Annotated in this window: 50 protein-coding genes (2 of these 50 running past the window's edge); 36 read left to right on the top strand and 14 right to left on the bottom strand. The window is 71.8% G+C overall.

All coding sequences use genetic code 11. The features are described 5' to 3' along the window. Positions 1–113, top strand: the 3' portion of a protein-coding gene (locus ACFVS8_RS03505; protein ID WP_387057596.1) for a sirohydrochlorin chelatase. 649 nt of this gene lie to the left of the window's left edge; 113 of the gene's 762 nt are visible here — the last part of the coding sequence; the start codon falls outside the window, past its left edge; the stop codon is at positions 111–113. Between the two features lie 139 nt (positions 114–252). Here ACFVS8_RS03505 and ACFVS8_RS03500 read toward each other — a convergent pair whose 3' ends face one another. From ACFVS8_RS03500 to nirB, 6 genes are all read right to left on the bottom strand, one after another. Next, positions 253–1,869 (bottom strand): FAD-dependent oxidoreductase, encoded by a 1,617-nt coding sequence (locus ACFVS8_RS03500; protein WP_387057594.1) that lies wholly within the window; start codon positions 1,867–1,869, stop codon positions 253–255. After that, positions 1,866–4,016 (bottom strand): molybdopterin oxidoreductase family protein, encoded by a 2,151-nt coding sequence (locus tag ACFVS8_RS03495; protein ID WP_387057593.1) that lies wholly within the window; start codon positions 4,014–4,016, stop codon positions 1,866–1,868. The genes ACFVS8_RS03500 and ACFVS8_RS03495 overlap by 4 nt, the downstream gene beginning before the upstream one ends. Positions 4,017–4,027: 11 nt before the next feature. Then, the gene (locus tag ACFVS8_RS03490; protein ID WP_387058170.1) at positions 4,028–5,440 is read right to left on the bottom strand and encodes an MFS transporter; all 1,413 of its coding nucleotides are present in this window, start codon (positions 5,438–5,440) and stop codon (positions 4,028–4,030) included. 138 nt (positions 5,441–5,578) lie between these two features. After that, a complete protein-coding gene (locus ACFVS8_RS03485) occupies positions 5,579–6,709 on the bottom strand; it encodes a uroporphyrinogen-III synthase (protein ID WP_387057591.1) in 1,131 nt (376 codons plus the stop codon). Continuing rightward, positions 6,706–7,533 carry a uroporphyrinogen-III C-methyltransferase gene (cobA, locus tag ACFVS8_RS03480; protein WP_387057589.1) on the bottom strand — a complete coding sequence of 276 codons (828 nt, stop codon included), beginning with the start codon at positions 7,531–7,533 and terminating at the stop codon, positions 6,706–6,708. The genes ACFVS8_RS03485 and cobA overlap by 4 nt, the downstream gene beginning before the upstream one ends. After that, positions 7,530–10,139: a nitrite reductase large subunit NirB gene (nirB, locus tag ACFVS8_RS03475; RefSeq protein ID WP_387057587.1), complete on the bottom strand. Its 2,610-nt coding sequence runs from the start codon at positions 10,137–10,139 to the stop codon at positions 7,530–7,532. Before nirB ends, cobA begins: the two co-directional genes overlap by 4 nt. A gap of 215 nt (positions 10,140–10,354) precedes the next feature. Here nirB and nirD point away from each other — a divergent pair, with 215 nt between their 5' ends. Continuing rightward, positions 10,355–10,708, top strand: a complete 354-nt coding sequence (nirD, locus tag ACFVS8_RS03470; protein WP_387057585.1) for a nitrite reductase small subunit NirD — start codon at positions 10,355–10,357, stop codon at positions 10,706–10,708. Positions 10,709–10,805: 97 nt separating this feature from the next. Here the strand turns inward: nirD and map are convergent, their stop codons facing one another. Continuing rightward, positions 10,806–11,573, bottom strand: a complete 768-nt coding sequence (map, locus tag ACFVS8_RS03465) for a type I methionyl aminopeptidase (protein WP_387057583.1) — start codon at positions 11,571–11,573, stop codon at positions 10,806–10,808. Between the two features lie 86 nt (positions 11,574–11,659). On the opposite strand from map, the gene ACFVS8_RS03460 reads away from it, so the two are divergent. The 10 genes from ACFVS8_RS03460 (at position 11,660) to ACFVS8_RS03415 (ending at position 20,089) form a co-directional block, all read left to right on the top strand. Further along, a complete protein-coding gene (locus ACFVS8_RS03460; protein WP_387057581.1) occupies positions 11,660–12,169 on the top strand; it encodes a hypothetical protein in 510 nt (169 codons plus the stop codon). A 257-nt stretch (positions 12,170–12,426) separates the two neighbouring features. Then, entirely contained in the window at positions 12,427–12,774 is a 348-nt protein-coding gene (rplS, locus tag ACFVS8_RS03455; RefSeq protein ID WP_387057579.1) for a 50S ribosomal protein L19, read from the top strand. Positions 12,775–12,864: 90 nt separating this feature from the next. Then, a complete protein-coding gene (lepB, locus tag ACFVS8_RS03450; protein ID WP_387057578.1) occupies positions 12,865–13,656 on the top strand; it encodes a signal peptidase I in 792 nt (263 codons plus the stop codon). A 1-nt stretch (position 13,657) separates the two neighbouring features. Then, positions 13,658–14,359 (top strand): ribonuclease HII, encoded by a 702-nt coding sequence (locus tag ACFVS8_RS03445; RefSeq protein WP_387057576.1) that lies wholly within the window; start codon positions 13,658–13,660, stop codon positions 14,357–14,359. A 6-nt stretch (positions 14,360–14,365) separates the two neighbouring features. Beyond that, complete coding sequence (locus ACFVS8_RS03440) at positions 14,366–14,689, top strand: DUF2469 family protein (RefSeq protein WP_022887853.1); 324 nt, start codon at positions 14,366–14,368, stop codon at positions 14,687–14,689. Positions 14,690–14,823: 134 nt separating this feature from the next. Beyond that, positions 14,824–15,189, top strand: coding sequence for a YraN family protein (locus ACFVS8_RS03435; protein ID WP_387058167.1), 366 nt, complete (start codon positions 14,824–14,826; stop codon positions 15,187–15,189). Continuing rightward, complete coding sequence (locus tag ACFVS8_RS03430) at positions 15,189–16,727, top strand: YifB family Mg chelatase-like AAA ATPase (RefSeq protein ID WP_387057574.1); 1,539 nt, start codon at positions 15,189–15,191, stop codon at positions 16,725–16,727. Before ACFVS8_RS03435 ends, ACFVS8_RS03430 begins: the two co-directional genes overlap by 1 nt. Continuing rightward, positions 16,724–18,040, top strand: a complete 1,317-nt coding sequence (dprA, locus tag ACFVS8_RS03425; RefSeq protein ID WP_387057572.1) for a DNA-processing protein DprA — start codon at positions 16,724–16,726, stop codon at positions 18,038–18,040. Before ACFVS8_RS03430 ends, dprA begins: the two co-directional genes overlap by 4 nt. 90 nt (positions 18,041–18,130) lie before the next feature. Then, positions 18,131–19,036: a phosphodiesterase gene (locus tag ACFVS8_RS03420; RefSeq protein WP_387057570.1), complete on the top strand. Its 906-nt coding sequence runs from the start codon at positions 18,131–18,133 to the stop codon at positions 19,034–19,036. A 72-nt stretch (positions 19,037–19,108) separates the two neighbouring features. Then, complete coding sequence (locus ACFVS8_RS03415) at positions 19,109–20,089, top strand: tyrosine recombinase XerC (protein WP_387057568.1); 981 nt, start codon at positions 19,109–19,111, stop codon at positions 20,087–20,089. A 52-nt stretch (positions 20,090–20,141) separates the two neighbouring features. Here the strand turns inward: ACFVS8_RS03415 and ACFVS8_RS03410 are convergent, their stop codons facing one another. Then, positions 20,142–20,696, bottom strand: coding sequence for a M23 family metallopeptidase (locus ACFVS8_RS03410; protein ID WP_387057566.1), 555 nt, complete (start codon positions 20,694–20,696; stop codon positions 20,142–20,144). 271 nt (positions 20,697–20,967) lie between these two features. Between ACFVS8_RS03410 and rpsB the strand changes: the two genes are divergently transcribed. The 9 genes from rpsB to ACFVS8_RS03365 all read left to right on the top strand — a co-directional run bounded on the left by rpsB (position 20,968) and on the right by ACFVS8_RS03365 (position 27,639). After that, a complete protein-coding gene (gene rpsB, locus ACFVS8_RS03405) occupies positions 20,968–21,861 on the top strand; it encodes a 30S ribosomal protein S2 (RefSeq protein WP_387057564.1) in 894 nt (297 codons plus the stop codon). Between the two features lie 39 nt (positions 21,862–21,900). After that, a complete protein-coding gene (gene tsf / locus ACFVS8_RS03400; protein WP_387057562.1) occupies positions 21,901–22,728 on the top strand; it encodes a translation elongation factor Ts in 828 nt (275 codons plus the stop codon). A gap of 167 nt (positions 22,729–22,895) precedes the next feature. Beyond that, on the top strand, positions 22,896–23,627 hold the full coding sequence (gene pyrH / locus ACFVS8_RS03395; RefSeq protein WP_387057560.1) for a UMP kinase: 732 nt from the start codon (positions 22,896–22,898) through the stop codon (positions 23,625–23,627). Between the two features lie 31 nt (positions 23,628–23,658). Next, the gene (gene frr, locus ACFVS8_RS03390) at positions 23,659–24,213 is read left to right on the top strand and encodes a ribosome recycling factor (RefSeq protein WP_387057558.1); all 555 of its coding nucleotides are present in this window, start codon (positions 23,659–23,661) and stop codon (positions 24,211–24,213) included. 10 nt (positions 24,214–24,223) lie between these two features. Continuing rightward, on the top strand, positions 24,224–25,207 hold the full coding sequence (locus tag ACFVS8_RS03385) for a phosphatidate cytidylyltransferase (protein ID WP_387057556.1): 984 nt from the start codon (positions 24,224–24,226) through the stop codon (positions 25,205–25,207). A gap of 20 nt (positions 25,208–25,227) precedes the next feature. Then, complete coding sequence (locus ACFVS8_RS03380) at positions 25,228–25,782, top strand: DivIVA domain-containing protein (protein WP_387057554.1); 555 nt, start codon at positions 25,228–25,230, stop codon at positions 25,780–25,782. A 62-nt stretch (positions 25,783–25,844) separates the two neighbouring features. Further along, entirely contained in the window at positions 25,845–26,501 is a 657-nt protein-coding gene (locus ACFVS8_RS03375) for a lytic transglycosylase domain-containing protein (RefSeq protein WP_387057552.1), read from the top strand. An 80-nt stretch (positions 26,502–26,581) separates the two neighbouring features. Beyond that, on the top strand, positions 26,582–26,890 hold the full coding sequence (locus ACFVS8_RS03370; protein ID WP_387057551.1) for a hypothetical protein: 309 nt from the start codon (positions 26,582–26,584) through the stop codon (positions 26,888–26,890). Beyond that, a complete protein-coding gene (locus ACFVS8_RS03365) occupies positions 26,887–27,639 on the top strand; it encodes an alpha/beta hydrolase (RefSeq protein WP_387057549.1) in 753 nt (250 codons plus the stop codon). Before ACFVS8_RS03370 ends, ACFVS8_RS03365 begins: the two co-directional genes overlap by 4 nt. Before the next feature lie 72 nt (positions 27,640–27,711). Here the strand turns inward: ACFVS8_RS03365 and ACFVS8_RS03360 are convergent, their stop codons facing one another. Further along, positions 27,712–28,776 (bottom strand): AI-2E family transporter, encoded by a 1,065-nt coding sequence (locus tag ACFVS8_RS03360; RefSeq protein ID WP_387057547.1) that lies wholly within the window; start codon positions 28,774–28,776, stop codon positions 27,712–27,714. 34 nt (positions 28,777–28,810) lie between these two features. After that, on the bottom strand, positions 28,811–30,427 hold the full coding sequence (locus ACFVS8_RS03355; RefSeq protein ID WP_387057545.1) for a DivIVA domain-containing protein: 1,617 nt from the start codon (positions 30,425–30,427) through the stop codon (positions 28,811–28,813). 203 nt (positions 30,428–30,630) lie between these two features. Here ACFVS8_RS03355 and ACFVS8_RS03350 point away from each other — a divergent pair, with 203 nt between their 5' ends. Both ACFVS8_RS03350 and ACFVS8_RS03345 read left to right on the top strand, forming a co-directional pair. Then, positions 30,631–32,613: a hypothetical protein gene (locus ACFVS8_RS03350; RefSeq protein ID WP_387057543.1), complete on the top strand. Its 1,983-nt coding sequence runs from the start codon at positions 30,631–30,633 to the stop codon at positions 32,611–32,613. Next, entirely contained in the window at positions 32,610–33,551 is a 942-nt protein-coding gene (locus tag ACFVS8_RS03345; RefSeq protein WP_387057541.1) for a co-chaperone YbbN, read from the top strand. Before ACFVS8_RS03350 ends, ACFVS8_RS03345 begins: the two co-directional genes overlap by 4 nt. Positions 33,552–33,674: 123 nt before the next feature. Here ACFVS8_RS03345 and glgB read toward each other — a convergent pair whose 3' ends face one another. Beyond that, positions 33,675–35,891, bottom strand: coding sequence for a 1,4-alpha-glucan branching protein GlgB (gene glgB / locus ACFVS8_RS03340; RefSeq protein ID WP_387057539.1), 2,217 nt, complete (start codon positions 35,889–35,891; stop codon positions 33,675–33,677). Next, on the bottom strand, positions 35,888–37,906 hold the full coding sequence (locus tag ACFVS8_RS03335) for a maltotransferase domain-containing protein (RefSeq protein ID WP_387057537.1): 2,019 nt from the start codon (positions 37,904–37,906) through the stop codon (positions 35,888–35,890). Before ACFVS8_RS03335 ends, glgB begins: the two co-directional genes overlap by 4 nt. An 82-nt stretch (positions 37,907–37,988) precedes the next feature. On the opposite strand from ACFVS8_RS03335, the gene glgP reads away from it, so the two are divergent. Then, positions 37,989–40,562 carry an alpha-glucan family phosphorylase gene (gene glgP / locus ACFVS8_RS03330; protein ID WP_387057535.1) on the top strand — a complete coding sequence of 858 codons (2,574 nt, stop codon included), beginning with the start codon at positions 37,989–37,991 and terminating at the stop codon, positions 40,560–40,562. A gap of 91 nt (positions 40,563–40,653) precedes the next feature. Here the strand turns inward: glgP and ybaK are convergent, their stop codons facing one another. Beyond that, positions 40,654–41,151, bottom strand: a complete 498-nt coding sequence (ybaK, locus tag ACFVS8_RS03325) for a Cys-tRNA(Pro) deacylase (protein ID WP_387057533.1) — start codon at positions 41,149–41,151, stop codon at positions 40,654–40,656. After that, positions 41,151–43,307 (bottom strand): glycogen debranching protein GlgX, encoded by a 2,157-nt coding sequence (gene glgX, locus ACFVS8_RS03320; protein ID WP_387057531.1) that lies wholly within the window; start codon positions 43,305–43,307, stop codon positions 41,151–41,153. The genes ybaK and glgX overlap by 1 nt, the downstream gene beginning before the upstream one ends. 38 nt (positions 43,308–43,345) lie before the next feature. Between glgX and ACFVS8_RS03315 the strand changes: the two genes are divergently transcribed. The 12 genes from ACFVS8_RS03315 to ACFVS8_RS03260 all read left to right on the top strand — a co-directional run. After that, the gene (locus ACFVS8_RS03315) at positions 43,346–44,569 is read left to right on the top strand and encodes a cysteine desulfurase family protein (RefSeq protein WP_387057529.1); all 1,224 of its coding nucleotides are present in this window, start codon (positions 43,346–43,348) and stop codon (positions 44,567–44,569) included. 82 nt (positions 44,570–44,651) lie between these two features. After that, a complete protein-coding gene (gene mnmA / locus ACFVS8_RS03310; RefSeq protein WP_387057527.1) occupies positions 44,652–45,803 on the top strand; it encodes a tRNA 2-thiouridine(34) synthase MnmA in 1,152 nt (383 codons plus the stop codon). A 163-nt stretch (positions 45,804–45,966) separates the two neighbouring features. Continuing rightward, complete coding sequence (locus ACFVS8_RS03305) at positions 45,967–46,785, top strand: hypothetical protein (protein WP_387057525.1); 819 nt, start codon at positions 45,967–45,969, stop codon at positions 46,783–46,785. Positions 46,786–46,819: 34 nt separating this feature from the next. Continuing rightward, the gene (locus tag ACFVS8_RS03300) at positions 46,820–47,578 is read left to right on the top strand and encodes a phosphotransferase (protein WP_387057523.1); all 759 of its coding nucleotides are present in this window, start codon (positions 46,820–46,822) and stop codon (positions 47,576–47,578) included. 124 nt (positions 47,579–47,702) lie between these two features. Beyond that, entirely contained in the window at positions 47,703–50,066 is a 2,364-nt protein-coding gene (ligA, locus tag ACFVS8_RS03295) for an NAD-dependent DNA ligase LigA (RefSeq protein WP_387057521.1), read from the top strand. Between the two features lie 64 nt (positions 50,067–50,130). After that, the gene (locus ACFVS8_RS03290; RefSeq protein WP_387057519.1) at positions 50,131–51,948 is read left to right on the top strand and encodes an alkaline phosphatase family protein; all 1,818 of its coding nucleotides are present in this window, start codon (positions 50,131–50,133) and stop codon (positions 51,946–51,948) included. A gap of 114 nt (positions 51,949–52,062) precedes the next feature. Beyond that, positions 52,063–52,365, top strand: coding sequence for an Asp-tRNA(Asn)/Glu-tRNA(Gln) amidotransferase subunit GatC (gene gatC, locus ACFVS8_RS03285; RefSeq protein WP_387057517.1), 303 nt, complete (start codon positions 52,063–52,065; stop codon positions 52,363–52,365). Beyond that, positions 52,362–53,903 (top strand): Asp-tRNA(Asn)/Glu-tRNA(Gln) amidotransferase subunit GatA, encoded by a 1,542-nt coding sequence (gatA, locus tag ACFVS8_RS03280; RefSeq protein WP_387057515.1) that lies wholly within the window; start codon positions 52,362–52,364, stop codon positions 53,901–53,903. Before gatC ends, gatA begins: the two co-directional genes overlap by 4 nt. Further along, the gene (gene gatB, locus ACFVS8_RS03275) at positions 53,903–55,435 is read left to right on the top strand and encodes an Asp-tRNA(Asn)/Glu-tRNA(Gln) amidotransferase subunit GatB (RefSeq protein WP_387057513.1); all 1,533 of its coding nucleotides are present in this window, start codon (positions 53,903–53,905) and stop codon (positions 55,433–55,435) included. The genes gatA and gatB overlap by 1 nt, the downstream gene beginning before the upstream one ends. Before the next feature lie 270 nt (positions 55,436–55,705). Beyond that, positions 55,706–56,215 carry a hypothetical protein gene (locus tag ACFVS8_RS03270; protein WP_387057512.1) on the top strand — a complete coding sequence of 170 codons (510 nt, stop codon included), beginning with the start codon at positions 55,706–55,708 and terminating at the stop codon, positions 56,213–56,215. 68 nt (positions 56,216–56,283) lie between these two features. Further along, the gene (locus ACFVS8_RS03265; RefSeq protein ID WP_387057510.1) at positions 56,284–57,624 is read left to right on the top strand and encodes a DNA polymerase IV; all 1,341 of its coding nucleotides are present in this window, start codon (positions 56,284–56,286) and stop codon (positions 57,622–57,624) included. 30 nt (positions 57,625–57,654) lie between these two features. Beyond that, positions 57,655–57,671: the 5' portion of a hypothetical protein gene (locus ACFVS8_RS03260; protein ID WP_387057508.1), read on the top strand. The gene runs 328 nt beyond the window's last position; 17 of the gene's 345 nt are visible here — the first part of the coding sequence; it begins with the start codon at positions 57,655–57,657; its stop codon lies off the right edge, out of view.

Raw genomic sequence — 57,671 nt, 5'->3', positions numbered from 1 at the left:
AGATCGTCGCGGAACCGCTCATCGCGCCGGGCCGTCCGGTGCCGCACGCGCTCGTCGAGGTCGTGCTCGACCGGTACGCCGCGGTCGAGGCCGAGCGGCGCCACTACGCCTGAGGCGGCCCTCGCCGCGACGCCCGAGGTGGCGACTGCCGCCGCCCTGGGTCGCGACAGCCGCGCGCCCTCAGGCCGTGACCGCAGCGCGCCCTCAGGCCGTGACCGCAGCGCGCCCGCAGGTCGCGACCGCCGCGGGCCCTCAGGCCGCGAGCGTGGGGGTGCCGTCGGCGTCGGCGACCCGGGCGAGCACGTCGGCGATGCGCGAGCGGCATCCGCCGCAGCCCGTTCCCGCACGGGTGTCCTTGCCGACGCATTCGACCGTCGTGTTGCCGCACGCCGCCGACTCCTCGATACGGCCGACGGTCACGGCATTGCACCAGCACACCGTCGTCGTCGGGGCGAACGCGTCGGCGTCCGCCGCGGGGTCGTAGTCGGGGCCGTCGAAGCGCAGCAGCAGCGAGCGGTCGGCGGGCAGCTCGCCGCCACGCTCGAACAGGAGCGTGAGCTCGGCGGCGGTGCGCGGCATCCCGACGCTCACGAAGCCCGTGAGCACGCCGTCCTCGGTCACCATCTTCACGTAGCGCAGGTGCTCGGGGTCGGCCCACTGCGCGATCCGGCGGCGGGGGTGCAGCGCGTCGTCGTCCCACGGGTCGCCCGAGATGTCGCCGACGGCGACCACGTCGATGTGCTCGGCCTTCAGCATGACGAGCGGGTCGCGCTCGACCGGCGTGGCGACGTCGTGCTCGCGCTTCGCGGCCTCGGCGAGGAACGCGCCGGCGAGCCACGCCGCCTGCCGCCATCCGGGCCCGATGAGGCCCGACGGCGCCCCGGGCAGGGTGCGCTGGCCCGCGAGCTCCTCGGTACGCTCGACGACCTGCGCGCAGTCGCCGATGGCGAAGATCGCCGGGTCGGTCCACGACGAGAGGTCGGGGTGCACGACGATGCCGGCGGCCGTGCGGAGCCCAGCGAGCACCGCCAGCTCGGTGCGCGCGCTGACGCCGCACGAGAGCACGAGCAGATCGCCGCGCAGCTGCTTGCCGTCGGCCGTGACGAGCATGTCGAAGCGGCGCCCGCCGTCGTCGTCGGTGCGGAAGGCGACGGCCTCCGCACGGCTGTGCGCGATGACCTGGATGCCGGTGCGGCGCAGGGCCGCCCGCAGCACCTGCCCGCCGCCGCGATCGAGGTTGCGGGGCATCGGGTGCGGGCCATGGTGCACCACGCAGACCTGGGCGCCGGCGTGCGCGGCGGCGAGCGCGAGCTCCAGGCCGAGCACGCCGGCGCCGAGCACGATGATGCGGCGGCGATCGCGCACGGCCTCGAGCACCCGCTCGGCGTCGGCGAGGTCGCGGAGCGCCGTGATGCCGGCCGGGAGCTCGTCGTCGCGGGCGACCAGCTGCCTGCCGTACTTCTCGAGCGAGGCGAGGTCGCGGCGGTGGCGCTCGACACCGTCGAGGGTCGGCACGTTCGCCCGCGCGCCGGTCGCGAGCACGAGCCGGTCGTAGCCGAGCGTCTCCCCGGTGTCGAGGAGCACCGTGCGCTCGGCGCGGTCGATCGCGGTCACCGCGACGCCGAGCAGCACGCGCGCGCCGGCCTCCTCCGCGGTGATCCGGTCGCCGACGAGCATGCCGTCGAGGTCGGCGTTGCCGACCGCGTACTCAGCGACCAGCACGCGGTTGTACGCCTCGATGTCTTCACCGGCGATGACGGTGAGCTCCACGGCGCCGGCCTGCACCCCGGGCAGCAGCTCCTCGACGAAGCGCGCGCCGACCGGACCGTAGCCGACGAGGACGATCTTCAACGGGCTCATCTGGGTCATGCGAGCACTCCGGTCTCTTCGGGGCGGGCGATGGCGTCGACCTCGGCGATCCGCCGCACGCGGACCACGTTCGTCTTGAACTCGGGCATCGACGAGATCGGGTCGACCTCGTCGGAGGTGAGCAGGTTCGCAGCCTGCCCGTCGCCGTAGTGGAAGGGCAGGAAGACCGCTTCGGGGCGGATGTCGGGAGTGTGCCGCGCCCGGCAGCGCACGACGCCGCGTCCGTTCGCGACCTCGATCTCGTCGCCGTCGTCGATGCCGAGTCGCAGCGCGGTGGCCGGGTGCATCGAGGCGAGCGCCTCGGGTTGGGCCTCGAGCAGCTCGGGCACGCGCCTCGTCTGCGCACCGCTCTGGTAGTGCTCGAGCAGGCGCCCGGTCACGAGGGTGAGTTCGCCGGATGCCGGCGCGGGGCGGGCCGTCTCGCGCACCGTCACGGGCACGAGCCGGGCGAGCCCGTCGGGGTGCGCGAACCGGTCGACGAAGAGGCGCGGAGTGCCGGTGCTCTCGCGGGGGAAGGGCCAGTACGCGGCCTCGCCGCGGTCGAGCATGGCGTAGTCGATGCCCGAGTAGTCGGCGATGCCGCCCTCGGATGCCAAGCGCAGCTCCTCGAAGACGGCCTCGGGGTCGGTGTCGAACGCGGCGGTGCAGTCGAGCCGCCGGGCGAGCTCGTGCAGGATCCAGAGTTCGTCGCGAACGCCGGAGGGCGGCGTGATCGCGCGGCGGCGACGGATGACGCGCCCCTCGAGCGAGGTCATGGTGCCCTCCTCCTCGGCCCACTGCGTGATCGGCAGCACCACGTCGGCGAGAGCGGCCGTCTCGGAGAGGAAGAAGTCGCAGACCACGAGCAGGTCGAGACGGCCGAGTCCCTCGCGCACCTCGCGCACGTTGGGGGAGGAGACCACGAGGTTCGAGCCGTGCACCATGAGCGCGCGCACGCCGCCGGGCACGCCGAGCAGCTTCAGCAGCTCGATCGCCGGCACGCCGGGGCCGGGCAGGTCGGCGGGGTCGACGCCCCACACCCGCGCGACGTGGGCGCGCGCCTCGGGGTCGACGATCTTGCGGTATCCGGGCAGCTGGTCGCACTTCTGGCCGTGCTCGCGCCCGCCCTGTCCGTTGCCCTGCCCGGTGAGCGTGCCGTACCCGCTGCCGGGGCGACCGGGCAGGCCGAGGAGCAGCGCGAGGTTGATCGCCGCGGTCGCGGTGTCGGTGCCGTCGACGTGCTGCTCGACGCCGCGACCCGTGAGGATGTAGGTGCTCGCACCCGAGGCCAGCCGGCGCGCGAGCCGCTTGAGCGTGAGCGCGGCGACGCCGGTGACCGACTGCACGCGCTCGGGCCACCAGGCCGCGACGCTGCGCCGGAGCCGGTCGAAGCCGACGGTGCGCGCGGCGACGTAGTCGACGTCGACCAGGCGTTCGGCGATCACCACGTGGATGAGTCCGAGCAGGAGCGGAAGGTCGGTTCCGGGTGCCGGCTGCACGTGCAGGCCCTTGCCGTCGTCGGTGAGGCGGGCGGTCGCGGTGCGGCGGGGATCGACGACGACGAGTCCTCCGGCGGCCTGGGCGCCCGCGAGGTGGCCGATGAACGGGGGCATGGTCTCGGCGGGGTTCGTGCCGAGCAGCAGGATCGTCGTGGCCCCGTCGAGGTCCTCGAGCGGAAACGGCAGGCCCCGGTCGACCCCGAACGCCCGATTGCCGGCGGCCGCGGCCGACGACATGCAGTAGCGGCCGTTGTAGTCGATGCGGCTCGTGCCGAGCGCGAGTCGCGCGAACTTGCCGAGCAGGTAGGACTTCTCGTTGGTGAGGCCGCCGCCCCCGAACACGCCGACCGCGTCGGCACCGTGCTCCGATCGGATGCCGCGGAGCGACGTCGAGATGAGGTCGAGCGCCTCCTCCCACGACGTCTCGTGGAGCGCGCCGTCGGCGCCCCGCACGAGCGGGGCGCCGAGGCGGGACGGTGCGCGGAGCAGCTCCGCCGAGGTCCACCCCTTCTTGCACAGCCCGCCCCGGTTCGTCGGGAAGTCGCGGCCGGCGACCACGACGGGCGCCGTGGCGTCGTGCGTGGCGTGTGCCGCGGCATCCGTCGGGGTGAGGGTCATCGCGCACTGCAGCGCGCAGTACGGGCAGTGCGTGTCGGCGGGGTGGGTCAATGCGTCTCGTTTCAGATCTTGTGGGCGCTGAGCCGGCCGGAGCGCACGTACACGGCCCAGGTGAGCACGAGCAGCACGACGTAGGCCGCGATGAATCCGACGAACGCGGCGCCGTAGGCGCCCGTCGACTGGAACGAGAGGTTCAGGGCCTGCGGGATCAGGAAGCCGCCGTAGGCGCCGATGGCCGAGATGAGTCCGAGCGCAGCGGCGGCCTTGCGCTGCGTCGAGACATCGCCGGTACCGCCGCCGCGAACCGCGAACACGACCGGCACCATGCGGTAGGTCGAGCCGTTGCCGATGCCCGCCGAGGCGAAGAGCACCAGGAAGAGCGCGAGGAACAGCCAGAACTGCCCGAGCGGGAGCGTGAGCAGCACGGCCACCGTGACGAGCGCCATCGAGGCGAACGCGAGCATCGTGATGCGCGCGCCGCCGAACCGGTCGGCGAGGCGGCCGCCGTAGGGGCGGGCGAGCGAACCGACGAGCGCGCCCATGAACGCGAGCGAGACGGACGCGCCGCCGACCGCGATGGTCGAGAAGTCGGGGAACTGATCGGCGATGAGCTTCGGGAACACGCTCGCGAAGCCGATGAACGAGCCGAACGTGCCGATGTAGAGCAGTGCGAGCAGCCACAGGTGCGGTTCGCGGAGTGCCGCAGCCGAGCCGGAGAAGTCGGCCTTCGCGTTGGAGAGGTTGTTCATGTACCTCGCCGCGCCGAACATCGCGACGAGGATGAACGGGATCCAGATCCAGCCGGCGATGGGCAGGTTGACGCTCGCTCCCGCACCGATGGTGATCACGATGGGAACGACGAACTGGGCGACCGAGGCGCCGAGGTTTCCGCCGGCCGCGTTCAGGCCGAGGGCCCAGCCCTTCTCGCGCTGCGGGTAGAAGAACGTGATGTTCGACATCGAGCTGGCGAAGTTGCCGCCGCCGAAGCCGGCCAGGGCCGCCGCGCCCAGCAGCATCGGGAAGGGCGTCTCGGGGTTCGACAGGCAGAACACCATCGCGAGGGTGGGCAGCAGCAGGAGTGCCGCCGAGACGATGGTCCAGTTGCGACCGCCGAACTTCGCCACCACGAACGAGTACGGGATGCGCAGGGTCGCGCCCACCAGGCTCGGGATCGAGATCAGCCAGAAGATCTCGCCGGTCGTGAGGTCGAATCCGGCCTGGGGCAGCGCGACGACCACGATCGACCAGAGCTGCCAGACGACGAAGCCGAGGAACTCGGCGAAGATCGACCAGTTCAGGTTGCGCCGTGCGATCGAACGCCCCTGGGACTCCCACTGCGCGGTGTCCTCGGGGTTCCAGCCGTCGATCCAGCGGCCCTGGCGGAAGGCCAGGGGCGGTGCCCCGGTCGTGGCCGGCGCACCGATGGCGGGGCTGGTCGTCGCGGCCGGGGGAGCCGAGCTCGTGGTCTGGGTCATGGGTGCCTCCGAGGTGTCGATCACGTGGTGGAGCCTTCGACTCGAAGCTATTGAGGTCGTGTTTCGGCGATTCGGTCCGGTCGTAAACCCTGCGTCTCCACCTGCTCACCCGGCATCGGACCGGGTGTGAGGCGGTGGTCACACGTCGATGCGGTACCCGCGCTTGACGACGGTGGCGATGAGCCCGGGCACCCCGATGGTCTGCCGCAGGCGGCTCAGCGCGACCTCGAGCGCGTGCTCGTCGTTCGTGCCGGGCAGCCCGGCGGCCAGGCGGTCGCGAGCGACCACGGATCCCCGTGCGAGCACGAGGGTCCGCAGGATCATGAGCGCGACGGGCGCGAGCGAGACGCGTCGGTCGGCGACGTCGACGACGCTGCCGCGGAGCGCGAGCGGCCCGTGGCGCGTCTCGAGCCGGATGACGCGGTTCGTCTCGAGGTGCTCGCAGACCAGCCGGATCAGCGCGCCCATGCGGAACCGGTCGGGCTGCACCGGCGTGATGCCGGCCGAGACGAGCGGGAGCGCGGTCACCGGTCCGACGGCGGCCGCGACGACCGGTCCGCGCATGGCCTCGACGAGGTCGTCGTAGCGGCCGAGCTCCTCGGCTGCGCCGAACAGCGCGTGCACGGCGGGTGCGCTCGTGAACGTGATCGCGTCGAGCCCGCCCGTGCAGGCCGCCTCGATGAGCCGCTCGACGCGGTCGTCGGTCTTGTCGACCTCGATCCACCGGTACGGGGCCACGGTGAGCACGCGGTCGTGCGCGTCGCTCAGGCGCTGCAGCTGCGACGGCTCGAGGAACCCGTGCAGCTGCACGGCGACCGTGAGCCCGGCCGGGTAGTGCTCGAGCACGTGGTCGATGAGCGACTCGGTCGTCTCCTCGGCGCTCATGCCGACGTCGTTCAGGCCGGCCGCACGGATGCCGCCGCGGGCCTTCGGCCCGCGAACGAGGATCGCGGTGTCGGCGAGCGCATCGAGCAGGTCCTCGCCGAGCCCTGCGGCGTCGGCGACCTCGAACCACCGCCTGACCCCGTACGCGGTCGTCGCGAGCAGCACCTGCGGGCGCGCGGCGATGATCGCGCGCGTGTCGGCGATCACCGGATCGTCGGAGAGGGCGTTCGTCATGCGCAGGGTGGGTGCGTGCACCACGGTCGCCCCGCGACGCGCGAGGGCGTCGATGAGGTCGGCCGAACGCCGATCGCTCGTGACGCCGATGCGGAAGCCGGCCAACTGGTCGACCCGGAAGCCCGGCGCGCACTCGAGGAGGTCGCTCACCCGGCCACCGCCGCGAATCCGGCCGCCCGATCCATGAGCTCCGCGGCACTCGCATCGCCGTCGTGCGCGAGCCTGACGACCTCGCCGATGACCACGACGGCCGGAGAGGCCACGTGCGCGCGCCCGGCGGTGGTGACGATGTCGGCGAGTTCGCCGATGGTCGTGCGCTGCTCCGACGAGAATCCGCGCTCGACGATCGCCACCGGCATCCGCTCGCTCATGCCCGCGCGGGCGAGTCCGGCGGTGAGCGAGGGCAGCGTGTTCACGCCCATGAGCACGACGATCGTACCGCCGAGCCCGGCGAGGTGCTCGAGCTCGGATGCCGAGAGCGGCTGGTGCCCCGAGACGACGGTGAACAGGTGGCTGACGCCGCGATGCGTGAGCGGGATGCCCGCGGCCCCCGGCACCGAGATCGCGCTCGTCACGCCCGGGATCACCTCGACGGGCACGCCCGCCCGGTGGCAGGCGAGCACCTCCTCGCCGCCCCGGCCGAGCACGTACGGGTCGCCGCCCTTGAGCCGCACGACCCTGGCACCGGCGAGGGCGTGCTCCACGAGGAGCGCCTCGATGTCGGCCTGCGGGATCGCGTGGTGCCCCGGACGCTTGCCGACGTCGACGAGCACGGCGCCGGGCGCGAGCTCGTCGAGCCGGTCGTGCGGGGCCAGCCGGTCGTACAGCACGACGTCGGCGTACCGGAGCGCTCGCACCGCGGCGAGCGTCAGCAGGTCCTCGCGCCCTGGGCCGCCGCCGACGAGGGTGACGCTGCCGACCGCGCCCGGTGCCCGGTCGGTGCCGATCGGGTCGCGCCCGCTGCGGCCGCTCATGCGTCCACCCCGCGGACGGGGATCGTCGTGCCAGCCACGAGCACGGCCTCGCCGCGCTCGCGCTCCGCGGCGGTCGCCGGACGCATCTGTCCGCGACCGTCGGGCACCTGCGCGATCGACGGGTCCGGCACGTGGGGGGCGTTCACGAACGAGCGGAACCGGCGCAGGCGCTCCGGGTCGGCGAGCGTCGCCGCCCACTCGTCCTCGTAGGTGTCGACGTGGCGGTCCATGGCCTGCTCGAGTTCGTCGGCGAGTCCCAGGGAGTCGTGCACGACGACGTCGCGCACGTGGTCGAGGCCTCCGTCGATGTCCTCGATCCACCGGGCCGTGCGCTGGAGCCGGTCGGCCGTCCGCACGTAGTACATGATGTAGCGGTCGATGTACTTGAGCAGGGTCTCGTCGTCGAGGTCGCTCGCGAGCAGCTGCGCGTGCGCCGGCTGGAATCCGCCGTTGCCGCCGACGTACATGTTCCAGCCCTGGTCGGTGGCGATGACGCCGACGTCCTTGCCGCGGGCCTCGGCGCACTCGCGCGCGCATCCCGAGACGCCGAATTTGAGCTTGTGCGGCGAGCGGAGGCCGCGGTAGCGCAGCTCGAGCTGCACGGCCATGGCGACCGAGTCCTGCACGCCGTACCGGCACCACGTCGAGCCGACGCAGCTCTTCACGTTGCGGAGGGCCTTGCCGTAGGCCTGACCCGACTCGAACCCGGCGTCGACCAGGCGCTTCCAGATGTCGGGCAGCTGGTCGAGCCGCGCGCCGAAGAGGTCGATGCGCTGTCCGCCGGTGATCTTCGTGTAGAGGCCGTAGTCGGTCGCGACCTGCGCGATGACGGCGAGCTTCTCGGGCGTGATCTCGCCGGCGGGGATGCGGGGCACCACGGAGTAGGTGCCGTCCTTCTGCATGTTCGCCATGGCCCGGTCGTTCGTGTCCTGCAGGCCGCCACGGCCGCCGTCGAGGATGTACGAGCCGTGCTGGGTCGCGAGGATCGAGCCGACGACCGGCTTGCAGACGTCGCATCCGCGGCCGGTGCCGAGCCGGGCGATGATCTCCTCGAACGAGGTGAGCTCGAGCACCCGGATCGACTCGAACAGCTCCTGCCGCGAGAGCTCGAAGTGCTCGCAGAGCGCACGCGAGGGCGTGATGCCCGACTTCGTGAGCTCGGCCTCGAACAGCTTCTTCACGAGCGGCACGCACGACCCGCACTGCGTGCCGGCCCTGGTGCACGCCTTCAGCTCGCCGAGGTCGGTGCAGCCCTCGGCGTGCTCGGTGCCGTTCACGGCGTCGCGGATGGTGCCCGCCGCCACGTTGTTGCACGCGCAGACGAGGGCGGAGGCGGGCAGCTCGTCGTCGGCGGGCGCCTCCATGCCCGAGGCCGAGAGGTAGGCGGCGGGCTCCGACGAGAGCTGCGAGCCGAGCATCGGCCGGAGCGACGCGTACGGCGTCGCGTCGCCGACGAAGATGCCGCCGAGCAGGGTCTTGGCGTCGTCGGTCATGACGAGCTTCTGGTAGAGCCCGCGCGCCGGGTCGGCGTAGACGATCTCGAGCGCCTGCTCGGTGCGGGCGAGGGCGTCGCCGAAGCTCGCGACGTCGACGCCCGAGAGCTTCAGCTTGGTCGCGTCGTCGACGGTCGTGAACTCGGCCGCGCCGCCCAGCAGGCGGTCGGCCACGACCTCGGCCATGGCGTTCGCCGGGGCGACGAGGCCCGTGCAGCGCCCCTCGAAGCTCGCGACCTCGCCGATCGCCCAGATGTGCGGGGCGGATGACGCGCACGCGCCGTCGATCGCGACGCCGCCGCGAGGGCCGAGCTCCAGCCCGAGTGCCCGGGCGAGTTCGTCGCGGGGGCTGATGCCGATCGCGAACACCACGAGGTCGGCCTCGATGACGCGCTCGTTGGTGAGTTCCACGGCCGTGACCTCGTCGCCCTCGGCGCGCACGGCCGCGGGCCGCGTGCCGAGGTGGAGGCCGATGCCCTGGCCCGAGATGATGCGCCCGAGCGCCCGGCCTGCGCCCTCGTCGAGCTGGGCCGACATGAGCCATCCGCCCGAGTGCACGACCGCGACGTGCGCGCCGAGCTTGGCGAGGCCGCCGGCGGCCTCGAGGCCGAGCAGGCCGCCGCCGGCGACGACGACGCGCGTCGGGCGCCCGTGCCGTGCGGCCAGCGCCTCCGACTCGGCGACGAGGCCGTCGACGTCTTCGATGGTGCGGTACACGCGGATCCGCTCTGCGCCGGGGATCGGGGGCACCGGGGCGCTCGAGCCGGTCGCGAGCACGAGCTCGTCCCAGTGCAGCACGGTGCCGGCCGAGGTGGTCGCCGTGCGGTCGACCGGATCGATCGACTCCACGCGCTCGCCGGTGATGAGCCGCACACGGGACTCGTCCCACATCGCGGTCGGCTGGAGCGTGAGGTCCGCGCCGCCGTCGGCGAGGCGGGTGCTGAGCGCCACGCGGTCGTACGGCAGGTGGGGCTCGTCGCCGACCACCGTGACGCGGAGCGTCCGCTCCTCGTCGCGCATGTGCAGGCTGTCGGCGAGCCGGTGCGCGGCCGGGCCGCCGCCGACGATGACGACGTCGCGCAGTGCGGCGCCGACAGGGCTGGTCTCGGTCATGCTGCTGCCTCCGGGGTCGCGGCTCGTTGACGAATGCGGCAAACGTACGACCGGGCGGTTTCGGCTCTGTTACAACGGCGTAACCGCTCCTGCCCTTGTGCCTCACGACGCATCGCACGTCGTGTGAGGCGGGTTTCACCTCGGGGAAACACCCGCGGGCGGGCGCGGTAACACCCGCGCCGTACGTTCGGAGGCATCGAACGGGAGGAGCCGACATGACGTCGACGATCGAGGCGACCGCGACCTGGGTTCGCGTCTGCGAGGTCCGCGACCTCGAACCTGGCTGGGGAGAGGTGGCGCTGCTCGGCAGCGACCAGGTCGCCCTCGTGCACCTCGGCGGCGACGAGGTCTACGCCGTCGACCACCTCGACCCGCACACGGGCGCCCCGGTCATGGCCCGCGGCATCACGGGATCGCGGGGCGACCGCCCCACGATCGCCTCCCCGCTGCACAAGGAGGTCTACGACCTCGTCACGGGGGAGTGCTACACGAACGGCGCGCTCTCGCTCCGCACGTTCGCGGCGCGCGTGGTCGACGGTGCGATCGAGGTCGAGGTCCGCGCGGCCTGAGGCCCGAACGGCGCTCCGCGAGCACGGGCCCGCAGACGACGAACGCCGCGCCGCGGCATCCGGGGGATCGGATGCCGCGGCGCGGCGTTCGACGTGATCAGCCCCGCTTCGTGAGCACGATCGGGTCGCCGTCGGTGATGGCGACCGTGTGCTCGGAGTGTGCGCCGCGCGAGCCGTCGGCGCTGCGCAGGGTCCACCCGTCGGGATCGGTGAAGATGCGGTCGGTGGTCTCGAGGAACCACGGCTCGATCGCGATCACGAGGCCGGGCTTCAGCGGCAGGCCGCGGCCCGGGCGGCCGTTGTTCGGGATGTGCGGGTCGCCGTGCATGGTGCGGCCGACGCCGTGGCCGCCGAAGTCCGTGTTGATCGCGTAGCCGCCGGCCTTCGCGACGTCGGCGATCGCGCGCGAGATGTCGCCGATGCGATTGCCGGGACGGGCCGCGGAGATGCCCGCGTCGAGCGCGCGCTGCGTCGTGTCGATGAGGCGCAGGTCGGCCTCTCGCGGCGTGCCGACGACGATCGAGATCGCCGAGTCCGACACCCAGCCGTCGACCGACGCCGCGAAGTCGAGGCTCAGCAGGTCGCCGTCGCGCAGCGTGTAGTCGTGGGGGAGTCCGTGCAGCACGGCGTCGTTCACCGACGTGCAGATGACCTTGCCGAACGGGCTCGCGCCGAACGACGGGTGGTAGTCGATGTAGCAGCTCTCGGCGCCCGCCTTGCGGATCATCTCGTGCGCGAGGGCGTCGAGCTCGAGCAGGTTGACGCCGACGGCGGCGGCCTTCGACGTCGCCTCGATCACGCTCGCGACGAAGCGCCCTGCGGCGCGCATCTCGTCGATCTCGGCGGGGGTCCTCAGTTCGATCACGGTGTTCCTCTCCTCGTCCATTCTGGCGGCTCCGCCCTGAGTGAACACCCGGGGTGCGCTCGGGAGCCCCGCGTTATCCTGTGGTCATGCTCTTCCGGCGCATCTTCCTCCGATGGATCCAGGCCGCCACGATCGTGCTGCCGGTCTGGCTCGTGGTCGGCTGGGCCGTGTTCGGCGGCGGCGGATGGGGCACGCTGGGCCTGATCATCACCGTACCGGTGACGTTCCTCTCGCTCGCCGTCATCGCCCTGCTCACGTCGATGCGCCCGACCGTCCGCGAGACGCGCGCCGTGTCGTGGGTCGACGTCGGCATCCTCGGCGGGTGGCACGCCGCGATCATCGGCTTCGGGTTCTCCGGCCCGCCGATGGCCTCCTTCGCCGTGCTCTCGATCGCGCTCGCCCTCGTCGCGTTCTGGTACGCGATCGTGCAGCTCGTGCGAGACGGCGCCAAGCGCATGCAGGAGCAGATGGCGGAGTACGAGCGCGTCGCGCGGGCCGGAGCGGCGCCGGGCGCCGCCGGTGGTCCGTCGGTGCAGCAGCAGCCCTTCGACATCGGCGAGGTCATCGTCGTCGAGGAGCGCCGGCAGGCCGACTGACGCGCCCCGCGGGTGCCGGTGCCGTGCGCACCGGCGTGTGACATGGCCGGGCAGGCTGGTCCGCGGCATCCCGTCGGAGCGGCCCGATGGACGCTTTGGCGCCGAGGGGCCTGACGTGGCACAATAGAGGATTGTGCCGCCGCGGGACTCTGCCTCCGGGGAGCATGCACAGCGCGAGCGATCGCGCGGGCGGCACCGCAATCTTCCATTCATTGATCCGCGTTCGACCGGTGGCGGGCGCAGAGAGCGAACTCAACATGCATATCCTCGACCACGTCGACGCAGCGAGCCTGCGTTCCGACATCCCCGCGTTCCGCGCGGGTGACACCGTCAAGGTGCACGTGAACATCATCGAAGGCACGCGCTCGCGCATCCAGGTCTTCCAGGGCGTCGTCATCGGCCGCTCGGGCGAGGGCGTCCGCGAGACCTTCACGGTCCGCAAGGTCAGCTTCCAGGTCGGCGTCGAGCGCAAGTTCCCGGTGCACTCCCCGGTCATCGACCACATCGAGGTCGTCACCCGCGGTGACGTCCGTCGCGCGAAGCTCTACTACCTGCGCAAGCTGCGCGGCAAGAAGGCGAAGATCAAGGAGAAGCGCGACGCCTGATCCGGCATCGTCGTCCGCGCGTCGCACGACCGCGGCCTTCGACCTGAGCTCCTCACCCCTACACTTGGGGTGAGGAGCTCAGGCGGTTAAATGACAGAAGACATCGGCACCACTCGCATCGAACACGAGGGGGCTTCGGCGAACCGTCGCAAGCGAGGGGCGCTCCTCTTCCTCCGAGATCTCCTGGTCATCTTCGTGGTGGCCGTGCTCGTCTCGTTCCTCATCAAGACCTTCCTGATCCGATCGTTCTTCATCCCCTCCGAGTCGATGGAGATGACGCTGGTCAAGGACGACCGCATCATCGTGAACCAGCTCGTGCCGGGCGTCACGCCGATCGAGCGGGGCGACGTGGTCGTCTTCAAGGACCCGGGCGGATGGCTGCCGGCCCGCGTCGAGCCCGACGTGCCGCCGCTCGCGGCCGCCGTCGACTGGTTCCTCGCGTTCGTCGGCCTCTCGGCCCCCGACTCGAACGACCACCTCGTCAAGCGCGTCATCGGGCTGCCCGGCGACCACGTGACCTGCTGCAACGCCCTCGGGCAGATGAGCGTCAACGGCGTGCCGCTCGACGAACCGTACGTCGTGCTCCCCGCGGGCGACACCAAGGTCTCGCGCGACGACTTCGACGAGGTCGTGCCCGAGGGTTCGCTCTGGGTCATGGGCGACAACCGCTACAACTCGAAGGACTCGCGCTACAACGCCGACACCCCGCTCAAGGGCTTCGTGCCCATCGAGAACGTTGTCGGCCGCGCGTTCGTCGTGAGCTGGCCGGTGTCGCACTGGGCCTGGCTCGGCAACTACCCCGAGACCTTCGCCGGAGTCGAGGACGCCGCCGAGAACGGCGATTCGGCCGAGACCGGCGATGTCGTGCCGGGCGGCGAGTGACGTGGCTCCGGCCGCCATCCCCAACCTGAAGGTCGAGCGGGAGCATTTCGACGCAGGTTCACCGGTCGTGCTCGCGTGCGACGAGGTGGGTCGCGGCGCGCTCGCCGGACCAGTCGCCGTCGGGCTGGTCGTGATCGATCAGTCCGTGCGCCGCATGCCCACCGGCCTGCGCGACTCGAAGCTGCTGACCGAGCCGAAGCGCGAGCTCATGGCCCCGCGCGCCGCCGCCTGGGTGCGGGGCTGGGCCGTCGGCGAGGCCTCCGCCGCCGAGATCGACGAGTTCGGCATCATGGCGTGCCTCGGGCTCGCGGGCTCGCGTGCCTTCGCGGCCCTGCACGCGGCGGAGACCGCCGCCGGCACGGCCGTCGAGCTCGACGGCGCGCCGCTGATCCTCGACGGCAACCACGACTGGCTGAGCCGCGCGATCGACCACCGGGCTCGCGTGGGCACCCGCATCAAGGCCGACCGGGACTGCGCGTCGGTTGCTGCGGCATCCGTGCTCGCGAAGGTGCACCGCGACCGCCTCATGCACGCCGCGCACGACGACCTGCCGCTGTACGCGTGGAACGAGAACAAGGGCTATTCGAGCCGGGCCCACTTCGACGCGATCGCCGAGCACGGGCCGAGCGCCCTGCACCGGCGGACCTGGCTGCACGAGCGCCCCGTCGAGGCGCCCGCGCTGTTCGACCTCGGCGTAGGATGAATGCCGATGGATGAAGACGAGTTCGAAGACTACGACCGCGAGGTCGAGCTGGCCCTGTACCGCGAGTACCGCGACATCGTTTCGCAGTTCAAGTTCGTCGTCGAGACCGAGCGCCGCTTCTACCTGGCGAACGAGGTCGAGCTGGTGCGCCGCGACACCGAGCACGACTTCTACTTCGAGCTCACGATGAAGGACGTCTGGGTGTGGGACGTCTACCGTGCCGACCGCTTCGTCAAGTCGGTGCGGGTGCTCACGTTCAAGGACGTCAATGTCGAGGAGCTCGCCACGCGCGAGTTCGAGCTGCCGAAGGAGCTCGCGCTCGACGAGTAGTCGTCCGCGGCTCCCGTGAGCCGTGGGCCAGCCCGTTCAGTCGTCCTCCACACGGAGCGCGATTTCGTGGGCTTCGCTCGCGCCCCGTGATCCCGACGGATGCCGCCGGCATCGCCGCCACGCTGTACGCGGAGGTGGTGCTGATGGCCCACAATGCAGAACTCGGTCGGCGCGGCGAACGACTCGCCGCCGAGCACCTGGAGGCGCGCGGACTGCGCGTGATCGACCGCAACTGGCGGTGCGCGCACGGCGAGATCGACCTCGTCGCGCGCGACGGCGACGCGACCGTGTTCGTCGAGGTGAAGACGCGCACGTCGCACGACTACGGGCACCCGTTCGCCGCGATCACCCCGGTGAAGCTCGCCCGCCTGCGACGGCTGGCGACGGCGTGGTGCGAGTCGACGGATGCCGCGGGCCCCCGCATCCGCATCGACGCGATCGCGGTGCTCGCCCCGTCCGACGCGCCCGCCCTCATCGAGCACCTCGAGGGCATCGGCTGATGGTCGTCGCCAGAACCCATGCCGTCGCCCTGCTCGGACTCACCGGATCGATCGTGGAGGTCGAAGCAGACCTGTCGGCCCAGCTCCCGGGCTTCTCGATCATCGGCCTGCCCGATGCCGCCCTCGGCGAGGCCCGCGAACGCGTGCGCGCGGCGGCCGTGAACGCCGGGTGCCCGCTGCCCCAGCGCAAGCTCACCGTGAACCTCTCTCCGGCGGCGCTCCCGAAGCACGGGTCGGGCTTCGACCTCGCCATCGCGGTGGCGTGCCTCGCCGCGGCCGGCGAGGTCTCGGTCGGGTCCGTCGCGCGGGTGGTGCACCTCGGCGAGCTCGGCCTCGACGGCCGGCTCCGACCGATCGACGGCATCCTCCCGGCCGTGCTCGCCGCGGCGCGGGCCGGTCACCGCACGGTCATGGTCCCGCAGGCGAACGCCGCCGAGGCACGTCTCGTGCCCGACCTCGACATCGTCGGGGTCGCGTCGCTGCTCGACGCCGCCATCCATCACGGCGGCCGGTTCGAGGCCCGCGAAGCGGCTCCGGTGCCGCTCGTGCGGCCCGAGCAGACGGCTACGGCAGAGGCCGCCGGAGACCTCGCCGACGTCGCCGGCAACTCCGACGCCGTCGACGCCCTGCTCACCGCCGCCGCCGGCGGTCACCACCTCTCGCTCATCGGCCCGCCCGGCGCGGGCAAGACGATGCTGGCGTCGCGCCTGCCCGGCATCCTGCCCGACCTCGACGCCGACGCCGCCCTCGAGGTCTCGTGCCTCCGTTCGCTCTCGGGACACCCCGTCGAGGCGGGCCTGTCGTTCCGGCCGCCGTTCGAGGCACCGCACCACACGGCGACCGCGGCCGCGATGATCGGCGGCGGCAGCCGGCTGATCCGACCCGGTGCTGCAGCACGGGCGAGCCACGGCGTACTCTTCCTCGACGAGGCGCCAGAGTTCCCGGCCGCCGTGCTCGACGTGCTCCGCCAGCCGCTGGAGTCGGGCACCGTCAGCATTCACCGGGCGAACGCGGTCGCGACGTTCCCGGCGCGATTCCAGCTGGTCATCGCCGCGAACCCGTGCCCCTGCGGGCTCGACGGCACGGCCGAATGCACGTGCCCGCCGAACCTGCGCCGGCGATACCTCGCGCGCATCTCCGGACCGCTCCTCGACCGCATCGACTTGCAGCTGAGGGTGCCGAGGCCGACGACGGCCGACCTCCGCGCGGTGCGCGATCGGCCGAGCCTCAGCAGCGCCGACGCGAAGGCGAAGGTCGCCCGCGCGAGAGCTGCGGCCGCTGAGCGTCTTCGCGGAACGCCCTGGCGGACGAACGCCCAGATGTCCGGACCGTGGCTCCGCGGCGCCGGCGGCCTCCACCCGGGCGGGCGGGCGACCGCAGCCCTCGATCGGTCGCTCGAACGCGGCGGCATCACGATGCGCGGATACGACCGCGTGCTGAAGGCCGCGTGGACCCTCGCCGACCTCGAGGGGGCGACGAGGCCCGACGCCTCGCACATCGGCCAGGCGCTGTTCTACCGCCAGGGCATCGCGCGATGAGCGTCGTCCGACGGGCGGCGCTGCAGTTGCAGCGCGAATTCGCCCGGCTCAGGCCGTCGGCGTCCCACACCCCGTCCGCACCGCTCTCGGCTGACGGCCGGCACGCGTCGCACGAGGTGGAGGCGTTCGCACGATCCGCGCTCGGAACCCTCGCCGAACCCGGTGACGGGGTGCTCGGCCGGCTGGTCGGCTCGGTCGGCGCGACGCGCACGCTCGACCTGCTGCTTGACGCGGCATCCGTCGAACGCATCGCGGAGGAGGCCGACGCTGCGGGGGAGACCCTCGGCGAGAAGGAGCTCGAGGCCGCGCTCGCGCGATGGACTCCGCGCATCGACCACCTCTCGTTCCTGCGCGGCCTCGAACAGGCCGAACGGGTCGGCGCCGTGTACCTCGTGCCCGGCGACGCGGCGTGGCCCGTCGGCGTCGACGACCTCGGAGCGCACGCCCCGCTCGGACTCTGGGTGCGGGGAGAGGCGCAGCACCTTCGGGCGGGAGCACCGGCCGTCGCCCTGGTCGGTGCTCGAGCGGCCACCGGGTACGGCGAGCACGTGACCAAGGAGCTCTCCGCGGGCCTCGTCGATCGCGGAATCACGATCGTGTCGGGCGGCGCCTACGGCATTGACGGCACCGCCCACCGTGCCGCCCTCGCCAGCGAGGGCACGACCGTCGCCTTCCTCGCCGGGGGCGTCGACCGGTTCTATCCGGCCGGACACGACGGGCTCCTGCAGCGCATCGCGGAGACCGGAGCGGTGGTGTCCGAGCTGCCGTGCGGCGCCTCGCCGACGAAATGGCGGTTCCTGCAGCGCAACCGGCTGATCGCCGCTGCTAGCTCGGCCACGGTCGTGCTCGAGGCAGGTGCTCGGTCGGGCTCGCTCAACACAGCCGCCCACGCCGCAGCCCTCGGCCGCCCGCTCGGTGCGCTGCCCGGCCCCGTCACCAGCCCGGCCTCGGCCGGGTGCCATCGACTGCTGCGCGAGTTCGACGCGACCTGCATCGTGAACGCCGATCAGGTGGTCGAGCTCATGGGCGGGCCGGGGCACGCGGCCGCCGGGGGAGCGACCGGCCGGTCGGGCGTCGAAGCCCCTGCATCGGCCGACCCGCTCGGTTCGGTGAAGACCGAGGTGGAGCCCTCGCCCGAGGCGGTCCGCCTGCTCGACGCGCTCAGCACACGCTCGGCGCGCGACCTCGACGAGCTGGCCCGTCGCAGCGGCCTCGGAGTGCGCGAGGTCAGGTCGGTGCTCGGCGTGCTCGATCTCGACGGCGTGGTGGCGCAGCGTGCGGGCGGTTGGGTGCGCAGGCGACGACCGGCCTGAGCCGCCGGCCCACGGCGCGGCCGATCGCTCGCTCCGTGCGTCGCCCGTGCCGCGTCGTGGGCACGCCGTAGGCTTTCGGCGGAGGTCAGCATGGCAGTACAGCTCGGCACGTACCCGGAGGCGACGCATCTCATCGCCCACCTCAGCGACACCCACCTCCTCCACGGAGGGGCTCCGCTCGGAGGAGCGGCCGACACCGTGCTCGCGCTCGAGCAGGCGGCCGGGCAGGTCGCGCGCCTCGGCCCTGCCGTCGACGCGATCGTCGTGACCGGGGACGTCGCCGATCTGGGCGAACCCGACGCGTACCGTCGTGCCCGTGCGGTGCTCGAGCCGGTCGCCGCCGCAGCGGGTGCACGACTCGTCTGGGTCATGGGCAACCACGACGAACGCGACCCGTTCCGCGCGGGGCTGCTCGACCAGGCACCGGCCGGCGACGCACCGGTGAACCACGTCACCGAGGTGCGCGGCCTGCGCCTCATCGCGCTCGACTCGAGCGCGCCGGGGTACCACCACGGGGCTCTGGAGCGCGAGACGCTGGAGTGGCTCGACGCTCAGCTCGCCGACGAGGCTCCGCGGGGCACGGTGATCGCGCTGCACCACGCGCCCATCCCGACGCCCATCGCGCTGATGGACGTGCTGGAGCTCCGGCGGCAGCACGAACTGGCCGATATCGTCAGAGACCGGGATGTGCGCCTCATCCTCGGCGGTCACCTGCACTACGTCACCAACGGCTCGTTCGCGGGAATCCCGGTCGCCGTCGCCGGAGCCACCGCGTACACGATGGACGTCTCGGCGCCCGCCCGGGCACTCGTTGGCGTCGACGGCGGGCGGTCCTTCAACCTCGTGCATCTCGTCGACGGACAGGTCGTGACCTCCGTGGTGCCGGTCGGCGCGCATGCCCAGGTCGCAGGCTTCGGGCCCGAGTTCCTCGACGAGATCGAATCGCTGAGCCCCGAGGAGCGCGTCGAGCGCTTCTCCCGCAAGCGGGAGGTCTGAGGCGGGTGACGTGATTGCGCGAACGGGCGCGTCGGGCCCCGCGCGACGGTCGCCGAAGGGCAGGCTGGCCACGTGACGAGCCTCGACACCGCCCTCGACGAGTACTCGGCGTACGTGCGCACCGAGCGCGCGTACTCGGAGCACACCGTCGCCGCCTACGCCGCGGACCTGGCCGACCTCATCACCTACGCCGAGTCGCGTGGCGCGGTCGACGCGCACGACCTCGACCTGGGCCTGCTCCGCGACTGGCTCTGGTCCGCGACCGAACGCGGCCTCGCCCGAGCCAGCATCGCCAGGCACGCGGCATCCGCTCGGGGATTCACCGCGTGGCTCGCGCGACGCGGCCTCGCCGAGCACGACGCGGGTGCGCGACTGAGGGCTCCTCGACCGGCGCGGATGCTCCCGCGCGTCGTGTCGCAGACCGCGCTCGAGGGTGCGATCCGACGGCTCGAGGAGCGTGCGGCCGGGGCCGATCCGATCGCCGAGCGCGACGTCGCCATCGCGGAACTGCTGTACGCCTCGGCATTGCGCGTGTCGGAGCTCGTCGGCCTCGACCTCGGCGACGTCGACCGTGAACGCCGCACCGTGCGGGTCATGGGCAAGGGTTCGAAGGAGCGCGTCGTGCCCTATGGAGCGCCGGCGGCTCGCGCGATCGACCGCTATCTCGAACACGCGCGGCCGTCGATACTCGAGGCCGCGAGCGCGTCTGCGTCGAACTCGGCGTCGAACTCGGCGACGAAGTCGGTGCCGGCGCCGTCGGGACCGACGTCAGGCGGCAGTGCGGTCTTTCTCGGCGTCAGGTGCGGCCGCATGGGGGTGCGGAGCGTCCACCGGCTCGTCGCGGAGATGCTGGCCGAGATCCCGGGCACCGGGCCGAGCGGCCCGCACGCGCTCCGGCACACCGCCGCGACCCACCTGCTCGACGGCGGCGCGGACCTCCGCGCCGTGCAGGAGTTCCTCGGGCACGCGAGCCTCGGCACCACGCAGATCTACACGCACGTGTCGGCCGAGCGACTCAAGCAGAGCTATCGCACCGCGCACCCGCGGGCGTGAGGGACCGCCGCGCTGCATCCGACGCTCCTCGCGATGGCCGTGGATGCCGCGATCAGCCAGGCAGCAGCACGGCCCACGGCACACCGCCGAGGTAGAGCATCGGGGAGACGTACTCCCCGTGCAGTCGGACGCCGAGGTGCACGCATCGGGCGTCGCAGTGGCCGCCGGTCGCGACCACACCGAGCGGCTGGCCCTCGAGCACCTCTTCGCCCTCGACGGGGCTCGCCGTGACGGGCTCGAGCGAACTCACGAGTCCGTCGCCGTGGTCGATCGAGACGACGGGCCGTCCGGCCACCATGCCGGAGAACGACACCACCCCCGCAGCCACGGCGACGACAGGCTCGCCGGCTGCGGCACGGAGGTCGACCCCGCGGTGACCGGCTGCGTACGGCGTCGGGGGTGCCCGGAACGGATCGTCGACGACGATCGGGGGCCTCGTCGGCCAACTCCAGTCGTCATGGATCGCCAGCGCGCCGAGGCGCGGCGGCGACGCACTCGCTGAGCCGCCGGCCTGCGCGGCGACACCGACGAGCGCTGCCACGAGGGCGGCCGTCGCCGTCGCGCGCCGGATGAGCGGGCGGGCCGGGAGGGGATGCGAAGACTCCATTCACGAATCGTCGTCCGGCGCGATCCCGGTCGGGTCCGATGCCGGGCACTGCGCGGAGGGCGTCGCCCGGCGTCGTGTTGGGGAGGAACAGCGCCGGTGGTAGACTTCCGAGAGCACCCCGCGCGTCGGGGTGACTACGCGTGCCATTTCGGCAGACGACTCCATTCGGTCCGACTCGGGTTCTCACGAGCACGAGGCGGCGGAGCCGTGCCGGGCACCAGGGCTCCGACCGCCGGTCGGGGAGTCAACTGAGAACAAAGGAGTACGGCTCATGGCCGTCGTCACCATCCGCCAGCTGCTCGACAGCGGCGTGCACTTCGGGCACCAGACCCGCCGTTGGAACCCGAAGATGAAGCGGTTCATCTTCACCGAGCGTTCCGGCATCTACATCATCGACCTGCAGCAGTCGCTCGCCTTCATCGACAAGGCGTACGACTTCGTCCGCGAGACGGTCGCCCACGGCGGCACCATCCTCTTCGTCGGCACGAAGAAGCAGGCCCAGGAGTCCATCGCCGAGCAGGCGACGCGCGTCGGCCAGCCCTACGTCAACCAGCGTTGGCTCGGCGGCCTCCTCACCAACTTCACCACGGTCTCCAAGCGCCTCGCGCGCATGAAGGAGCTCGAGGAGCTCGACTTCGAGGGCACCACGAGCGGCTTCACCAAGAAGGAGCTCCTCATCAAGAAGCGCGAGCTCGACAAGCTGCACAAGTCGCTCGGCGGCATCCGCAACCTGTCGAAGACGCCTTCGGCGCTCTGGGTGGTCGACACCAAGAAGGAGCACCTCGCGATCGACGAGGCCAAGAAGCTCGGCATCCCCGTCATCGGCATCCTCGACACCAACTGCGACCCCGACGAGGTGCAGTACCCGATCCCGGGCAACGACGACGCGATCCGTTCCGTCGCGCTGCTCACCCGCATCATCGCGGATGCCGCGGCCGAGGGTCTCATCGAGCGCCACCAGAAGCCCGAGGAGGCCGGCAACGTCTCGGCCGTCGAGCCGCTCGCCGAGTGGGAGCAGGAGCTCCTCCAGGCCGGCTCGGAGACCACTCCCGAGCAGGCGTCGGCCGAGACCGAGAAGGTCGCCGAGACCGAGGCCGAGGCCAAGGTCGAGGCTGCCGAGGTCGTCGCCGAGGCCGAGGCTGCGCCCGAGGCCGCTGCCGAGTAATTCAGCCGCTCCACTTCAACTCAAAGGAGAATGCCGGAAATGGCAATCAGCATCGCCGACATCAAGGCCCTGCGCGAGCAGCTCGGCACGGGCATGGTCGACACGAAGAAGGCGCTCGAGGAAGCCGACGGCGACCTCGAGAAGGCCACTGAGATCCTCCGCCTCAAGGGTGCGAAGGGCAACGCGAAGCGTGCCGACCGCTCCACCAGCGAGGGCCTCGTCGCCGCAGTCGACAACGGTGACGGCACCGCCACCCTGATCGAGCTCGCCTGCGAGACGGACTTCGTCGCCAAGGGCGACAAGTTCGTGGGCCTCGCCGACCGCGTCCTCGCGGCCGTGGCGGCCTCGCGCGCCGACTCGGTCGAGTCCGGCCTGGCCGCACCGGCCGAGGGCAAGACCGTCGCCGACGTCATCGACGGCGAGGCAGCGATCCTGGGCGAGAAGATCGAGCTCCGTCGCGTCCGCCTCGTGAAGGGCGAGCAGTTCTCGATCTACCTGCACAAGACCTCGAAGGACCTGCCCCCGCAGGTCGGCGTGGTCCTCGGCTACACCGGTGCAGACGCCGAGACCGCCCGTTCGATCGCCCAGCACATCTCGTTCGCAGCGCCCGAGTACCTCACCCGTGAGGACGTCCCGGCCGAGGCGGTCGAGAAGGAGCGCGCGCTCGTCGAGCAGATCACTCGCGAGGAGGGCAAGCCCGAGGCCGCCCTGCCGAAGATCGTCGAGGGTCGCGTGAGCGCCTACTTCAAGCAGGTCGCCCTGCTCGAGCAGGACTACGCGAAGGACAACAAGCTCAGCGTGACCAAGGTCCTCCAGGACGCCGGGATCACGGTGAGCGACTTCGCTCGCTTCAAGGTCGGCGCCTAAGTCGATGTGAAGGAGTCCGGATCGCCTCGCGATCCGGGCTCCTTTGCTGTGTCCGGACCACTCCGGACCTCCGTCGGCCGAACGGTCGCGGACAGACCGTGTTCGGGCACTGCGCCGGAACGCGGGAACCACTAGCTTTACTCCCAAGGGGAAGGAACGGTCGGGCGATGACGGAACGTAGACGCAGGGTCATGCTGAAGCTCTCGGGCGAGGCATTCGGCGGGGGATCACTCGGCGTGAACCCCGACGTGGTGAGCGCGCTCGCACGCGAGATCGCCGATGCGGCCCGCACGGTCGAGATCGCGATCGTCGTCGGCGGCGGCAACTTCTTCCGCGGCGCCGAGCTCTCGCAGCGCGGCATGGACCGCGGGCGCGCCGACTACATGGGCATGCTCGGCACGGTCATGAACTCGCTCGCGCTGCAGGACTTCCTCGAGCAGGCCGGCGCGGAGACCCGCGTGCAGTCGGCGATCTCGATGATGCAGGTCGCCGAGCCGTACATCCCGCGGCGCGCCGAACGTCACCTCGAGAAGGGCCGGGTAGTCATCTTCGGCGCCGGCGCGGGGCTGCCCTACTTCTCCACCGACACGGTCGCCGCGCAGCGCGCGCTCGAGATCGATGCCGATGTGGTGCTCGTCGCCAAGAACGGCGTCGACGGCGTCTACTCCGACGACCCGCGCACCAACCCCGAAGCGCACAAGATCGACCGCATCACCTACCAGGAGGCGCTGCAGCGCGGCCTGAAGGTGGTCGACTCGACGGCGTTCAGCCTGTGCATGGACAACGGCATGCCGATGCAGGTGTTCGGCATGGAGCCCGGCGGCAACGTCACCGCGGCGATCCTCGGCGCCGATCTCGGCACCGTCGTCAGCAACAGCGAGTCGTCGGCGACTCGATAGACTGTCCCGAGCACCGAACGAAGGAGCCCCCGTGATCGCGGATGTACTGTCCGATGCCAACGCACGCATGCAGAAGGCGGTCGAGGTCGCGAAAGACGACTTCGCCTCCGTTCGCACCGGCCGTGCCAACCCCCAGCTCTTCCAGAAGATCATGGTGAGCTACTACGGCACCCCGACGCCGCTCGCGCAGCTCGCCTCGCTCGCGAACCCCGAGGCGCGCACGCTCGTGGTGACGCCCTACGACAAGAGCGCCATCCGCGACATCGAGCAGGCGATCCGCGACACCCCGAATCTCGGTGCGAACCCCACGAACGACGGCAACCTCGTTCGGGTGACGCTCCCCGAGCTGACCGAGGAGCGACGTCGCGAGTTCGTGAAGATCGTGAAGTCGAAGGCCGAAGACGCACGTGTCTCCGTCCGCAACATCCGTCGCAAGGCGAAGGACGACCTCGACGCGCTGAAGGGCGAGGTCGGCGACGACGAGGTCGCGCGCGGCGAGAAGGAGCTCGAGCAGGTCACGAAGTCGAACATCGACGCGATCGACGACGCGCTCAAGCGCAAGGAAGCCGAACTCCTCGAGGTCTGAGGCGAACACCATGTCGGGCGTCCCTGAACACGACGATGCGGATGCCGGTGGGCATGAACGCAACGCACGCGACGAGTTCCGCTCGCAGGTGCACGCGAGGCGCGTCGACATCGAGCGTCAGTTCGAGGCCTCGAAGGCGCAGTTCGATCAGGCGCAGGAAAAGATCAACGCCCGAACGGGCCGCAACCTGATCCTCGCGATCGTGATCGGACTCGTCTTCGGCGGTGCCCTGCTGCTCAGCCTCCTCGTGATCAAGGAGCTCTTCCTGGTCTTCGCGGTGGTGATCGTCGCGTTCGCGAGCTACGAGCTGGCGCAGGCCCTCCGCAAGGGCGACTTCGACGTTCCCCGCATCCCCACGGTCGTCGCGGCCGTGGCCGTGGTGCCGTTCGCCTACTTCGGCGGTGCCGGCGGCCAGCTGCTCGCGGTGCTCGGAGGCATCCTGCTGGTGGTGCTGTGGCGGGTGCTCGAGCAGTTCTCCGCGTCGCGTCGCACCTCCGGCCGCGCGCTGCTCCGAGACCTCGGCGCGAGTGCGTTCGTGCAGGGATACGTGACCTTCCTGGCCACGTTTGCGGTCGTCCTGACCGCGGCCGACGGCGGCGAGTGGTGGACCCTCGCCTTCGTGATCGTCGCGATCTCGGCCGATACGGGCGCATACGCGTCCGGTCTCGCCTTCGGCAAGCATCCGATGGCCCCCGTCATCAGTCCGAAGAAGACCTGGGAGGGCTTCGCCGGCGGCGCCCTGGCGAGCGTGATCGCCGGTGTGCTGCTGTCGCTCCTCATGCTCGGCAACACGTGGTGGTTCGGTCTGATCTTCGGCGTCGCGATCTTCCTGACCGCGACGCTCGGCGACCTCGCCGAGTCGCTCGTCAAGCGCGATCTCGGCATCAAGGACATGAGTTCGTGGCTGCCGGGGCACGGCGGGTTCCTCGACCGGCTCGACTCGATCCTGCCCTCGGCAGCGGTCGCGTTCGTGGCGTTCCGCATCTTCGGGTGAAGCTCGGTGATAATGGGTCGGTGGACTCCACCTTCCCCCGCACCCGAAAGCCCCAGCGCGGCTACGACACCGAACAGGTCGACGAGTTCCTGCAGGTCGCGCGCCGGGCGTACGACGGCAGCCCGCAAGCGTCCGATCCGCCGCTGAACTCCGAGCGGATCCGCCTCACCGCCTTCTCGATGCAGAAGGGCGGCTACGTCACTTCGGCGGTCGACGCGGCGATGGAACGCCTCGAAGACGCCTTCGCGGTCGAGGAGCGCCAGGTCGCCGCACGACTGCACGGCGACGAGGTGTGGCTCGCAGAAGCGCGCACGACGGCGCAGGTGGTCGCCAACCGACTCGCCCGCGACGAAGGGCACCGCTTCGATCGGGTGAGCCCGCTCGCCCTCGGCTATCGCGTGCGCGACGTCGACAAGTTCGCCGACAAGCTGACGCGGTACTTCCGCGACGGATGGCCGATCTCGATCGACGACGTGCGGAGCGTCGTGTTCACCACGCAGCGCGGCGGGTATCGCGAGTCGCAGGTCGACCTCGTGCTCGATGCGGTCGTCGACGTGATGCAGGCCGTCCGCTGAGCGGGCGCGAGCGTGGTCGGCGTTCGCTCGACCGCCGGGACCTCCGATACACTCGACCCATCGTGGGCAGGCATACCGGATTCGAGCAGGGCGTGACGCCTGCCGCACCTCTTCGAACGACCTCGGGCACTCGCAGTGCGCTCAAGCAGGGCGTGACCGTCGTGTTCGCCTTCTGCGCGGCGCTGAGCTTCGTCGGCATCAACCTCGTCGACCCGAACGGGGTGGCCACGGCGACCCCCGATCGCGTGAGCGGCGATCGTTTCGGCGGCGCCCAGATCCAGGCGCTCGAGGTCGACGGCGACTACACGATCGACGCATCGCGAGAGGGGTACGTCGCCGAGGCGAAGCCCGCCTACGTCGAGCCGGCTTCGACGAGCGAGTCGAGCGGATGGGCGCCGCCCGCGGTCACGCCCGACCCTGGATCGGCCCAAGCGTATGCCGCGACGGCGGTCGCCGCGCGAGGCTGGGCCACGACGGAGTTCGACTGCCTCGTGGCGCTCTGGAACAAGGAGTCCGGCTGGCGGGTCAACGCGTACAACGCCTCGAGCGGCGCGTACGGCATCCCGCAGGCACTGCCCGGGTCGAAGATGGCGTCCGCCGGTGCCGACTGGGAAACCAACGCCGCGACGCAGGTCGAATGGGGTCTCGGCTACGTCCAGGGCCGCTACGGCACGCCGTGCGGTGCGTGGGCGCATTCCGAGTCCATCGGCTGGTACTGATCGCCGAACCTCGCTCCCGAGCGATCTCGTGTCGCCTGACCGCGCGCGGTCGCATGCCGCATCCGTGCCAGACTTGAGGCATGCCGCGCTCGAACCGTTCCCATGGTCGCGCCGCCAAGGCCCGCGAACCGCACCCCGAACTCGATGTCGACCGGTTGAGCGCCGGATGGCGGCGCACCGAGACGCGTGACGGCCGCGAGTGGAACGTGCAGCCCGTCTCGGAGGCGCAGGCCGTGAAGCGCTACGTCTGCCCGGCGTGCGGGCTCGAGGTGGCGCCCGGCGTCGCGCACCTCGTCGTCTGGCGCGCCGACGGCGTGCTGGGCGACGCGGCCGACCTCGCGAGCCGGCGGCACTGGCACCAGCACTGTTGGAAGATCGGAACCAGATGAGCACCCCCGAGCCGACCCCGTTCGAGATCCGCGCCTCGGTCGAGCTGCCCGCGACCCGCGAGGAGGTCCGCCTTCACACGGCCGACGGACTGACGCTGGTCGGCGAACTGGCGACCCCGGTCGACGTGGCGCCGGTCGCGACGCTCGTCACGCTGCATCCGCTGCCGACCGCCGGCGGGTTCATGGACTCGCACATCATCCGCAAGGCGGCCGCGCGACTGCCCGCGCTGGCCGACCTCGCGGTGCTGCGATTCAACACGCGCGGAACGACCTCTCCTCGGGGCACGAGCGACGGCTCGTTCGGTGAGGGCGTCGCCGAGCGTGAAGACGTCGCTGCGGCCATGGCGTTCGTCGCGCAGCGCGGGCTCCCGAATCCCTGGCTCGTGGGCTGGTCGTTCGGCACCGAGCTCGCGCTCAAGTACGGGCTGGAGCACGACATCGCCGGTGCGGTGCTGCTCTCCCCGCCGTTGCATCGCACCTCGGTCGAGGAGCTCCGCCGTTGGAACGACGTCAGCGTGCCGGTCGTCGCGCTCATCCCCGAGTTCGACGACTACCTGCGACCGGATGCCGCGGCGGAGCGCTTCGCCGTCACCCCGCACATCGCCCGCGTCGACGTCGCGGGCGGTCGCCACCTCTGGGTGGGGGAGACGCAGACCCGGCGCGTGCTCGACGAGATCGTGGCCGCGGTGAACCCGGCGGCCCTGCCGCTGCCGACGACCTGGCCGCCGACGCCGCAGGCCGGGGCCTGAGCCGCAGACGCCGTCGGTCGCGTGGCGGTCGGCGTCCGTCGGCCGTGACCGGAACCGGCCGCGCGCGAACGGTCAGAGTTCGTTCTGGCGGGGGATCACGACCTGCTTGATGATGAGCAGGAACGAGGCCGCGACCGGGATCGCCACGAGTGCGCCGAGCAGGCCGAGCAGGGTGCCGCCGGCGAGAGCCGCGATGACGACGAGGGCGCCCGGCACCCGCACGGCACGGTTCATGATGCGGGGGCTCAGCACATATGCCTCGACCTGCATGTAGACCAGGTAATAGATCGCGGCGACGAGCGCGGTCAGCGGCGAACCGAGGCCCGGGATGAGGCACACGAGCACGATGACGACCGAGGCCGAGAGCGTGCCGACGAGGGGCACGAGCGAGAAGACGAAGGCCAGGAACGCGAGCACGGCCGGGAACGGCGCCTGGATGATCGACAGGAAGATGAAGCTCAGCACGCCGTTGCAGGCGGCGAGGCCGGCCTGTCCGAGCACGTAGCGGCCGACCGACTGCGTGATCTGCTCGGTGAGGTCGGCGAAGCGCGCACGGCGCGACGCGGGCACGAGCTGGTAGGCCGTGCGCTTCATCGCGCTCAACGACGCCGAGAAGTAGAGCGTGAGGATGAAGACGATCACGACGGCGAAGATGCCCGCGCCGAGGGCGATGGCCACCTGGAGCACGCCGCCGGCGAGTTCGCTCAGCTTCTCGGGGTTGGTGAAGAAATCGGTGATGGCGTCGGTGACCTGCACGGTGATGTCATCGATCGGCACCTGCGGGAACTGCTTGGAGAGTTCTTCGACCCAGTCGAACGTCTGCACGCGTTCGGCGATCGCCGGGATCTCCTCGACGAGCTGGCCGACCTGATCGGCCACGATCGGCACGACCGCCAGCACGAGCGCGGCGACCAGGAGGCCCACGCCCGTCATGACGATGAGGATGGACGCCCAACGCGGAAGCCCCCGGCGCTCGAGCCAGCCGATGGCGGGCTCGAGGCCGAGGGCGAGGAAGAGCGCGGCGCCGACGTACGTCAGCACGGTCGAGAGGCTCGCGACCGCCGAGAGGATCAGGATGCCGACGCCGACGCCGAGCGTGCCGACGAGGCCGATGCGGAACGCGTTCTGGATCTTCATCGAACCTCGCCGGCTGCGCGACTGACGGCGGGGACTAGCCGCGGCTCGCGGCAGCGACCTGCTCGGCCTGCGTGAGCACTCCGCGGAGGCTCTCGAAGTAGCCGGCCACCGCGTCGCGCTCGATCTTGATCTGCGAGAGGCGGTCCTCGGCGTCTGCGACGAGGGCGCGCGTGCGCTCCTCGCCGTCGGCGATGAGCTTGCGCGCCTGCGTGTGGGCGTCGGCGATGCGCTCGCGCGCCTCGTCGTCGGCCTTGTCGCGGAGCTTCGCGATCTCGCCGCGGACCTCGGTCTCGAGTCGCTCGGCCTCTGCACGGCTCTCGGCGGTGCGCGCGGTCGCCTCGGCGAGCTCGGCGTTCGCGTCTTCCAGGAACTTCTGCGTCTGGCTGGTGGCCTCCTGGTGGCTCTGGAGGAGCTCCTGCTCGGCCTCGTCGCGCTTCGCGGCGAGCTCGGCCTCGAGGTCGAGGTGCGCCTTCTCGATCTCGCGACGCATGCGGTTGACCTCGTGCGTGGTCTTCTTGCGCATCGACGTCAGCTGGTTGTCGAGGTCGATGCGGGACTGCTCGGACTCGGCGTCGAAGTCGGCGCGGGCCTGCTCCTGCTCGAGCGTCAGGTCGGCGCGCATCTGGTCGAGGTCGGCGGCGTGCTTGGCGCGCAGGCGGTCGAGCTCGCTCTGCAGCTTCACGCGGGCCAGCTCGGCCTCGCGCTCGATGTCGACGGCCGCCTGCTTGCGCTGCTGCTCGACCTCGGCGCGGCTCGCGGCCAGCTCGAGGTCGAGGTCGGTGCGGGCCTGCTCGAGCTCGTGCACGAGGGCGGCGCGACGCTCGGTGGTCTCGGCGTCGAGCGCGGCGCGCGCCTCGGCGGCGTCGCGTGCGAGGTCGAGGCGCGACTGCTCGGTCTCGGTCGCGAGGTCGATGCGGGCCTGCTCGGTCTCCTTCGCGAGCTCGGCGCGGGCGCGGTCGAGCTCGATCGCGACCTCGGCGCGGGTCTGCTCGGTCTCCTGCGTGAGTCCGGCGGCGGTCGCACGCGCCTCGGAGGCCTCGTCGTTGGCCGAGACGAGGATCTCGGACGCCTTGCGCTCGGCCGCGGCCAGGGCGGCGGATGCGTCGCGCTTGCCGCTCGAACGCAGGTCGGCCGCCTCGGTGGTCGCGGCACCGCGGATCGCCGCGGCATCCCGAGCGGCGTCGTTGCGGAGCTGCTCGCTGGACTCGTGCGCGCGCGAGACCATGTCGTCGGCCTCGGCGCGTGCGTTCTCGAGCATGCGCGCCGCCTGGGCGCGCGCCTCGGCGAGCGTGCGCTCGGCGAGCTCGTTCGCGTCGGAACGGAGCAGGTGCACCTCGTCTTCGGCGGCGCGACGCAGCTTCTCGGCGTCGATGTCGGCCTGCGCGATCAGGCGGGTGGACTGCTCCTCCGCGACGCGGAGGGTGTTCTCGAGCTTGGTGCCGAGGCCCGAGAAGGTCGGGCTGCCGACCTCTTCGAGCTCTGCGCTCAGCTCTTCGATGCGGGCGAGCAGTCGCTTGTTCTCTTTCGCCTGCTCGGTCAGCTGGTTGTTCGCGGTGATGACGTCGCGGCGAAGTCCGTTGATGGACTTGTCGACCTCGTCTTTGTCGTATCCGCGGAACACCTGCGTGAACTCGGTCTCTTCGACGGCCAATTCTTCCTCCGGGCTCTGTCCCGCGTTCGTGGGGGCTCGTGCGGGATCACATGATTCTACGGGTGCGCGGCAGCGGGTCGGGAACGAGTCGCTCCGAGATCGCCCTGAGTGCCGTTCGGCACCGACGGAGGCGACTCACAGGCGGATCCCGGTAGGGTTGGATGTCTTTGTTCAATGCCGCCCCAGGCGGTACCGGAGGTAACGTGCGATTCGTCTTCGCCATTCTGGCTTTCGCCGCAGCCGCCGTGATGATCGGATTCGGCATCGCGCAGCGCACGGTGTTCCTCGAGCCGGACCGCGTCTCACTGACGTCGAGCATCGAGTCCGATGCGGCCTACGTCGTGGTCGAGCCGGGCGCGCTCGCCGCGCACACCGGCAAGCAGACCCTGACCGCGTCGGGCACCGACACCGTGTTCCTGGCGTACGGACGCCTCGACGACGTCGAGGCGTGGATCGGCGACTCGCCCTACGTCGCGATCACCCACGACGCCGACGCCGACGCACTGGTCGCGACCGACTCGCGCGACGTCGCGACCGACGACGAGGGCGGCGCCGGCGACGGCACGGGCGACGACGGCACGGCCGGCGAGGGGGCGGAGGCGACGTCGCGGCCCTCGCCGACGACCACGCCCACGCCGACTCCCGAGCCGACCGCGGCCGCCGAGGCAGACGCGGACGCCTCCGCCGACGGCGCGCTGGAGCCCGTGCCGGCGAACTCGCCGGTCGGCTCCGATCTCTGGCTCGACGAGCTCTCGGGGGAGCGCACCGTCACCACGACCATCGACGTCCCCGCCGACATCGCGGTGCTGATCGCCTCCGACGGCACGAACCCCGCCCCGTCGCGGCTGTCGCTCACCTGGCCGCTCGACAATGCGACGCCGTGGGCCGGGCCCCTGCTGCTGGGCGGCGGCGTCCTCTTCCTCATCGGCATCGTGCTCGTGATCTCGGGCTTCGTGCACCACCGCCGCTCACGCGGTCCGCGCCGGAACCTGCCGAAGGGCCGTGCCGGCAGCGGGCCGAAGCCCGCCGAGCTCCGCCGCGGTCCGATGGGCGGCGGCCGACGTGCGATCGGCCGTTCCAAGCGCGTGGCGCTCGTGCCCGTGCTGCTGCTGCCGGCGCTCGCACTGACGGCGTGCTCGCCCGACTACTGGCCGAGCTTCGACCAGCCCCCGGCGACGACGGCGCCCGCCACGACGGCGCCGCCGGTCGACCCCGTGGCGACCGAGGAGCCCGACGGCGAGGAGCCCGTGACCGAGCCGCTCGTGCCCGCCGTCACGGTGCCCCAGATGGAGCGCATCATGGCCCGCGTGGCCGAGAGCGCTGCCGCAGCCGACGAGGCCCTCGACGGCGACAAGGCCGAGGAGCGGTTCACGGGCCCTGCGCTCGAGGCGCGACGAGCGAACTACGCGATCCGCACCACCCTGCCCGACCAGGCCGGCCCCGTCGCGGTTCCCGCGACGACGCCGACCCTGATCCTCCCGCAGCAGGTCGCCGGCTGGCCCGCGACGGGCCGCACGGTGCTCGTGATCGAGAAGGCCTCCGACGACCCGACCGTGGCTCCCACGGCCCTGTACCTGCAGCAGGCCTCGCCGCGCGAGAACTACAAGGTCGTCTACGCGATGTCGCTGGCGCCCGACGCCGACGTGCCCGAGGTGGCTCCGGCGAGCATTGGCGCACCGCTCATCTCGCCCGAGTTCAAGGGGCTGGTGATGCAGCCCGACCAGGTGAGCGCCGCATACGCCGACGTGCTCATCAAGGGCGACGACTCCGAGTTCGCCGCGATGTTCGACCCCGAGGGCGACCTGCTGCGCGAGCAGCTCGGTGTCGCCGGCCAGCAGGTCATCCGCGACGACCTGAAGGCGTCCTCGCCCACGGCCGACATCGCGTTCTCGAACGCGGTCGGCGACGGCCCGACGATCGCCCTCGCGACGAACGACTCCGGTGCGCTCGTGACGGCGACGATCGAGCAGACCGAGAAGGTCACGCCGAACGACGGCGGCACGATCGGCTTCCAGGAGGGTGCGCCCGGCGCTGCGCTGTCCGGCTTCACGGGCAAGAGCGCGAAGGGCGTGCAGCGCGTGATCGGCATCCAGATGGTGTTCTACGTCCCGGCCGTCGGCTCGGACGAGCAGATCCGGCTCCTCGGGTGGTCCGAGGGACTCATCGGCGCATCGGAGGTACCGTGACCGACCCCACCCCCCACGCCGCGCTCCGCGGCGCCGTCGACCTCTCGTCGCTCGTGCAGCGATCGCAGCAGCCGGACTCGACGGCGGCTCCGGCCCCGGCCGACGGCAGCGTCGTGTTCGCGACCGACGACCAGGGCTTCGCCTCGGCGCTCGAGCTCTCGCGCACCGTGCCCGTCGTCGTCGCGGTCTGGGGTTCGTGGAGCGAACCCTCCCAGGAGCTCGTCGCCGCGCTCGACCATCTCGTGCGGGCGCGTGCGGGCCGCCTCGTGCTCGCGACGGCCGACGCCGATCGCAGCCCGCAGCTCGTGCAGGCCTTCCAGGTGCAGTCCGTGCCGACCGTCGTCGCCGTCGTCGCCGGGCAGCCCGTGCCGCTCTTCGCGGGCGTCCAGCCCGACGAGGTCATCGACCAGGTGTTCGACCAGCTGCTCGAGCTCGCCTCGCAGCACGGCGTGACCGGTTCGGTCGAGGCGACGGATGCCGCAGGCGACCCCGATGCCGCACCGCAGGAGCCCGAGGAGCCGCCGCTGCCGCCCCTGCACCAGGAGGCGTACGACGCCATCGAGGGCGGCGACTTCGCTGCCGCCGCTGCCGCGTACAAGAAGGCGATCGCCCAGGACCCCCGCGACCAGATGGCCGTGGCGGGCCTGGCGCAGGCGAACCTGCTCGGCCGGCTGAACGGCAAGACGCTCGAGTCGATCCGCAACGCCGCCGCGGCGGGACCCGACGACCTCGGGGCGCAGCTCGACGTCGCCGACCTCGACCTGTCGGGCGGGCACGTCGACGACGCCTTCGATCGGCTGCTCACGATGTTCCCGAAGCTCGACGCCGATCAGAAGAAGTTCGTGCGCGAGCGCCTCGTCGAGCTCTTCGAGGTCGTCGGCACCGAGGACCCCAGGGTCGCGGTCGCCCGCAGGCGCCTCACGAACATGCTCTTCTGAGTCGATCCGGACGGCGTCGATCCGGACTGAGTCGATCCGGATGGCGCCGATCCGGATGTCTCTGGCCGACGCCTCGTGAATCGGGCCCCGCCGCGCGGCGGGGCCCGATTCGCATTCGAGCGCTCAGTCCAGCGTGAACCAGACGGCGCCGAGCGGCGGAAGGGTGAACTCGGCCGAGGCCGGGCGCCCGGCCCACGGCGTCGCGGTGGCGTCGACCCCGCCGAGGTTGCCGACGCCGGATCCGCCCCACTGCGCGGCATCCGAGTTCAGGATCTCGCGCCAGCGGCCCGTGATCGGCAGCCCGAACCGCACTCGGTCGTGCGGCACGCCCGAGAAGTTCACGATGCAGAGCAGCGGGCGTCGCTCGCGGTCGTAGCGGAGGAATGCGACGACGTTCTGCTGGGCTGCGCCGCCCTCGACCCATTCGAAGCCCGCGGCCTCGTCGTCGAGCTGCCAGAGCGCGGCCTGTTCGCGGTAGGTCCGGTTCAGCGCACCGACGAACTCGGCGAGCTGCTTGTGGCTGGGCTGCTCGAGGATCCACCAGTCGAGGCCTCGCTCCTCGCTCCACTCGGAGAGCTGGCCGAACTCCTGGCCCATGAAGAGCAGTTGCTTACCGGGGTGCGCCCACATGAACGAGAGGTAGGCGCGCACGTTGGCGAGCTGCTGCCAGTGGTCGCCCGGCATCTTGCGGATGAGCGAGCCCTTGCCGTGCACGACCTCGTCGTGGCTGATCGGCAGCACGAAGTGCTCGCTGAACGCGTACAGGAACGAGAACGTGAGGTCGTGGTGGTGGTGGGAGCGGTACATCGGATCCTTCGCGATGTACTGCAGGGTGTCGTGCATCCACCCCATGTTCCACTTGTAGCCGAAGCCCAGTCCGCCGTTCGAGGTCGCCGCGGTGACGCCCGGGAACGACGTGGACTCCTCGGCGATCATGACGATGCCGGGGTTGCGCTTGTACGCCGTCGCGCTCGCCTCCTGGAGGAACCCGATGGCCTCGAGGTGCTCGCGCCCGCCGTGGATGTTCGGCTCCCACTCGCCGTCGGCACGCGAGTAGTCGAGGTAGATCATCGAGGCCACGGCGTCGACCCTGAGGCCGTCGACGTGCATCTCCTCGAACCAGAACAGGGCGTTCGCGACCAAGAAGTTGCGCACCCGCGGGTTGCCGTAGTCGAAGACGTAGGTGCCCCAGTCCTTCTGCTCGCCCCGCCGGGGATCGGGGTGCTCGTAGAGCGCCTCGCCGTCGAAGCGCGCGAGCGCCCAGCCGTCCTTCGGGAAGTGGCCGGGCACCCAGTCCATGATCACGCCGTAGCCCGCCCGGTGCAGGCGGTCGATGAGGTACTTGAGGTCGTCGGGGGAGCCGAACCGGCTGGTCACGGCGTAGTAGCCCGTCACCTGGTAGCCCCACGACCCGCCGAACGGATGCTCCGCGAGGGGCATGAACTCCACGTGCGTGTAGCCCAGCCAGCCGAGGTACTCGATGAGCTCGTCGGCCACGTCGCGGTACGACCTGCCGGGCCGCCACGAGCCGAGGTGCATCTCGTAGATGCTCATCGGGCGTTCGTGCACGTTGGTCGCGGCACGCGCCGACATCCAGTCGCCGTCGCCCCACTCGTGCGAGGTCGTCGAGACGATCGACCCCGTCGCGGGGGCGATCTCGGCCTGCCTGGCCATGGGGTCGGCCTTCATGACCCACTCGCCGGAGGCCGTGAGGATCTCGAACTTGTAGGTCGTGCCCGCCTCGACGCCGGGCACGAAGAGCTCCCAGACGCCGGTCGAGCCCATGCTGCGCATGGCGTGCGAGGTGCCGTCCCATCGATTGAAGCCGCCGACGACGCGCACCGCCCGCGCCCGCGGAGCCCACACCGTGAACGAGGTGCCCTCGACGGGCGCCGCGACGCCCCAGTGCGATCGGCGGTGGGCGCCGAGCACGCGCCAGAGCTCCTCGTGCCGGCCTTCGCCGATGAGGTGCAGGTCGAGCTCGCCGATGCTCGGGGCGAACCGGTAGGGCTCCTCGCTCGTCCACTCGTCGTCGCCGTACGTCGCGCGGATCAGGTAGTCGCGCGGACCTGCGTCGGCGACCCCGGCCCACACCCCGTGGCCGATGTGCTGCAGCGGCACCGCCGGCCCCTCGGCGACGACCGCCTCGACGGTGTCGGCGAGCGGCCGACGGCTCCGGATCACGGTCTGCGCGGTGTCCGCCCGCCCGGCCCCGGCCGCTCCGACGGCGATCGGGTGCTGGCCGAGCACCGAGTGCGGATCGGCGTGGCGGCCCTCGGCGACCGCGAGCAGCACCTCGTCGGCGACCGAGGGGCCCGCCACGGGCATCCGCTCGGTCATTCGAGACCCCGCACGACGTGCAGCACGTGGGCGGGGCGCGTGAACGCGTCGAGGCGCACGTAGTTCGAGTCGCCCCACTCCCAGCGGTTGCCGGTCACGAGGTCTTCGACGGTGAAGCGCGCTCCGGGCGCGAGGCCGATGGCGTCGAGGTCGAGGTGCACGGTGGTCTCCCTCACGGAATGCGGGTCCACGTTCGCGACCACGAGCACCGTGTCGTCGACCCCGTCGGGCGTGAACCGGCCCTCGAGGTGCTTCGAGTACACGAGCACGGAGTCGTCATCGCTGGCGTGGAACCGGATGTTGCGCAGCTGCCCGAGCGCTGGGTGGGCGGAACGGATGCCGTTCAGGATGCCGAGATACAGGCCGAGCGACTTGCCCGCGGCCTCGGCGGCCGCGAAGTCGCGCGGCTTGTACTCGAACTTCTCGTTGTCGATGGCCTCTTCGGCGCCAGGGCGGGCGACGGACTCGAAGAGCTCGAAGCCGGAGTACACGCCCCAGTTCGGCGCGGCCGTCGCGGCGATGGTCGCACGCACGGTGAAGGCGGCCGGGCCGCCGAACTGGAGGTACTCGGTGAGGATGTCGGGCGTGTTCACGAACAGGTTCGGCCGCATGAAGTCGGCCGTCTGCTGCGACACGCTCGTCAGGAACTCCTCGAGCTCCTCCTTGGTGTTGCGCCACGTGAAGTAGGAGTACGACTGCTGGAACCCCGCCATCGCGAGCGCCTGCATCATCGAGGGGCGGGTGAACGCCTCGGCGAGGAACACGACGTCGGGGTCGGTCGCGTTGATCGCGCCGATGAGCCGCTCCCAGAACGCGAGCGGCTTGGTGTGCGGGTTGTCGACGCGGAAGATGCGCACGCCCTGCTTCATCCAGTGCCGCACGATGCGCTCGACCTCGGCGAACACGCCCTCGGGGTCGAGGTCGAAGTTCACCGGGTAGATGTCCTGGTACTTCTTCGGCGGGTTCTCGGCGAAGCGGATGGTGCCGTCGGGCAGCACCGTGAACCACTCGGGGTGCTCGGTCACCCACGGGTGATCGGGCGAGGCCTGCAGGGCGAGGTCGAGCGCGACCTCGATGCCGAGGGCGTTCGCCCGCCGCACGAAGGCGCGGAAGTCGGCCAGGGTGCCCAGGTCGGGGTGCACGGCGTCGTGCCCGCCCATGGTGCCGTCGGCCAGCGGGCCGCCGATCGCCCACGGCGAGCCGGGGTCGCCCGGGGCGGGGTCGAGCGTGTTGTTCGGCCCCTTGCGGTTCGTGACGCCGATCGGGTGGATCGGTGGCAGGTAGAGCACGTCGAAGCCCATGGCGGCCACGCCGTCGAGCCGCTTCATGGCCGAGCGGAACGTGCCCGACTTCCAGGTGCCGTTCTTGAGCCTCCGTGCTCCCTCCGAGCGGGGGAAGAACTCGTACCACGAGCCGACGCCGGCGCGGCGGCGTTCGACGAGGATCGTGTGCTCGTCGGAGTCGGTCGTGAGCAGCGCGAGGGGGCGGGTGACGAACTCCGCGTACGCGGGGTCGTCGACCAGGGCACGACGCTCGTCGACGGATGTCGCGGGGTCGCGCAGCTGCGTCGCGATCGCGGTCAGGCGCCGCCGGGCGGCCGACGGTCGCGTCTTCTCGGCGGCCGCACGGTCGAGGAGTCGCGCACCGATCTCGAACATGAGCTCGACGTCGACGCCGGCGTCGATCTTCAGCGCGGCGTCGTGCCGCCACGTGCCGATCTCGTCGTCGAACCCCGTGACGTGCCAGTGCCATTCGCCGAGCTCGTCGAGCATGGCGCTCGCCTCCCAGCGGTCGGTGCCCGGCGCGGTGAGCGCCATGCGCTCGCGGTGCACGACGCCCGACGGCGAGGTGAGCACGAGCATCGCGCCGACCTGGTCGTGCCCCTCGCGGAACACGTTCGCCCGGAACGGCACCACCTCGCCCTCGAAGGCCTTCGGGTGCCAGCGGGGGTCGGGCACGGCGGGGGAGAGCCGGGTGACGGGGATGCGACCGGCGCGAACGGATCGGGTGCTCACGTGAACGACCGTAGCGCGGAATGCGGCGCCCGGGCGTGCCGACGTTCACACATTCGACATGCACGGCACGTAGGTTGGTGCCGTGAAGCCCATTCGCAAGTTCACCGTCCGTGCCGTCGTCCCGACTCCGCTCGCCGCGCTCGAGGAGCTCGCCGCCAACCTCCGCTGGTCGTGGCACGAGCCGACCAGGCGATTGTTCGAGGCCATCGATCCCGAACTGTGGCGCGCGTCGAACCGCGACCCCGTGACGCTCCTCGGCGAGGTCGGCCCCGAACGCCTCGAGCAGCTCGCCGCCGACGGCGGATTCGTCGAGTGGGCCGAGCGCGAACGAGCCGGCCTGCGCGGGTACCTCGAGGAGCCGCGCTGGTTCCAGTCGCTCGGCGCCGACGTGCCGCGGACCGTGGCGTACTTCTCGCCCGAGTTCGGCATCACGGCGGCCCTGCCGCAGTACTCCGGCGGACTCGGCATCCTCGCGGGCGATCACCTGAAGGCGGCCTCCGACCTCGGCGTGCCGCTTATCGGCGTCGGACTGTTCTACAAGGCCGGCTACTTCTCGCAGTCCATCACCGACGACGGCTGGCAGCAGGAGCGCTACCCGGTGCTCGACCCCGACGGGCTGCCGCTGTCGCTGCTGCGGCATCCCGACGGGACGCCAGTGCAGGTCACGCTCGCGCTGCCCGACGACGCCTCGCTGCACGCGCGGGTCTGGACGGCCGCCGTCGGGCGCATCCCGCTGCTCATGCTCGACACCGACATCCCCGCCAACACCGACGCACTGCGGTCGGTCACCGACCGGTTGTACGGCGGCGGAGGCGAGCACCGCCTGCTGCAGGAGCTCCTGCTCGGCGTCGGCGGGGCGCGGGCGGTCAAGGCGTACGCCGAGCTGACCTCGCGACCCGCGCCCGACGTGTTCCACATGAACGAGGGGCACGCGGGGTTCCTCGGGCTCGAGCGCATCTCGACCCTCATCGGCGAGGGGCTCTCGTTCGCCGAGGCGCTGCAGCTCGTCAGGGCCGGCACCGTGTTCACGACCCACACGCCCGTGCCCGCCGGCATCGACCGGTTCGACCGCGGACTCGTGGAGCGCTACCTCACGTCGTCGCTGCTGCCGGGCGTCGAGCTCGCCGACGCGCTCGCCCTCGGCGTGGAGCCGGGCGCCGACCCCGCGACCGGCGCGTTCAACATGGCGATCATGGGCCTGCGCCTCGCGCAGCACGCGAACGGCGTCTCGAAGCTGCACGGCGAGGTGAGCCGACGCATGTTCGGCGACCTGTGGCCCGGCTTCGACAGCGACGAGGTGCCGATCACCTCGATCACGAACGGCGTGCACGCGCCGACCTGGACCGACCCCGCGCTCGTCGCGCTGGCCGAGTCGAACCTCGGCACCGGCGACACCGAGCACGCCGACTGGCGGAGCGAGGCGCTCTCGGACGCCGAGTTCTGGGGCGTCAAGCGCGGCATGCGGCTGCAGCTCGTCGAAGACGCCAGGCGCCGCCTCGCGGCGGCGTGGAGCGAGCAGCACGCGGGCGCGCAGCCGCCGAAGTGGGTCGGACGCGTGCTCGACCCCGACACGCTCACGGTCGGGTTCGCCCGCCGGGTGCCGACCTACAAGCGCCTGACGCTCATGCTCCAGGACCCCGAGCGGCTGAAGGCCATCCTCACGAACCCCGACCGCCCGGTGCAGTTCGTGATCGCCGGCAAGTCGCATCCCGCCGACGACGAGGGCAAGCGGCTGATCCAGAAGCTCGTGCAGTTCGCGGCGCAGCCCGAGCTCCGCGAGCGCATCGTGTTCCTGCCCGACTACGACATGGGCATGGCCGAGCTGCTGTACCCCGGGTGCGACGTGTGGCTGAACAACCCGCTCCGCCCGCTCGAGGCCTGCGGCACCTCCGGCATGAAGGCCGCGATGAACGGTGCCCTGAACCTCTCGATCCTCGACGGCTGGTGGGCCGAGTACCAGGGCGAGGACTACGGCTGGGTCATCCCCTCGGCCGATGCGGCGGGCGACGCCGGCGAACGCGACGCGCTCGAGGCGGCCTCGCTCTACGAGCTGCTCGAGCATCGGGTCGCGACCCGGTACTACGAGCGGAACCACGACGGCGTGCCGGAGGAGTGGGTGCGCCGCGTGCGCACGACCCTCAGCACGCTCGCGCCCGAACTCGGCGCCGATCGCATGGTCAAGCAGTACGTCGAGGAGCTCTACCGCCCGGCGGCCGAGCAGGCCGACCGGGTCGCCGCCGACGGCGACCGCGGCGCGAAGGAGCTCGCCGCGTACCTCGACCGTGCGCGCACCGCCTGGCCCGGCGTGCGGGTCGGGCACGTCGAGTCCGGCGGGGTCGACGCACCGCACGTCGGCGACGAGCTGCAGCTTCGGGCGCACGTCGACCTCGGCGGGCTCTCGGTCGACGACGTGACGGTCGAGGCCGTGCACGGGCGCAGCAGGTCCGACGAGCGCATCGAGCACGCCCGGCGCACCCCGCTCACGCCCACGATCACCGGAACGGATGCCGGCGCGACCGCCGAGGGCCCGCAGCTGTACACCGGAACGATCACGCTCGACCGCGCCGGATCGTTCGGCTACACGGTGCGGGTCGTGCCGAGGCATCCGCTGCTCGTCTCGCCCGCGGAGCTCGGCCTGGTCGCGGTCGCCGAGTGAGTCGGGGGTCGTCCGGCACGCGGGTCGCGGCCGGACGACGCCGCGGCGTCACCGTCGTCGTGACCTGCGGCGGATCGCTCCGCCGAACCGCTCAGCGCGCGCGGGCGATGGGCGCGTACGAGCCCGAGGTGATCGCGACGAGGTCGTCGGGCGCGAGCTCGAGGTCGAGGCCGCGACGCCCGCCCGAGACGTAGACGGTCTCGCAGAGGATCGCGGACTCGTCGAGCACGGTCGGCAGCGGCGTCTTCTGGCCGATCGGGCTGATGCCGCCCACGACGTAGCCGGTCTTGCGCTCCGCGACGGCGGGATCGGCCATCTCGGCCCGCTTGCCGCCGACGGCCTGCGCGAACGCCTTGAGGTCGAGGTGCAGCGCCACGGGCACGATCGCCACGGCCAGCGAGCCGTCGACCGATGCGAGCAGCGTCTTGAACACGCGGTCGGGGTCGAGTCCGAGCTTCTCGGCGGCCTCCAACCCGTAGGCGGCGGCACGCGGGTCGTGCTCGTACGCGTGCACGCGGAAGCCGACGCCCGCACGGGTCAGGGCGAGCGTCGCCGGGGTGCCGGCCGAGGCATCCGCCCGCCTGGCCATCAGACGCGGCCGGTGATCGTCGCGGATGCAGCGGGTGCGCCCGACGCCGCGGTGGAGGCCTCGCCGAGCGCGCGGTAGAGCAGCATCGCCTGCGGCGGCACGGCGATGCGCTCGCCGGGGAGGTGCTCGCTCGACTCGGTCACCGGGTGCTCGTCGGACGAGTCCCAGAGGAGCATGTAGCCGGTGACCCCGTCGTGGGCCGGCAGCACGACCTCGGTCGGCGTCTCGTGCGCGTGCACGACGAGCAGGATGCGGTTGAACGCCTCGACCTCGGGCGTCGATGCGGCGAGGTACTGCAGCGTGCGCTCGGCCGGGTCGTTCCAGTCGTCGATGGTCATGGTCTCGCCGTCGGCGTTGTACCAGTCCATCTGCGACGCGCTCGGCGTGGTCTCGCCGAAGACGCCGAAGCGCACCGGTCGGATCGCCGGGTTGTCGCGGCGCAGCGCCACGAGCCTGCGGGTCGTCGCTTCGAGGCCGGCGTCGCGCTCGTCGTCGCTCCACGACAGCCAGGTGAGGTCGGAGTCCTGGCAGTACGCGTTGTTGTTGCCGCGCTGCGAGCGCCCGTACTCGTCGCCGGCGGTGAGCATGGGCACGCCGGCCGAGAGCAGCAGGGTGCCGAGCAGGTTCCGGATGCTGCGCCTGCGCGCCGCGAGCACCTCGACGTCGTCGGTGTCGCCCTCGACCCCGTGGTTGTACGAGTTGTTGCCGTCGGTACCGTCGCGATTCTGCTCGCCGTTGCCGAGGTTGTGCTTGACGTCGTAGGCCGTCAGGTCGGCGAGCGTGAAGCCGTCGTGCGCGGTGATGAAGTTGAGGCTCGCGAGGGGGCCGCGCTCGAGGCTGAACGTGTTCGACGAGCCGGCGAGTCGGGTCGCGAATCGGCCGATGCCGCTGCCCGCGTCGCCGGTCTGCCGTTCACGGCGCAGGTCGCCGAGCCAGAAGTCGCGCATGCGGTCGCGGTAGCGGTCGTTCCACTCGACGAACCCGCGGGGGAAGTTGCCGGTCTGCCAGCCGCCCGGACCGACGTCCCACGGCTCGGCGATGAGCTTGGTCGACCCGATGACCGGGTCGGCGAGCATGCCCTGCAGCAGGGGATGCTCCGGCGTGTACGCGCCGTGGTCGTCGCGGCCGAGCGTCGCGGCGAGGTCGAGCCGGAAGCCGTCGACCTGGAGTTCGTCGGCGAAGTACCGCAGCGAGTCGAGCACGAGGCGCTGCGGCTCCGCGCGCCCGAAGTCGAGCGTGTTTCCGCACCCGGTCGTGTCGACGTACCGGCCGTGGGCGTCGTGGCGGTAGTAGGCGGCGTTGTCGATGCCGCGGAACGAGTACGTCGGACCCTGCCTGCCCTCCTCGGCGGTGTGGTTGTAGACGACGTCGAGCACGACCTCGAGGCTGGCGCCGTGCAGCGCGCGGACCATCTCGGCGAACTCGCGCCGCACGGCGGCCGCGCCGCTCGCGCGGGCCGCGGCGGTCGCGTAGGGCGCGTGGGGGGCGAAGAACGCGAGCGTGTTGTAGCCCCAGTAGTTCGTGCGGCCCTGGCGCTTCAGGCGGTGCTCCGACAGGAACGCGTGCACGGGCAGCAGTTCGATCGTCGTGACGCCGAGGCCGGTCAGGTACTCGAGGGACGCGTCGTGCCCGAGGCCGGCGTAGGTGCCGCGCAGCGCCTCGGGCACCGCCGGGTTCAGCCTCGAGAAGCCGCGCACGTGCGCCTCGTAGACGACGGTGTGGTCGAGCGGCACGCGCGGCTTCGCCGTGCCGGCCCAGTCGAAGGGGTCGGCCGCCCCGCCCGCGCCTGCGCCCGCCGGGCCCTCGCCGACCAGCGGGTCGAGGGCGACGCCGTGCCAGGAGCCCCCGCCCACCGCGGCCAGTCCGCGTGCGTAGGGGTCGAGCAGGGTCTGCGCGGGATTGAAGGCGTGCTCGACGCCCGTGGGGCCGTCGACGCGGAAGCCGTACCTGGCGCCGTGCACGAGCGCCGCCGACGAGCCCTGCCACACGCCGTGCGCGTCGCGCTCGAGGTCGACGCGATCGGTCGCCCACCCGGCATCCGCACCGGAGAAGACCTCGAGCTCGACCGAGGTCGCGTTCGCGGACCACACGCGGACCGTGCCGCCGTCGGGGCCGGTGCGCACACCGAGGTCGTGCATGGGATCGCTCTCAGACATGCGATCTAGAGTAGGACCACGAACTGCTTGGAGGGCGCATGCCGGTCTATCTCGACCATGCGGCGACCACGCCGATGCGCCCCGAGGCGATCGAGGCCATGGTCGAGGCGATGCGCGTCGTCGGCAACCCGGCATCGATCCACAGCGCCGGGCAGCAGGCCAAGCGCGTGCTCGAGGAGAGCCGGGAGCGCATCGCCGCGACCCTCGGCGTCGACGGCATCGAGGTGGTGTTCACGGGCAACGGCACCGAGGCCGTGAACCTCGCGATCAAGGGGCTCTGGTGGAGCAGGCAGGCGTCCGGTGCCCGGCCGCGCCTCATCGTGCCGGCCGGCGAGCACCACGCCACCGTCGACACCGTCGACTGGCTCGCCGCACACGAGGGTGCCGTCGTCGACGAGGTGCCGCTCGACGAGGTCGGTCGGCTGCGCCTCGACGTGCTCGAGAGCCTGCTCGCCGAGCACGCGGCATCCGTCGCCCTGGTCACGATGCTCTGGGCCAACAACGAGGTCGGCACCATCCAGCCGGTCGACGAGGTCGCACGCCTGACCGCCACTGCCGGGGTGCCGCTGCACGTCGACGCGGTGTCGGCCTACGGCCAGCTGCCGATCGACGTGCGGGCCGTGCGCCGCGACACGCGGGCGCCGCGCGGCGCCGGACTCGTCGCGCTCAGCGTCTCCGCGCACAAGATCGGCGGTCCGACCGGCATCGGCGCGCTCGTGCTCGACCGCTCGGCCGCGCTCGAGCCGCTGATCCACGGCGGCGGGCAGCAGCGCAAGGTGCGATCCGGCACGCAGGACGTCGCGGCGGCGGCCGGGTTCGCCGCGGCCGCCGATGCCGTGCACGCGAGCCTCGACGAGGACGCGGCCCGCATGTCGGCGATGCGCGACCGGATCGTCGCGGGCGCGCTCGCCGCGGTCGACGGCGTGCACCTCTCGGGCGACCCCGATGCCGCCGGACGGCTGCCCGGCAACGTGCACCTCTCGTTCGACGGATGCGAGGGCGACTCGCTCCTCTTCCTGCTCGACGCCGCAGGGGTCGCCGTGTCGACCGGGTCGGCGTGCCAGGCTGGCGTGCCCGAGCCGTCGCACGTGCTCATGGCCATGGGGCGTTCCGAGGCCGACGCGCGCGGCGCGCTGCGCATCACGCTCGGCCACGACTCCACCGACGCCGACGTCGACGCGTTCCTCGCCGCACTGCCCGCGGCGCACGCGCAGGCCGTGAAGGCCGGGCTCGCGGCGCGCGCCACGTCGTTCGACCGCTGAACGGCGCCCCCGCGGCATCCGCTCGCCTGACGCGACGGCGGCACGGGGCATCCGTTCAGGCGCCCCTGCTTACACTGGAACGGTGAAGGTTCTCGCAGCGATGAGCGGCGGCGTCGACAGCGCCGTCGCAGCCGCCCGCGCCGTCGAGGCGGGCCACGAGGTCGTCGGCGTGCACCTGGCGCTCAGCCGCATGCCCGGCACGCTGCGCACCGGAAGCCGCGGCTGCTGCACGATCGAGGACTCGATGGACGCGCAGCGCGCCGCGAACGTGCTCGGCATCCCGTACTACGTGTGGGACTTCTCGGAGCGCTTCAAGGCCGACGTCGTCGACGACTTCATCGCCGAGTACTCGGCCGGGCGCACGCCCAACCCGTGCATGCGCTGCAACGAGCGCATCAAGTTCGCCGCGCTGCTCGAGAAGGCCCTCGCCCTCGGGTTCGACGCCGTCGCGACGGGCCACTACGCCAAGGTGCTCACCGGGGACTCCGGCGCGCTCGAGCTGCACCGCGCGAGCGCCGAGGCGAAGGACCAGAGCTACGTGCTCGGCGTGCTCACCGCCGAGCAGCTCGCGCACGCGTACTTCCCGCTCGGCGACACGCCGTCGAAGGCGCTCGTGCGTGAAGAGGCCGCCCGGCGCGGACTGAGCGTCGCGCAGAAGCCCGACTCCTACGACATCTGCTTCATCCCCGACGGCGACACCAAGGGCTGGCTCGCCGACAAGGTCGGCACCGCAACGGGCGACATCGTCGACCGCACGGGCGCCGTCGTCGGCACCCACGAGGGCGCGCACGCCTTCACCGTGGGCCAGCGTCGCGGCATGCGGCTCGGCACCCCTGCCGCCGACGGCAAGCCGCGCTTCGTGCTCGAGGTGCGCCCGAAGGAGAACACGGTCGTCGTCGGCCCGAAGGAGGCGCTCGCGACCGCGCTCATCGCCGGCTCCCGGTTCACCTGGGCCGGCCTCGCACCCGACGACGCCTCGGTGCCCTTCGACTGCGAGGTGCAGATCCGCGCGCACGCCGACCCGGTCCGCGCCGTCGCGCAGGTCGAGACGGATGCCGCGGGCGCGGCCGAGCTCGTCGTGACCCCCGACCTGCCGCTCGACGGCGTGGCACCCGGCCAGACCGCCGTGATCTACGTCGGCACCCGCGTGCTCGGGCAGTTCACCATCGACCGCACGGTCAGCGCGGTGCCGGTCGGTGCGGTGCCGGTCGGCGCGGTGCCGGTGGGCGTCTGAGGGCCTCCGCGGCCGACCTCGTCCGGCGCCGAGAGCCCGCGGTCGTCCGCGCGTGGGATAGTCGTTCCCCGCACGCGATGTCAAGGCCCCACGTCGGGTGTCGTGCGTCTCGTAGATTGACGGGCACGCCGCCGACCGGCGGTGCATTCCCGAGGAGGACGACGTGACCACCCCCCGAGTTCCCGCAGAACGAAGCGCCACGCACCCCGCACCCGACACCGCCGTACCCGCCACCCCCGCACCTGCCACCGCCGTGATCGACGAGCGCACGCCCGACGAGCGCGACACGGTCGCATACCCCCGACCGGCCGACGCCGCCGGCACCGACGCCGGCCGGAACGGAGCCGTCGCAGCGGACGACCGCCCCGCGGCATCCACCGCAGCCGACGACGGCGCCGGTGTCGCGCTCTCGGGCGCGGCCGCCCGCCGTACGGTCGTCGGCCGGCAGCGCGAGGCGTTCGGCGGCGTGAAGCTCGGGTCCGCGCTGTTCGGGTGGCTCACCGCCACCGGCACCGCGGCGATCCTGACCGGAACGGTCGCCGGCGTCGGAACCGCGCTCGGCATCGACACGGCCGGCCGTGCCGCGGTGCTCACGGGCGTGGCCTCCGAGAGCGTCGGCTGGGTCGCCGTCGCGCTGCTCGCGGTGATCCTGCTCGTCTCGTACTGGTGCGGCGGCTACGTCGCCGCCCGCATGGCCCGGTTCAGCGGCGCCGTGCAGGGCCTCGCGGTCTGGGTGTGGGCGCTCGTGATCGCGATCGTCGTGTCGCTCGTGAGCGTCATCATCGGCAGCCAGGCCGACGTGCTCTCGAACGCGAACCTGTACCCTCGCATCAGCATGAGCTTCGAGGAGTTCACCGTCGCGGGCCTGGTCGTCGCCGTGGTCGTGCTCGTCTCGAGCCTCGCCGGCGCCGTCCTCGGCGGCATGGCGGGCACCCGCTACCACCGGCGCGTCGACCGCGCCGGATTCGTCGAGGAGAGCTGATCCGAACCACCGTCAGGCGCATCGGCGGGCTCGCGTGACCCGCGAGCTCGCCGGCGCGCCCGAGCACGTGGTCGACGTGCCCCGAGCCGTCGCCGCCTTCGCCGGAGACGCGGCCGTCGTGCCCGTCTGGCGCAACCTCGCCGGCGGCCTCACGTTCCGAGTCGGCCGGCGCCCCGACGACGACGCTCCGAGCTTCGTGAAGTGGAACCCACGAGGTTCGGGAGAATCGCTCGCCGAGGAGGAGCGGCGGCTCGACTGGCTCGAGGGCCGGTTCCGCGCCCCGCGTGTCGTGGCATCAGGCCGCGACGAGCACGGCGAGTGGCTGGCGACGGCGGCCATCGAGGCCGAGTCGGCCGTCTCGCCGTACTGGAGCGAGCGAGCGGATGCCGCGGCCCGCGCCGTCGCGTTCGGACTCCGCGAGCTGCACGACGCCCTCGACCCAGACGACTGCCCGTTCGACTGGGGCGTCGACGCGCGCGTCCGGGTGGCCGACCGCGCCGGAGCGCGCGTGCCGGCCGACCTGCGCGAGGCGCCCCCGATCGATCGGCTGGTCGTGTGCCACGGCGATCCGTGCGCGCCGAACACGCTCATCGACCGCGACGGCCGGTTCGCCGGCATCGTCGACGTCGGGCGTCTCGGCGTCGGCGACCGGTGGGCCGATCTGGCCGTGGCGAGCTGGAGCCTCGAGTGGAACTACGGTGACGGACACGAGGCCGCGTTCTTCGACGCCTACGGCGTCGCGCCCGATCCCGCGCGCATCGTGTACTACCGCGCCCTCTGGGACGCGACCTGACCGGTGCCCTTCCGCCGGCATCGACCCGTGCTCGGCGCGCTGCGGCCGCCGAGTCGCCCGCGCGCCGTGCACGGCGGGCGGAGGCATCCGGATCGGCGTCGGGGGTCGCTCCTAGGATGATGACGTGAGCGAGAACCCCGCCGATACAGACGTGCCCGCCGACTTCGACACTGCCAGGGTCGAAGCAGACGCCCTCACCGCGCGCATCGAGGCGGCCAGGCTCGCCTATTACGGTGACGGCGACTCGACCCTCTCCGACGCCGAGTACGACGCCGATTTCCACCGGCTCGAGGCCCTCGAGCGCGCGTTCCCCGAGCTCGTCGGGCAGGACAGCCCGACCCAGCAGGTGGGTGCGGCCGTCGCCTCCGCGGGCTTCCCCGAGCACGAGCACGCCGAGCGCATGCTGAGCCTCGACAACGTGTTCTCGATCGAGGAGTTCCGGGAGTGGGCCGCGAAGGCGCAGGCCGCGGCCGGGCGGCCGGTGCACTGGCTGTCCGAGCTCAAGATCGACGGGCTCGCCATCAGCCTCGCCTACCGCGACGGCGTGCTCGAGACCGCGACGACCCGCGGCGACGGCCGGGTGGGCGAAGACATCACCGAGAACGTCGATCTCATCCCGGTGATCCCGCGGCGGCTCTCCGGCACCGGGTATCCGACCTTCTTCGAGGTTCGCGGCGAGGTGTTCCTCCGCACGGTCGACTTCGAGGCGCTCAACGAGCGTCAGCACGAGCTCCAGGCCGCGTTCGAGGCCGAGTGGGTCGCCAAGGGGCGGCCCGCAGACGCGATCCCCGCGAGGTACGCCGAGTTCGCCAACGCCCGCAACACCGCGGCCGGCAGCCTCCGCCAGCGTCGCGAGAACAAGGGAACGGCCGAGCTGGCGCTCATGCGCGAGCGACTCGGACGGCTCTCGCTCTACCTGCACGGCATCGGCGCATGGAACGGCGGCGATGCCGAGCCCGCGGTGACCGCGCAGTCCGAGATCTACGACCTCATCGCCTCATGGGGGCTTCCGGTCTCGCCGCACTCGAGGGTGTTCTCGACCGTCGACGAGGTCGCCGAGTACATCGCCGACCGGGGCGAGCACCGCCACGACGTCGAGCACGAGATCGACGGCATCGTCGTGAAGATCGACGAGCTCGAACTGCACGCCGAACTCGGCGCCACGAGCCGCGCGCCGCGCTGGGCGATCGCGTACAAGTACCCGCCGGAAGAGGTGCACACGAAGCTGCTCGACATCGTCGTCGGCGTCGGTCGCACCGGGCGGGCGACGCCCTACGCCGTGATGGCGCCCGTCAAGGTCGCGGGCTCCACGGTGCGCCAGGCGACGCTGCACAACCAGCAGGTCGTGCGGGCCAAGGGCGTGCTGATCGGCGACACCGTGGTGCTCCGCAAGGCGGGCGACGTGATCCCCGAGATCCTCGGCGCCGTCGAGCAGGCGCGCGACGGCAGCGAGGTCGAGTGGCACATGCCCGAGTTCTGCCCGGAGTGCGGCACCGCGCTGCGCGCGATGAAAGAGGGCGACATCGACCTCCGGTGCCCCAACGCGGAGTCCTGCCCCGCGCAGGTGCGCGGGCGCGTCGAGCACATCGGCTCGCGCGGCGGCCTCGACATCGAGGCGCTCGGCGAGGTGACGGCCGCAGCGCTGACCCAGCCCTCGTTCCCCGCCCTGCCCCCGCTCGCGACCGAGGCGCGCCTCTTCGATCTCACCCTCGACGAGCTCGTTCCCATCGAGGTCGTCGTGCGCGATGCCGAGACCGGCGAGCCGAAGCTCGACGAGACGACCGGCGAGCCCGCCAAGCGTGCGCCGTTCCAGAAGGTCCGCATCACGTACCCGCCCGGCACCGAGACGATGACGGCGGCGGAGCGCCGGGCTGCAGGCGTGCGCAAGGACTTCCGCGAGGTCGGGCCGTCGGAGGCCGCGACCAAGCTCCTCGCCGAACTCGAGAAGGCGAAGACCAAGCCGCTCTGGCGCCTGCTCGTCTCGCTCAACATCCGCCATGTCGGTCCGGTCGCCGCCCGAGCGCTCGCCGACTGGTTCGGCTCGCTCGACAAGATCCGCGAGGCCTCGCGCGACGAGCTCGCCGAGGTCGACGGCGTCGGCGGCATCATCGCGGACTCGCTCATCGACTGGTTCGCGGTCGACTGGCATCGCGACATCATCGAGAAATGGACCTCGGCCGGCGTGCAGTGGCAGACCCCCGGGCATCCCGGGCCCGGCGCGGCGGCGGCCGCGGGGGGCGTGCTCGCCGGGCTCACGGTCGTGGCGACCGGAAGTCTCGAGGGCTTCACCCGCGACGGGGCGCAGGAGGCGATCATCAACGCCGGAGGCAAGGCGGCCTCCAGCGTCTCGAAGAAGACCGACTTCGTCGCGGCCGGGCCCGGCGCCGGATCCAAGCTCGCGAAGGCCGAAGAACTCGGCATCCGCGTGCTCGATGCGGCGCAGTTCGCCATACTCGTAACCCAGGGGCCGTCCGCGCTCGACGGGTAGGCGCCGCGGACGGCATGGATCGCCGGGGGCGGCGGAGCGCGGGCGACGGCAGATGGGGGAGTGCATGGCAGACGAGAGACGATCCGCACCTGGCGAGTCCGAGCCGATCGATGACGGTGCGCGGACTCCGGGCCCGGAGCCCGTCGATCCGCCCGAGGCCCAGGCCGGGGCGTCTCGGCGAGACTTCCTGAAACTCGGCGGGTTCGCCGCGGCCGGAGCGGTCGTCGGCGGTGGGGTCGGTGCCGCCGTGGGCGCGGCCGTCGGGCACTCCGTCGGATTCGCCGAGGGCGCCGACGAGTTCGCCGCACTCACTCCGCGTGCCACGGCCGGCTTCGACCATCTCGTGGTGCTCATGGGCGAGAACCGGTCGTTCGACAACATGCTCGGCTGGCTGTACACGCCCGACGACATCCCCGATGGCACGACGTTCGACGGCCTCGCGTTCGGCGACTACTCCAACACCGCGGCCGACGGAACCGTCATCGACGCCCATGTCTACGAGGGCGCGACCGACGAGGTCATGGGCATGCCGAACCCCGACCCCGGCGAAGAGTATCCGCACGTGAACACCCAGCTGTTCGGCATCGTCGATCCCGAGTCGAACTCCGAGGTCGAGGTCGGCGACATGGACGCGCCCTACAACGCGCCCGCGGCGGGGCAGCGCCCGAAGATGGACGGGTTCGTCAGGGACTACACGGTCAACTTCGAGCGACTCCGCAAGGGCAAGGAGCCCACGCTCGACGAGGTGAGCGAGATCATGGGCGCATTCTCTCCCGAGATGCTCCCCGTGCTGTCGACGCTCGCGAAGAACTTCGCGGTCTACGACGCCTGGCATTGCGCCGTGCCGTCGCAGACGTTCTGCAACCGCTCCTTCTTCCACGCCTCGACGTCGCACGGATTCGTCACCAACAAGCACGACGGCGGCTACGGGAAATGGCTCGACGCCGACCCGACGCCGACCATCTTCAACCGGCTCGAAGAGGCCGGCATCCCGTGGCGCATCTACTTCGACGAGCTGCAGCTCGTCTCGTTCACCGGCGTGCTGCACGCGCCGGTGCTCGAGCAGTACTGGGCCACCGATCGGTTCGCGACCATGGACCGGTTCTACGAGGACGTCCGCACCGGCAAGCTCCCCGCGTACGCCTTCGTCGAGCCGCGCATGGTCTACAACCACAACGACTTCCATCCGCCGTTCGGCAAGCTCCGGGAGTCCGACTTCGACGGCGGCGAGATCATCGACAGCGCGGTCTCCGACGTTCGCGCGGGCGAGCTGCTGGTGCACCGCATCTACGAGGCCATCAAGACGAGCGCGAGCGCCTCGGGCTCGAACGCCCTGAACACCCTGTTCCTCGTCACCTTCGACGAGCACGGCGGCACCTACGACCACGTGCCGCCGCCTGCCGGGGTTCCCCCTCACGAAGACGAGGATCCCGGCGAGATGGGGTTCACGTTCGATCGACTCGGATGCCGCGTGCCGGCCATCGCGATCTCGGCCTACACGCAGGCGGGCACCGTCGTGCACGACGCCATGGACCACGCCGCCGTGATCGCGACGCTCAGCCGGCTGCACGGCCTCAAGCCGCTGACGCGGCGCGACGCGGGCGCCAACAACCTGTTCAACGCCGTCAACCTCGATGCGCCGCGGCATCCGTCGACCTGGCCCTCGACGACGCCGCAGTACCTGCCGGCGAACCCGCAGGCGAAGCCCCCGCATCCGGCGAACACGCACAAGGACAAGCCGTTGAGCCCACCGGCGCGCGGCCTCCTCGGCATGCTCCTGGCCCGGTTCGGCAAGGCCGACGAGCCCGAACCCGAGACCTACGCCGACGCCTACCGGTTGCTGCACACGTACGGCGACGGCCTCTTCGGCGTGCAGGGGTGACGAGCGGCAGCACGCCCGGCGCACGTGCGACCGCCCCTCGATCGAACGGGCCTGTCCACGGCGCGTCGCCCCGGTAGAATCGACGAATCCCCGTCACGACACGTTCGGAGCAGCATGCCTGAAATCAGTGCGGAGCAGGTCGCGCATCTCGCGACCCTCGCCCGCATCGCGCTCACCGAAGAGGAGATCGCGCACCTCACCACCGAACTCGGCCAGATCATGCAAGCCGTCGAGCAGGTGAACAGGGTCGCGACCCCCGACGTCCCGCCCACGAGCCACCCGATCCCGATGCAGAACGTCTTCCGCGACGACGTCGTGACCGACGATGTGCTCTCGGTCGACCAGGCGCTCTCGGGCGCACCCGAACGAGACGGCGACCGCTTCGTCGTCTCGGCGATCCTGGGGGAGGAGCAGTGAGCCACGCAGACGACCTGATCCGCCTGAGCGCATCCGACCTCGCAGGCAGGCTCGCCGCGGGCGACGTCACCTCGGTCGAGGCCACCCGGGCGCACCTCGACCGCATCGGCGCCGTCGACGGCGCGGTGCACGCCTTCCTCCACGTCGCGGGCGAGCGCGCGCTGTCCGACGCCGCCGAGATCGACCGCCGCCGTGCCGCGGGCGAGACGCTCGGCGAGCTCGCGGGCGTCCCGATCGCGGTGAAGGACGTGCTCGTCACCGAGGGCATGCCCTCGACCTCGGGCTCGAAGATCCTCGAGGGCTGGATCCCGCCGTACGACGCGACACCCGTCCGCAAGGTGCGCGAGGCCGGGCTGATCCCCCTCGGCAAGACCAACATGGACGAGTTCGCCATGGGGTCCTCGACCGAGCACTCGGCCTACGGCCCGACCCACAACCCGTGGGACCTCGACCGCATCCCCGGCGGCTCGGGTGGCGGCTCCGCCGCGGCCGTCGCCGCCTTCGAGGCGCCGCTCGCGCTCGGCAGCGACACCGGTGGCTCGATCCGCCAGCCCGCGCACGTCACGGGCACCGTCGGCGTGAAGCCCACGTACGGCGCCGTCAGCCGGTACGGCTCCATCGCGCTCGCCTCGAGCCTCGACCAGATCGGCCCCGTCACCCGCACCGTGCTCGATGCTGCGCTGCTGCACGACGTGATCGCCGGCCACGACCCGCACGACTCCACGTCGATCGCCGACCCGTGGCCGTCGATGGCCGCCGCAGTACGCGGGGCCGACGTCAAGGGGCTCCGCATCGGCGTCGTGAAGGAGCTCGACACCGACGGCTTCCAGGCCGGCGTGCGTCAGCGCTTCCACGAGTCGCTCGAACTGCTCGAGCAGCAGGGCGCCGAGATCGTGGAGGTCTCCGCGCCGAACTTCGAGCACGCCATCGCCGCGTACTACCTCATCCTGCCCGCCGAGGCGTCCTCCAACCTCGCGAAGTTCGACTCGGTGCGCTTCGGCCTGCGGGTCACGCCCGAGGGCGGCGGTACGGTCGAGCAGGTCATGGCCGCCTCGCGCGAGGCGGGCTTCGGCCCCGAGGTCAAGCGCCGCATCATCCTCGGCACGTACGCCCTCTCGGCCGGCTACTACGACGCGTACTACGGCAGCGCGCAGAAGGTGCGCACGCTCGTGCAGCGCGACTTCGACGCGGCGTTCTCGCAGGTCGACGTGCTCGCCACGCCGACGGCGCCGACCACCGCGTTCAAGCTCGGCGAGAAGCTCGACGACCCGCTGTCGATGTACCTCAACGACGTCGCCACGATCCCCGCGAACCTCGCGGGCGTGCCCGGCATCTCGCTGCCCGCGGGTCTCGCGCCCGAAGACGGACTGCCCGTCGGCATCCAGTTCCTCGCGCCCGCCCGCGAGGACGCCCGCCTCTACAACGTCGGCGGTGCGCTCGAGCAGTTGCTCGTCGACCGCTGGGGCGGCCCGCTGCTCGCGAAGGCGCCCGACCTGTCCACCCATGAGCTCACCGCGACCGAGGAGGGCGCACTCTGATGGCCCGCGTCGAACTGATGGACTACGAGAAGGCCCTCGAGCTCTTCGAGCCGGTGATCGGCCTCGAGGTGCACGTCGAGCTGAACACCGAGACGAAGATGTTCTCGCCCGCCCCGAACCCGGCGAACGAGAAGTACCACGGCGCCGAGCCGAACACGCTCGTCTCGCCCGTGTGCCTCGGCCTGCCCGGCTCGCTGCCCGTGGTCAACGGCGAGGCCGTGACGAAGTCGATCTCGCTGGGCCTCGCGCTCGGCTGCTCGATCGCCGAGTCGAGCCGGTTCGCCCGCAAGAACTACTTCTACCCCGACCTCGCGAAGAACTACCAGATCTCGCAATACGACGAGCCGATCGCGTTCGAAGGACAGGTCGAGGTCGAGCTCTCGAACGGTCGCATCTTCGAGGTGCCGATCGAGCGCGCCCACATGGAGGAAGACGCGGGCAAGCTCACGCACGTGGGCGGCGCCACCGGCCGCATCCAGGGCGCCGAGTACTCGCTCGTCGACTACAACCGCGCGGGCGTGCCGCTCGTCGAGATCGTCACGAAGCCGATCTTCGGCGCAGAGGGCGACGCTCCCGAGCTTGCGAAGGCGTACGTCTCCACGATCCGCGACATCGCCATCGCGCTCGGCATCTCCGAAGCGCGCATGGAGCGCGGCAACCTGCGCTGCGACGCGAACGTGTCGCTGCGTCCGCGCGTCGCCCCGGGCGAGCCGGCGGCGAAGCTCGGCATCCGCACCGAGACGAAGAACGTCAACTCCTTCCGCTCGATCGAGCGCGCCGTGCGCTACGAGATCCAGCGGCAGGCGGCGATCCTCGCCAATGGCGGCTCGATCACGCAGGAGACGCGTCACTGGCACGAAGACACGGGAACGACCAGCCCGGGTCGGCCCAAGTCCGACGCCGACGACTACCGGTACTTCCCCGAGCCCGACCTGGTGCCCGTGGTGCCATCGGCCGAGCTCGTCGAGTCGCTCAGGGCTGCGCTGCCCGAGGCGCCCGCCGCACGCCGGCGCCGTCTGAAGGCCGACTGGGGCTTCGCCGACATCGAGTTCCAGGGTGTCGTGAACGCGGGCCTCCTGGCCGAGGTCGAGGCGACCATCGCCGCCGGTGCGTCGCCCGCGTCGGCTCGCAAGTGGTGGACCGGCGAACTGCTCCGCATCGCGAACGCGGCGGGCAAGGAGCCCGCCGAGCTGGTCGAGCCCGCCGCGGTCGCCGAGCTGCAGCAGCTGGTCGACGCCGGCACGCTCACCGACAAGCTCGCGCGCCAGGTGCTCGAGGGCATGGTCGCCGGCGAGGGCTCGCCCCAGCAGATCGTCGACGCGCGCGGCCTTGCGGTCGTCTCCGACGACGGTGCGCTCATCGCGGCCATCGACCAGGCGCTCGCCTCGCAGCCCGACGTGCTCGAGAAGATCCGCGACGGCAAGGTGCAGGCTGCAGGAGCGGTCATCGGCGCGGTCATGAAGGCCATGCAGGGCAAGGCCGACGCCGCGCGCGTGCGCGAACTCGTGCTGGAGCGGGCGACCGCCGAGTAGGTCGGGCCTTCCGCAACGGCATCCACGGGCGGCGCATCGACGAGGGTCGGTGCGCCGCCCGTGGTCGTCGGGTGCCCTGGCGGGGCATTCGAGGCGCCGGCACCTCCCAGCGTGTTCAAGGTCGCTCGGCCTAGGCTGGTGCTCCCCGGAACGAGAGGCGCGGACATCATGGGCTTTCTGGATCGACTGTTCGGCACATCCCAGCCCGGCCCCGCCCGGCCCGTCCCGCCGGCCCCACCGGCGCGGGCGCTGACCGACGACGAGCGCGCCGTGGAGCGCTACCGCTACCTCCTCCGTACCGCGCCGCCCGAGTCGATCGAGGCCGTGCACGCCGAGGCGTTCGCCAAGCTCACCCCCGAGCAGCGTGCGCAGGTGTTCCGTGCACTCTCCCAAGAGGCTCCGCTGGGTGAGCGCGTCGATTCCGACGAGCCGTCGGCGCTGGCGCGCGCCGCGACCCGGGCCGAACTGCGCTCGCCCGGCACGATGGAGCGCACGTTCCGTGCGACGGATGCCGCGGGCGGTCGTCCCGGCGCAGGCGCGCCCTCGTTCGGCTCGATGGTCGGCAGTTCGATGCTCGGCACCGTGGCGGGCGTCGTGGTCGGATCGATGATCGCCCAGGCGTTCCTGCCCGGGCCCGACTTCGGCGGCGACCTCGCGGGCGACGCGGGTTCGGGCGCGACCGACGCCGCGGGCTCGACCGAGGCGTCGGGTACCGACGGCTTCGGGGGCGACCTCGGGGGCGACTTCGGCGTCGACTTCGGTGGCGACTTCGGATTCTGACGAACGTCACCAGGAGCCGGAACCGCGATGACGATTCGCATGACCGTGGCTGCGGGTAGGGTCGCACCGTGAGCAAGCAGGACGGCTCGTCGAGGCAGGTCACCACCGGGCCGGTCGACGATTCGGCGACCCCGATCCTGCACGTCGACATGGACGCCTTCTTCGTCTCGGTCGAACTGCTGTCGCGCCCCGAGCTCCGCGGCAAGCCCGTGCTGGTCGGCGGCACGGCCGGTCGCGGCGTCGTCGCGGCCGCGAGTTACGAAGCACGCAGGTACGGCGTCAATTCGGCCATGCCGATGTCGGTCGCCCTGCAGCGTTGCCCGAACGCGATCGTGCTGCCTGGCGATTACCCGTCGTACTCGAGCTACTCCAAGCGCGTGATGGAGATCTTCGGCGACATCACGCCGCTCGTCGAGCCGCTCTCGATCGACGAGGCGTTCCTCGACGTGTCGGGGGCGCGTCGTCTGCACGGATCACCGGCCGAGATCGCGTGGTCCATCCGCGAGCGCGTGCAGGCCGAGACCGGCCTCACCTGCTCAATCGGCGTCGCGGCCACGAAGTACGTCGCGAAGGTCGCATCCGGTCGGGCCAAGCCCGACGGCATGCTCGTCGTGCCGGCCACAGAGACGGTTGCGTTCCTGCACCCGCTTCCGGTCTCGGCGCTCTGGGGCGTCGGCCGGGTCACCGAAGAGTCGCTGCAGCGACTCGGGCTGCGCACGGTCGGCGACGTGGCCTCGATGCCGCCCGAGGCGCTCGAGCGCGCGGTCGGGCCCGCCCTCGCGACGAGGCTCGCGCAGCTCGCGCGTGGCGAAGATCCCCGGGCGGTGCACACCGCGCGGGTCGAGAAGAGCATCGGGCACGAGCAGACGTTCGGGCACGACCTCGTCGACCCGGTCGAGATCCGGCGCGAGCTGCTCCAGCTCTCGGGCAACGTGGCCGTCCGCCTGCGCAAGGCCGGTCTGGTCGCGCGCACGGTCTCGCTCAAGCTGAGGTACGGCGACTTCCGCACCCTGACGCGCTCGCGCACGCTCGCCGAGCCGACCGATGTCGCACGGCGCATCTACGACGAGGCATCCGACGCGCTGGTCGGACTCGTCGGCGACGGCCAACGGGTGAGGCTCATCGGCGTTCGCGCCGAGAACCTGCGCGAGTCGGGGTCGGGAGCGATGCTCTGGGACCCAGACGAAGAATGGCGCGACGCCGAACGCACGATCGACGAGGTCGCGGCGAAGTTCGGCCGGGGTGCAGTGCGGCCCGCCTCGCTCGTGCACCGCGAGCGGCGATCGCCCCGCGGGGCCGATGCCCAGCGTGGCGCCGCCGATCGGTCGGAGCCTCGCGATCGGCAGCGCACGGGGTCGGGCGAGGGAGACGCCCCGTTCGACCCGACCGCAGCGGGCTGGGGCTGGTAGCGCGCACGCCGCACGGGTAGCGTGGCCGTCATGGCTGAACTCGTACT

The sequence above is a fragment of the Agromyces sp. NPDC058110 genome, assembly GCF_042884735.1.
GTDB lineage: Bacteria > Actinomycetota > Actinomycetes > Actinomycetales > Microbacteriaceae > Agromyces.
Note: the sequence above shows the minus strand (reverse complement) of the source record. Positions and strands in the feature narration are given on the sequence as shown.

Excerpts from the sequence above, each read along its gene's own strand:
- ACFVS8_RS03410 (WP_387057566.1), bottom strand. The coding sequence starts at position 20,696 with ATGGAGTCTTCGCATCCCCTCCCGGCCCGCCCGCTCATCCGGCGCGCG.
- ACFVS8_RS03370 (WP_387057551.1), top strand. The coding sequence starts at position 26,582 with ATGCCGCGCTCGAACCGTTCCCATGGTCGCGCCGCCAAGGCCCGCGAA.
- ACFVS8_RS03385 (WP_387057556.1), top strand. The coding sequence starts at position 24,224 with ATGTCGGGCGTCCCTGAACACGACGATGCGGATGCCGGTGGGCATGAA.
- ACFVS8_RS03420 (WP_387057570.1), top strand. The coding sequence starts at position 18,131 with ATGGCAGTACAGCTCGGCACGTACCCGGAGGCGACGCATCTCATCGCC.
- ACFVS8_RS03315 (WP_387057529.1), top strand. The coding sequence starts at position 43,346 with ATGCCGGTCTATCTCGACCATGCGGCGACCACGCCGATGCGCCCCGAG.
- dprA (WP_387057572.1), top strand. The coding sequence starts at position 16,724 with ATGAGCGTCGTCCGACGGGCGGCGCTGCAGTTGCAGCGCGAATTCGCC.
- lepB (WP_387057578.1), top strand. The coding sequence starts at position 12,865 with ATGACAGAAGACATCGGCACCACTCGCATCGAACACGAGGGGGCTTCG.
- ACFVS8_RS03440 (WP_022887853.1), top strand. The coding sequence starts at position 14,366 with ATGGATGAAGACGAGTTCGAAGACTACGACCGCGAGGTCGAGCTGGCC.
- tsf (WP_387057562.1), top strand. The coding sequence starts at position 21,901 with ATGGCAATCAGCATCGCCGACATCAAGGCCCTGCGCGAGCAGCTCGGC.
- gatB (WP_387057513.1), top strand. The coding sequence starts at position 53,903 with ATGGCCCGCGTCGAACTGATGGACTACGAGAAGGCCCTCGAGCTCTTC.
- ACFVS8_RS03360 (WP_387057547.1), bottom strand. The coding sequence starts at position 28,776 with ATGAAGATCCAGAACGCGTTCCGCATCGGCCTCGTCGGCACGCTCGGC.
- ybaK (WP_387057533.1), bottom strand. The coding sequence starts at position 41,151 with ATGGCCAGGCGGGCGGATGCCTCGGCCGGCACCCCGGCGACGCTCGCC.
- ACFVS8_RS03365 (WP_387057549.1), top strand. The coding sequence starts at position 26,887 with ATGAGCACCCCCGAGCCGACCCCGTTCGAGATCCGCGCCTCGGTCGAG.
- glgX (WP_387057531.1), bottom strand. The coding sequence starts at position 43,307 with ATGTCTGAGAGCGATCCCATGCACGACCTCGGTGTGCGCACCGGCCCC.
- ACFVS8_RS03490 (WP_387058170.1), bottom strand. The coding sequence starts at position 5,440 with ATGACCCAGACCACGAGCTCGGCTCCCCCGGCCGCGACGACCAGCCCC.
- gatC (WP_387057517.1), top strand. The coding sequence starts at position 52,063 with ATGCCTGAAATCAGTGCGGAGCAGGTCGCGCATCTCGCGACCCTCGCC.
- ACFVS8_RS03290 (WP_387057519.1), top strand. The coding sequence starts at position 50,131 with ATGGCAGACGAGAGACGATCCGCACCTGGCGAGTCCGAGCCGATCGAT.
- glgB (WP_387057539.1), bottom strand. The coding sequence starts at position 35,891 with ATGACCGAGCGGATGCCCGTGGCGGGCCCCTCGGTCGCCGACGAGGTG.
- rpsB (WP_387057564.1), top strand. The coding sequence starts at position 20,968 with ATGGCCGTCGTCACCATCCGCCAGCTGCTCGACAGCGGCGTGCACTTC.
- ACFVS8_RS03430 (WP_387057574.1), top strand. The coding sequence starts at position 15,189 with ATGGTCGTCGCCAGAACCCATGCCGTCGCCCTGCTCGGACTCACCGGA.
- nirB (WP_387057587.1), bottom strand. The coding sequence starts at position 10,139 with ATGACCGAGACCAGCCCTGTCGGCGCCGCACTGCGCGACGTCGTCATC.
- cobA (WP_387057589.1), bottom strand. The coding sequence starts at position 7,533 with ATGAGCGGCCGCAGCGGGCGCGACCCGATCGGCACCGACCGGGCACCG.
- pyrH (WP_387057560.1), top strand. The coding sequence starts at position 22,896 with ATGACGGAACGTAGACGCAGGGTCATGCTGAAGCTCTCGGGCGAGGCA.
- nirD (WP_387057585.1), top strand. The coding sequence starts at position 10,355 with ATGACGTCGACGATCGAGGCGACCGCGACCTGGGTTCGCGTCTGCGAG.
- ACFVS8_RS03460 (WP_387057581.1), top strand. The coding sequence starts at position 11,660 with ATGCTCTTCCGGCGCATCTTCCTCCGATGGATCCAGGCCGCCACGATC.
- rplS (WP_387057579.1), top strand. The coding sequence starts at position 12,427 with ATGCATATCCTCGACCACGTCGACGCAGCGAGCCTGCGTTCCGACATC.
- ACFVS8_RS03500 (WP_387057594.1), bottom strand. The coding sequence starts at position 1,869 with ATGACCCAGATGAGCCCGTTGAAGATCGTCCTCGTCGGCTACGGTCCG.